Raw genomic sequence first — 54,189 nt, forward strand, 5'->3', positions numbered from 1 at the left:
ACCCAGGTGCGCGGCGGCCGGCACCAGCTGCACGACCTGCTTCGCGCGTACGCCTGGGGGCTGTCCGAGGCGGAGGACCCGCCGCCGAGCCGGGACGCGGCCGCCGCCCGGCTCTACGAGCACCTCGGCTGGGTCGATCAGCCCTCGAGGACCATCTCGGCGGCGCGCTCGGCGATCGCGTAGACGGTGGCGTTGGTGTTGCCCGACGGGATGGCGGGCATCACCGAGCCGTCCGCGGCGCGCAGCCCGGCGATGCCGCGCACCCGCAGCTCGGTGTCGACCACGGCGGTCTCGCCGTCGCCCATCGCCAGCGTGCCGACCGGGTGGCAGTAGGACGCCACCGCGCGGCGGGCGTAGTCGCGCAGCTCGGCATCGTCGTCGCTGCCCGGCCCGGGAACGACTTCGGCGTCGCGCCAGGCGTCGAGCGCGGCGGCACCGCCGATGCGGCGGGCCAGGCGCAGCCCGGCCACCACGGCGTCGAGGTCGCGGCCGTCGGCGTAGTAGTTGGGGTCGAGCAGCGGGTGGCTGCCGGGCGCGGCGCCGGCGAGCCGCACGGTGCCGCGGCTGTGCGGCAGCATCAGCGACACCCCGATCGTGTAGCCCTGGTCCGGCCCGGCGTGGCCGTTCACCGGCCGCGGCAGGTCGACGAAGACGAGCTGGAGGTCGGGCCCGGGCAGCCCGTCGCGGCTGCGGACCAGGCCGATCACCTCGCCGTGGTTGTTGCGCGGCACCGGGACCGGGCGCGACGAGCGGTAGACGACGTTGGCCACCGGGTGGTCCTGGAGGTTCGCGCCGACGCCGGGCAGGTCCGCGACCACCTCGATGCCGTGCTCGCGCAGGTGGGCCGCGGGACCGAGGCCGCTGAGCATCATCAGCTGGGCCGACCCGATCGCGCCCGCGGTGAGGATCACCTCGCCGGCCGAGGCGGTCACCGTCTCGGACCCGGCACTGTAGACGACCCCGGTGCAGCGCCCGCCCGCCAGCACCAGCCGGTGCGCCAGGGCTCCGGTCACGACCGTGAGGTTGGCCCGGCCGCGCACCGGGTTCAGGTAGGCGTCCGCGGCGCTCTGCCGGTGGCCGCCGACGATGTTCACGTCGACCGGCGCGAAGCCCTCCTCGAGCCCGCCGCTGATGTCGGTGGCGCGGCGCTGGCCCGCCTCGGCCGCGCCGTCGAGCGCGGCCGCCAGCACCGGGTTGAGCGGGTGCGAGGGCGCCACGGTGAGCGGGCCGCCGAGCCCGCGCAGCGCCGGGTCCCGGCCGGGCGCGTTCTCGCTGCGCTTGAAGTACGGCAGCAGGTCGCCGAAGCCCCAGTTCTTCGCGCCCGCGTCGGCCCAGCGCTGATAGCCGGTGTGGTGGCCGCGGGCGAACAGCATCGCGTTGATGGACGAGCCCCCGCCGAGCCCCTTGCCGCGCGGCAGCGGCGTGACCGCGCCGGCCGGGCCCTGCGGGACGGTCAGCTCGCCCCAGTTGGCGGTGCCGCGCACCAGCGTGGGCCAGGCCGGCGGCTCGGCCATGGCCGGCAGCGGCACGCCGTCGCCGGCCTCCAGCAGCAGCACGCGCAGGTCCGCACGCGCCGACAGCCGGGATGCGAGAACGCAGCCGGCGGTGCCGCCGCCGACCAGGATCACGTCGTAGGTGTTCATGTCGCCTCCCGAGCGATGTTTCCATCGATACCAGTGTTGCGGTAACGACGGTAACGCCGAGGGCGGCCGGAACCACGCTGCCGTCGACATGCTCACGACGGTGAACCCGCGGGGATCAGCGCGCGTCGGACAACCGGCCCAGCCACTCGGCGAGCAGGCTCCGCTCCGCCTCGGTCAGCGCCGCGCCCGGTGCCTCGGGGAGGGCCTGCCGCAGGGCGCTCGCCTTGGCGGCGACGGTCGTGCCCCGCCCGGCGGGCCGGCCGGTGACGATCGCCGCGCGCACGGTCTCCCACATGGCTCGCGCGACACCGGGATCGCGCTCGGCCGGGGCCACGCCGAGCTGGGAGACGACGACGCCGACGCCGCCGCTGTGCATCAGGGCGGTGGCCCGCTCGACGCTGGTGCGCAGACGGCCCGCCGCGGCGACCCGCTCGACCAGGTGGCGCAGGCGGGCGATCGCCTCACGCCGGGCGGTGGCGGCGCCGCCCGGCCGGGGCTCGCCGAAGACGAGCAGGTAGCAGGCCGGCTCCGCGAGGCCGAAGCCGACGTGCAGGTCCCACGCGCGGGCCAGGTCGCCGACCGGGTCGCCGGTCTCGCCCAGCGAGTCCTTGTCGTCGAGGTAGCCGCGCATGCCGTGCACGGCCACCGCGTCCAGCAGCCCGTCCTTGTCGCCGAAGAGCCGGTAGAGGGCCGGCGGCTGCACGCCCGCGGCCGCCGCCACCGAGCGGGTGGTCACCGCGTCCCGGCCCTGCTCGGCGAGGAGCCTCGCCGCCTCCCGGATGATGCGGTCCCGCGTGTCCCGTGCCACGGTCGGCACCTTAACAAGGTCTTGCCTGAACCGAGCCCGCCGAGCCGCCGTCGTATGGGTGACGTGACATCGAAAGGATCGGGACAATGGCCGATAATTGGCTTCCGGGACGCCAGGGACCGAGGGTCGCGGAGCGGGCTCTGTCGGCGGAGGAGGCGGCGTTCCTCGACGCGTTCCTCAGCGCCGCGGTGACCGTGCAGCGCAACCTCGACTCCGATCTCAAGTGCGAGCAGAACCGCACCCTGAGCGAGTACATCACGCTGCGCCGCCTCGGCGACGCGCCGGACCGGCGCATGCGCATCAACGAGCTCGCGGCGACCGCGTTCCTGTCGCTGAGCCGCATGAGCCGCATCGTGGAGAAGCTGGAACAGCAGGGCCTGGTCACCCGCGAGCAGGTGCCGGACGACCGCCGCGGCTGGAACGCGGTGCTCACCGAGGCCGGCATCGAGTGGCTGCGGCGCGGTGACCGGGCGTACGCGGCGAGCGTGCACCGCCACGTGCTCGACCAGCTCGACCGCCGCGACCTGCCGGCGCTCACCAGCGTGGCGCGGGTCCTGGCGAACCTGCCGGACCGCAAGCCCGCCTTCATGCGGGTGGCATGAGACGCCGCACCACATGAGCGGCGTCGCCGGGCATGCCGCCGAGAAAGCCGGAACCGAACGTGTTCTGCCAGGGCAGCCCGACGAAACCCAGCCCCGCGACGGTGGCCGAGACACCCCTGTGGTGTTCCGGCCACCCGTCGGCGCCGGCCGCCCGCGGGTCCAGCCAGCCGTAGTCGGGCCGGAAACCGGTGCACCACACCACCGCGGCGACGGGCAGGACCCGGCCGTCGGCGAGCAGCGGCAGGCCGTCGCGGACGCCGGCGACGCGCGGCACGCGGCGGACCCCGGCCCGGCGCAGGGCCGCCTCGGACTGCCAGATGAGCGGCCCGCCGCGCCGCACGGCGAGGGCACGGATCCATCGCCCGGGCGGCACCCTCCGGTCGTACAGCAGTCTCCGGACCACCGCGCTGCGCACCAGGCCCACCGGGACGTGTCCCGTGCGGCGGCCCGACAGCCAGACCTCACGCCCGCGCGCCAGATCGAGCGCGATGTCGGCGCCCGCCGTGCCCGCGCCGACGACCAGCACCGGGCCCGGCGGCAGATCGCCCGGCCGGTGGTAGTCGCTCGAATGCCGCTGCGCCAGGGCCGGGTCCAGCGCCGCGGCGAAACCCGGGACCGCGGGCCGGTGCAGCGCCCCGGTGGCCACGATGACCCGTCGCGCGACGAGCGGCCCGTCATCGGTGCGCAGGTGGTGCAAGCCGTTCCCGTACGCGTGCGAGCGCACCGTGACACCCGAGCGCACCGGAAAGGCGAAGTGCTTCGCATACGCGGTCAGGTAGTCCGCCATCTCGTCGCGGGTGGGATGCGCGCCCGGCGGCAGCGGCATCGGCAGGCCGGGCAGCGCGCAGAACCGGGCCGGCGTGAACAGCCGCAGGCAGTCGTAGCGCTGCCGCCAGGCGTCGCCCACGGTCCGCGCCGCGTCCAGCACGGCGAAGGGCCGGCCCCGCTCGCGGAGGTGCCACGCCGCGGCCAGGCCGGCCGCGCCACCACCCACGACAACGGTGCCGGCCCGTTCCGCGATCGGCACTACTTCGGGTTGGCGGCGATGAACCGCAGCACCGCGTCCCCGAACCGCTCGGGCTCCTCGACGTTGCCGAGGTGGCCGCTGTGCTCGAGGATGACCAGGCGCGAGCCGGGGATCAGCTCGTGGATCTCGCGGGCCCAGCGCTCGCCGCAGATGATGTCGTAGCGGCCCGCGATGACCAGCGCCGGCACGGTGATGCGGGGCAGCAGCTCCCGGTCGTCGATGATCTCCGGGTTGCCGTCGGCGTCGCGGCCCGAGATGTAGGCGACGCGGAGGCGCTCGCGCAACGGCGCGAACTCCGCCTCCCGGCCCCAGTAGTCGGCCAGGTACGACGGCAGCAGCCCGCGCAGGGCGGCGGTCAGCTTGTCGTCGTCGGTGATCGAGCCCACCGACTGGAGCGCCTCGAGCACCGCCGGCACCTCGGGGTTGCCCTCGTTGCGCTTGACGAAGAGCTCGACCTGGCGGCCCGCCTCGGCGCCCTGCTCCGCGCCGGTCACCGGGGCGCTGTCGTAGAGGATCACGCCGGCCAGGCGGGCCGGGCGGGTCGCCGCGTAGTACTGGGCCACGAAACCGCCGTACGAGTGGCCGAGCAGGAACACGCGGGCAACGCCCAGATCGTCGATGACGCGGTCGAGCGCCCGCGCGTAGAGCTCCCGGGTGTAGCCGTCGGGGTGGGTCGGCAGGCGGCCGGACTCGCCGGTGCCGAGCGCCTCGACGTACGCCACCCGCGCGTGCTGTTCGACGCCGGGCATGCGCAGGTAGTCCCAGAAGACCCCGGGCCCGCCCGGCATCGCGACGACGACCGCGTCCCCCTGCCCGTAGAGGTGGTAGCGCTGCTCGACGCCGTTGACGTCGACGGTGTGGATAGCCATGCCCGGTACGACGCGGCCACCGGCCCCCGATTCACCGATGTGATCGGGCACGCATCAGGCGAGCGCCTGGCGCAGCGACCGCAGCGCGTAGTGGGCCCGGGACTTCACCGTTCCGGCGGGCAGGCCGAGCGCGCGGGCGGTCTCGGCGACCGAGCGGCCCTTGACGTACAGCTCGTCGAGGATCACCCGGTGCGCCTCGCTGAGCGCGCGCAGCCCGCTGCGCAGCTGCTGGACAGCGACGGCCGTCTCCGCCGTGTCCTCGCGGGTCGGCACGGCGGTGAGGTCGTTGCCCTCGACCTCGGCCGGGCGCGCCTTGCGCATGCGCAGGGCGTCGATGGCGGTGTTGCGGGCGACCGTGTAGAGCCATCGCCGGGCCGGCTCGCCGCAGTCCGGCATCGCGTCCATCCGGCGCCAGGTGCGCAGCATCGTCTCCTGGAGAAGGTCCTCGGCGAATTCGCGGTCGCCGTGGGTGAAACCGCGTAGATAACTCAGCAAGGCGTCGCCGTATTCGGCGTGCAGCGCGCCGAGACGCGCGCTCGCGGCGTCCGCACAGGATTTGCTTCGAATGGCCATGATCGATCCCCGTCCGTGGCTCTGCCGACATGATCTGACAGGGCGAAAGGTAGGCCGGGGCCGTGGCGGCGAAGTGGGGATCGAGTGGCGTTCCGGTGGGCGCGAGGACGGCCGCGGCCCGCCTGCGGCGCCGGCCGATCGGGGGGAAGGCGAGCGGCACCGCGGCGACCACCGCGGCCGTCGCAGGGTTGAACGGATGCCGTGCCGGAAAGTTCAAACGCCCCGGCGGTAAACGTAGACAGCGGGCCTGTCCTGGGCGGGCTTGGTGTCCGGGCCGGGCGCGGTGGCGGCGGCCGCGTCGGCGGCCGTGCGCTCCTCGCCGCAGGCGGAGGCGAACGCGAGGCCGAAACTCGCGACGATGGCGAGCGGGGCGATACGGGCACGTCGCATGGGAGGGCTCCTTCGAATCGGGTCGTGCCCCCGGTACGACGGACGGCGCGCGCAAAAGTTCGAAACAGGGGCGGAGCCCGTTTTCCGCCGTTCACGACGGCCGCGAAGCCCGCCGGGTTCACCGCGCGCCGACAATCTCTCAGAAGCATTCGGAACGCCTATTCGGCGGGCTATCTTTGGCGCCGTTGTGAGCCAGAACCCAATCCGATTCACCGTGCTCGGGCCGGTGCGGGCGTTCAGCGGGGATCGCGAGCTCAATCTCGGCCCCCGGCAGCAGCGGCAGGTGCTCGGCCTCCTGCTGATCCGCGCCGGGCGCGACATTCCCGTGCACCAGTTCGTCGAGATGCTGTGGGGACACGCGGCGCCGGCGAGCGCGGTGAACAGCCTGCACCGGTTCATCGGCGCGCTGCGGCGGATCCTCGAGCCCGACCTGCCCGCCCGGTCGCAGGGGCGATGGCTGCTGCGCCGGGACGCCGCCTACCGGCTGGTGGCGCCGCAGGGCGCGATCGACCTGATGGAGTTCCGGCGGCTGGCCGACGAGGCCCGCGAGGCCGAGAGCATGGGCTTTCGCGACGTGGCGATCGCCCGGTACGCCGAGGCGCTGCGCCAGTCGAGCGGCCGCTGCGCCGACGACGGTTCCGACGACACCCACCGCTACTCCGTCTTCCTCTCCATCGATGCCGAGTACGCGACGGTCGCCCGGGACGCGGCCCGCGCGGCGGTGGCGTTCGGCCGCCTCGGCGAGCTGCTGCCGGAGGTGCGGCGGGCGGCCGAGATGAACCCGCTCGACGAGTCGCTGCAGGCCCGGCTGATGCTGATGCTCGCCGCGGACGGGCGGCAGGCGGACGCGTTCGCGCTGTTCCAGTCGGTGCGCGACACCCTCGCCCGGGAGCTGGGCGTCGATCCCGGGCCGGAGCTGCGCGCCGCCTACGACGAGGTCCTGCAACCTCGGCAGCTCAAGGCCGCCGACCCCGCGCAGGTGGTCCGGGTCTCCCCCGCCCAGCTGCCGCGCGACCTGCCGCTGTTCACCGGCCGCCGCGCGGAGCTGGACCGGATCGGCGAGCTCCGGCGCGCCGGCGAGCGGGACGGCGGCATGCCGGTCATCGCGATCGACGGCATGCCCGGGGTGGGCAAGTCGACCGTCGCGCTGCACTGGGCGTACGAGGTGATGAGCCGCTTCCCGGACGGGCAGCTCTATCTGGACCTGCGCGGCGAGGACCCGGGAAGCGCCCTGAGCTCGCTGCTGAGCACGCTCGGCGTCCCCGAGACGGCCCTGCCCTCCGGGGTGGCCGCCAAGGCCGCGCTCTACCGCAGCCACCTCGCCGGGCGCCGGATGCTGGTGCTGCTCGACAACGCGGAGAGCGCCGAGCAGGTGCGCCCGCTGCTGCCCGGCGCCGCCGAGTGCCTGACGCTCGTCACCAGCCGGCGGCGGCTCACCGCGCTGGCCGCCTCCGACGGCGCCCACCTGCTCACCCTCGGCCTGCCCGGCGCCGACGAGGCGCGGCAGCTGCTCACCCGGCGGCTCGCGGCGGCGCTGGGCGAGCGCAACTGGGCCGCCGAGCGCGCGGCGCTGGACGCGATCGCCCGCGCGTGCGGCCGGCTGCCGGCGGCGCTGACCACGGTCGCCGCCGAGGCCGGCAGCCATCCGGCGGTGAGCCTCGACGGTGTCGCGGCGACCCTGCGGCGCGACCCGGGCCTCGACGCGTTCGGCGGCCTGCGGACCGCCTTCGCCGGCTCGTACGAGGCGCTGCCCGAGCCCGCCGCGCGCCTGTTCCGGCTGCTGTCGCTGCACCCGGGCCCCGACCTGGCACCCGCCGCGGCGGCGAGCCTCGCGGGCCTGCCCGAGCGCGAGACCGGCGCGCTGATCGCCCGGCTCGCCGCCGAGCACCTGGTGACCGTCTCGGCGTCGCAACGGATCGCCCAGCACGTGCTGCTGCGGGCGTACGCGGCCGAGCTGTCCGGCAAGCACGACGCGCCGGCCTCGGCCGAGCAAGCCCGGGCGCGGCTGTTCGCGCATTACCGGCACACCGCGTACGAGGCGAACCGGAACCTGCGCCCCCTGCTGGAGCCGATCCCGCCCGGGGCGGCGCCTGCGGGCGTCACCGTCGAGACGTTCGGCGAGTACTGCCGGGCCTTCGCGTGGTTCCGCGCCGAGCATCGCGTGCTGCGCGCCCTCGTCGAGCAGTGCGCCGGCTCCGCCGACGGCCCCGGGGTCTGGCAGCTGGCCACGACCATGGTGCCGTTCTATCAGTGGAGCGGACTGCTGCACGACTGGCTCGCCACCATGCGGGCCGGGCTCGCGTCCGCGGAGCGCACCGGCGACCCGCTCGGCCAGGCGCACATGCAGCGCTGCCTGGCCGGCGCCGTCTACTCGCTCGGCGACCAGGACGAGGCCCGCGACCGGCTCCAGCGGGCGCTGCGGCTGTTCACCGGCCTCGGCGTGCTGACCGGGCAGGCGCACGTCCATCTCAACCTGGGCCTGGTGCGGCCGGCCGACGAGGCGTCGTTCGGCACCGCCCTCAAGCTGTACGAGCGGGCCGGCTACGAGAGGGGCGTCGTGACTGCCACGGAGGGTGTCGCGCTCTCCCACGCCACGCTGGGCCGCGACGCGTCGGCGATCGCCCTCTACGAGCGGGCGATGGCCGGATACCAGCGGCTCGGCGACCAGCGCGGGGTGGCCAGCTGCCTGCTCGGGCTGGGCCGGCTGCGGCGGCGCGCGGGCGACAGCGAGGTGGCCGCCGAGCTGCTGCGCCGGGCGGTCGAGCTGTTCCGGGAGGCGTGCCACCGCGGCGAGGAGGCGGAGGCGCTGATCGTGCTCGGCGACACGCTCGCCGGCGCCGAGGCCTCCGCGGCCTGGCGGGCCGCCCTGGACATCCTCGCCGAGCTGCGCCTGCCGGCCGCGCAGGACGTGCGCGACAGATTGCACAGTGGAAGGTGAATCCCATCGAAACCGTCGCCGTCGTCGCGGCCGACCCGATCGTCCGCGCCGGCCTGGCCCGCATGCTGTCCGCGGCCCCCGGCCTCGCCGTGCGCCACGAGCTCGCCGACCTCGCCGCCCTGCGCGGCCACCGGCCGTCGCTCGTCGTGCTCGACCTCTACGACCGGCCGCCCGCCGCCTCGTGGGACGAGCTGCGGGTGGTCGCGCTGGTGCGCCCGCAGGACCCGCCCGACCTGACGGCCGCGCTGCGCGGCGGCGCCGTCGCCCTGATCACCCGGCGCAGCGCGGCCGTCGACCTGGTCCTGGCCGTCGAGGCGGTGCGCCGGGGCGGCGTCTACGTCACCGCCGAGCTGCTCGCCGTGCTGCCCGGCCCGGCCACCACCGCCCGGGAGCCCCGGCTGACCGACCGCGAGGCCGAGACGCTGCGCTGGGTGGCGCAGGGCCTGACACACAGCCAGATCGGCCGCCGGATGGGGCTCACCGAGTCGACCGTCAACACCTATGTGAAGCGCATCCGGGCGAAGCTGCACGCCGGGAACAAGGCCGAGCTGACCCGGCGTGCCATCGAGCTCGGCTTCGTCACGCGGTCTCCGTGAGCGGCCGGTCCACCCAGCTCATCATGTCGCGCAGCTTGCGGCCGGTGACCTCGATCGGGTGCTCGGCCGCCTTCGCCCGGTAGGCGAGCAGCCGCGCGCGGCCGTTGTCGTCGTCCTCGATGAGCTCGCGGGTGAAGGCACCCGACTGGATCTCGCCGAGGATCCGGCGCATCTCGTCCTTGACCCGGGCGTCGACGACGCGCGGGCCGCGGGTGTAGTCGCCGAACTCGGCGGTGTCCGAGATGCTGTAGCGCATGCGGGCGATGCCGCCCTCGTACATGAGGTCGACGATGAGCTTCAGCTCGTGCAGGCACTCGAAGTAGGCGATCTCCGGGGCGTAGCCGGCCTCGGTGAGCACCTCGAAGCCCGTCTGCACCAGGGCGGAGACACCGCCGGCCAGCACGGCCTGCTCGCCGAAGAGGTCGGTCTCGGTCTCGTCGCGGAAGGTGGTCAGGATCGCGCCGGCGCGGGTGCCGCCGATCGCCTTCGCGTACGACAGGGCGACGGTCCTCGCCTGCCCGGTGGCGTTCTGCTCGACGGCGATCAGCATCGGCACGCCCTTGCCGTCCACGTACTGGCGGCGCACCAGGTGACCCGGCGCCTTCGGCGCGATCATGATGACGTCGACGTCGGCGGGCGGCTTGATCAGCCCGAAGTGGATGTTCAGGCCGTGCGCGAACGCGAGCGCCTTGCCCTCGGTGAGGTGCGGGGCGATGTCCTCGGCGTACACCTGGCGCTGCACCGTGTCCGGGATCAGCACCATGATCAGGTCGGCCCAGGCGGCCGCCTCGGCCGGGGTCCGCACGTCGAGACCCTGCTCCTCGGCCTTGGCCCGGCTCTTGGAGCCCTCGGGCAGGCCGATCACCACCTCGACGCCCGAATCGCGCAGCGACAGCGCGTGCGCGTGGCCCTGGCTGCCGTACCCGATCACGGCGACCTTCCGCTCCTGCACCACCGACAGGTCGGCGTCGGCGTCGTAGAACACCTCGATGCTCATCGCTTCTCCTTCTCGCGAGCTTGTGGGCTCTACGACGACGGCCCCGCCGGGCGGTTCACCAGGTGCCACGCGGGTCACACCGCTGAACGGGCGCGGCCCCGCACCGTTCAACCAGGTGTGGGGCACGTTCGCGAAGGAGACTGAGATGAGCCGCTGGACCCTCTACCTGTGGCGGGCGCTGGCCGCGCTGGGCGAGGCCGACTATCCGCTCGACCGGGCCACCGCCGCGTACGAGCGGGAACGGACCCGGCGCTTCCAGGTCGACCTGAACGACGACACGTCGGTGCGCGCGGCCTTCCGGTCCATCATGGAGTGGGAGTACGGCGCCCGCGCCTTCGGAGACGGCAAGTGACCCGAGTGCTCATCGCCGGCGCGGGCATCGCCGGCCTGGCCACCCGCATCGCGCTCGCCGCACACGGCATCCGGGCCGACCTGGCCGAGCGCGACCCCGCTCCGCGCGACGGCGGCACCGGGCTCTACCTGCCCGCGAACGCGGTGCGCGCGCTGGCCGGCCTGGGCCTCGCCGACGCCGTCGAGAAGCACTCGGTGCCGATCGAGCGACAGGAGATCCGCGATAGCACCGGGGCGGTGCTCACCTCGTACGGCCTGAAAGGGGTCTGGGGTGACGTGGGCGAGAGCCGGGCGCTGAGCCGCACCGCCCTGCACGGCCTGCTGCTCGACGCGGCGGGACCGCCCACCCACCCGGGCGTGCGCGAGGCGTCCCCGGACGGCACGGTCACCTTCACCGACGGCTCCGAGTCCCGCTACGACATCGTGATCGGCGCCGACGGCATCGACTCGGCCGTGCGGCGCAGCGCCTTCCCGGCGGCCCGGCCGCGCTTCCTGGGCCAGGTCTGCTGGCGTTTCCTGTACGAGGCAAAGCAGTCCACGACATGGTCGGTGCTGCTCGGCGACCGGGGCCGCAGCCTGCTGACCGTGCCCGTGGGCGACGGTCAGGTCTACTGCTTCGCCGCCATCGACAGCACCACGCAAGCCCCACCGCCGGGCGACTGGCGCGACCTGTTCGCCGACTTCGCCACGGACGTCCCCCACCACGACGCGCACTTCGCGCCCCTGCGCGAGATCACCGGCGACGACTGGGTGGCGGGCACCGTCGTCCTGGTGGGCGACGCGGCACACGCCTGCTCCCCCAGCATGGCCCAGGGCGGCGCGATGGCCCTCGAGGACGCCCTCGTGCTGGCCTCCACCCTCGGCGATGGGCAACCGTCGCCGCTTGCCCGCTACCGCGCGCGGCGCGCGGGCCGCATCCGCTTCGTCCTGGAGCAGAACCACCGCCGCGACAACGCCCGCAACCTGCCGGGCTTCGCGCGCCGGTTGCTGTTCCGGCATTTCGGGCTGCGGCTGGTGCGCGCCAACCATGCGGGGTTGCTGGATCGGCCCTGATCGGCGGCTCTTCGGTCCTCGCGGCGCCGCGGGCCACTGGCGGCTCGTGCACTCAGGTCGCGCCCTCGGCGGTTCCGCGGCTGCCGACGGCAGAGGTGACGGCTACGGCTGGAACGTGTAGATCTCCATCCAGCCCGCCGTCTCGAAGCCGAGCCGCCGATAGACCGGCTCCCCCATCGGTGTCGCCTGGAGTGTCGCCAACCGCAGCCCGAGCCGCCGCCCGTGCTCCGCTGCCGCCACCGTCATCGCCGCCCCGATGCCTTTGCGGCGGTGCGCCGCCGCCGTCGTGATCGTGTAGAGGCCGGCCACCCCCGCGTCCTCGAAGAGCGCCGCGGTGCCGACGATCCGGTCGTCGAGGCGGCCCTCGAAGCGGGTCACGCCGCGCAGGTCCGCCTCGGCCTCGACGATCACCGGGACCTGGTCGGGTGGGGCGCCGAAGCTCGGCGCGTACGCCTCCACCCAGCTCTTCAGGTCCTCCGCCACGCCGATCTCGAGCCCCGCCACCGTGGGCACCGTGAGGGGTGCTTCGAGCCGCAGCGCCATGACGGGTGACTCGGCGACACGCCGGCCACCGTGGTGGCTGAGCAGCCAGCCGGTGCCGGGTGGCTCGTCGGGGCCGACCCGCCAGCCCCAGGGCACGCCGTCGAGGCGGCGCCGGGCCGTGGCGATGGCCTCGTCGATGGGGAGGTCGCCGCGGCGGACCACGCCGTTGAGGGCGGACTGCGGGATGCCGCTGCGGAAGGTCGTCGCGTCCGCGTACTCGCGTCCCCAGCCGAGCAGGTAGGACCGCCAGTTCGCGAGCATCGCCTCGAGGTCGTGGCTCATACCCTCATTCCACGTCAGGGCAGACGTCGAGTTCGAACGGGCACGACGTGATCTTCACCGCCCCTGCTCGTGGGCGCGCTCCCAAACCGGGGGTACGCTGCGCAACGTGCCGGGGGAGTTCATGCTGCGCGGGCGCCGGCGCGAGCAGGAGACGCTCGACCGGCTCGTTCGTGATGTCCGCTCGGGGCACAGCCGGGCGCTCGTCCTGCGCGGGGAGGCCGGCGCCGGCAAGACGGCGCTGCTGGACCATCTGGCCGGTCACGCCTACCGGGCGGCCGGGTGCCGGGTGGCGCGCGCCGCCGGGGTCGAGCTGGAGAGCGAGATCGTGTACGCCTCGCTCCAGCAGCTCTGCGCCCCGCTGCTCGCCCACCTCGACGCCGTGCCGGAGCCGCAGCGTGCGGCGCTCGCCACCGCGTTCGGGCTCAGCGCGGGCAGACCGCCGGAGCCGCTGATCCTCGGGCTGGCGACGCTGCACCTGTTCGCCGAGGCCGCCGCCGAGCGGCCGCTGATCTGCGTCGTCGACGACGCGCAGTGGCTCGACCGGATGTCGGCGACGATCCTGGCCTTCGTCGCCCGCCGGCTGGAGGCGGAGTCGGTCGGCCTGGTCTTCGCGGTCCGCACACCCGGCGCGGACGAAGTCGTCCGCCCAGACGAGACGATCCGCACAGGAGGCGCGGACGAAGCGAACCGCACACGAGGCGCGGACCAGGGCGCGGCGCAGACGCTGCGCGGGCTGCCCGAGCTGGTCGTCGAGGGCCTGGCCGACGCGGACGCCCGGGCGCTGCTCGACACCGTCCTGCCCGGCCCGGTGGACGACCGCGTGCGCGACCGGATCGTGGCCGAGACCCGCGGCAACCCGCTGGCGCTGCTGGAGCTGCCGCGCGGCCTCACCGCCACCGAGCTGGCGTTCGGGTTCACCGGCCGGCGCGAGGAGGGGCTGCGCGACGAGGGCCGGCGCGACGAGGGCCTGGCCGCCCGGCTCGAGGAGGGCTTCCAGCGGCGCATCGCCGCCCTGCCCGCGGACAGCCGCCGCCTGCTGCTCACCGCCGCCGTCGAGCCGATCGGCAACGTGCCGCTGCTGTGGCAGGCCCTGGAGCGGCTCGGCATCGGCCCGGAGGCCGCCGCGGCCGCCGAGTCGGCCGAGCTGATCGAGGTGGGCGCGCGCATGCGGTTCCGGCATCCGCTGGTCCGCTCGGCCGTGTGGCGCTCGGGACACGCCGCCGAGCTGCGCGAGGTGCACCGCGTGCTCGCCGAGGTCACCGACCCGGAGCAGGACCCGGACCGCCGCGCCTGGCATCGGGCGCACGCCACCGTCGGCTTCGACGACGAGGTGGCCGCCGAGCTGGAGCGCTCGGCGGAGCGCGCGCTGTCGCGGGGCGGCCGGTCGGCGGGTGCCGCGTTCCTGGAGCGCGCGGCGGAGCTCACCCTCGATCCGGGGCGCCGCGCCGACCTGCTGCTGCGGGCCGCCCGCTCCCGGGCCGACGCGGGGTCGCCCGACCTGGTGCCGGCCCTGCTCGCCACGGTGGAGCTGGCCCCACTCACCCCGCTCCAGCAGGCCCAGGTCGAGCGGCTGCGCGCCCGGGTGGCCTTCCTGACCAACCCGAGCCCGCGCAGCGTGCAGCCGTTGCTCGCCGCCGCGCGCCGGCTGGAGGGGCTCGATCCGGCCGCCGCCCGCGAGACCTATCTGATGGCGATCGGCGCGGCCATGTACGCCGGGCGGCTCGGCGGTGCGGACGACCTGCGGCGCGCCGCCGAGTCGGCGCGGAACCTGCCGCCCAGCCCGAGTTTCCCGGGCCGGTTCCTCGCCGCGCTCACCACCTGGGCCACCGACGGGCACGCCGCGGCCGCTCCCCTGCTGGTCGAGGCGCTGAAGTCGATGAACAACCGCGAGGACCTGGGCCTGCTGTGGCTGGTGGCGCCGGCCGCGCACGAGGTGTTCCGGGTCGACATCGCGCGCGACCGGGCCGAGCAGGCGATCCGGTTCGCCCGCGAGATCGGCGCGCTGTCGATGCTGCCGACGGCCATGTCGTTCCGGGCGGGCAACCTGCTGATGCAGGGCCGGTTCTCGGACGCCTCGGGCATGCTCGACGAGTGCGCGGCGGTCGCGTCGGCCACCACCATCCCGACGCCGCCGTCGGGTGCGCTGGCGCTGGCCGCCTACCGGGGCCGGGAGCGTGAGGCCGTCGAGCTCTTCGAGCAGACGCGGGCGGAGGCGCGGGCCCGCGGTCAGGGCCGGTTGCTGGGGCTCACCGCGTACGCGGAGGCCGTGCTGCGCAACGGTCTGGGTGACTATCCAGCCGCGCTGGCGGCGGCGCGGGAGGGCGTCTCCTATCCGGACCCGGCCGTCTTTCAGTGGACGCTCGCCGAGCTGGTCGAGGCGGCCGTGCGTGCCGGCGAGCCGGGCATCGCCGCCGAGGCCCGTGACCGGCTGGCCGTGCGGACCGCGGCGATCGGCAACGACTGGGCGCGGGCCACGCAGGCGCTGGCCGGCGCGCTCGTCGAGCCGTCCGACGAGCTCTTCCGCGAGGCCGTCGCGGGTTACGGCAGTGCGGCGATGCCGGTTCTGCGGATGCGGGCGAGGCTGCTGTACGGCGAATGGCTGCGCCGCGACAACCGGCGCACCGAGGCCCGGGCCGAGCTGCGCGCCGCCCACGAAGCGTTCAGCGTCATGGGCGCCGAGGCGTTCGCCGAGCGGGCCGGCCGGGAGCTGGTCGCCACCGGCGAGGCGGTCCGCACCAGGCGGGCCGGCGCGCCCGTGGACCTGACCGCGCAGGAGGGCCAGATCGCCCGCCTCGCGGTGGCGGGCCGGACCAACGCGGAGATCGCCGCCACGCTGTTCCTCAGCCCGCGCACCGTCGAGTGGCACCTGCGCAAGGTCTTCACGAAGCTCGGCATCGGCTCCCGCCGCGAGCTGGCGGCGGCCCTGAAGGGGAGCTGATCAGGGGATCAGCGCCGCGATGGCGGCCGGGTCGGCGAGGTGCGGGAAGTGGCTGCCCGGCATCACGGTGACGGCCACGTCCGGCAGCGCCGCGGTCAGCCAGCCGAGGTACGGCAGCGGCGGCTCCCCCGCGGTCACCCAGCGGTAGCCGACCTCCTTGTCGCGCAGCGTGGCGAGGTCGGCCTGGCGCTCGGCCCGGATCTCGTCGTCGGTGTGGTGCAGCATCTCGTCCCAGTAGCCGAGCAGCAGCTCGGGCCGCGGGTCGGTGTCGTTCTCGACGATCTTGCGGGCCTCGGGCGGCAGCGTGTCGATCGCCATCCCGGCGAGCATGCGGTCCCAGAACCGGCGCCAGTCGGGGCCGCGCAGCAGCGGCTCGGCCTGGCGGACCGCGGCGCCGAACGGGCCGGGCAGCAGCGGCTGGTCCAGGTTGATCACCGCGCGGGCGGGGTAGAGGGCCGCGTACTTGGTGGCGATGACCCCGCCGATGGAGTGCCCGATGAAAACCGGATCGGTGAAACCGGCGGCGGTGACCTGCTCGTGGACGACCGCGGCGACGTCCGCCATCCGGTACGAGTCGCGGCGCGGCGCGTCGCCGTGACCCGGCAGATCCGGCGCGAGCACCGGCAGGTCCGGCGGCAGCACCCGGCGCAGCGGGTCCCAGTGGCGCTTGTCGAACGTCAGGCCGTGCAGCAGCACGAGTGACATGGTCGTCCCCCATCTCATGGTGTGGTGAGCAGTTCGCGGATCAGGTTCTCGGTCTCGTCGTAGCCGCCCTCGCCGACCGCGACGTGCCGCACCTGGCCCATGGCGTCGACGAGGAAGAGCGACGGCCACGCCTGCACCCCGTACGCCTGCCAGGTGCCGTAGTCGTTGTCGACGGCGACCGGATAGGTGATGCCCTCCCGGGCGACGGCCCGGCGCACGCCGGCGATCTCGTGCTCGAAGCTGTACTCCGGCGTGTGCACGCCGATCACCTCGAGGCCCTGGGCGTGGTACTTGGCGTACCAGTCCTCGACGTGCGGGATGACGTGCCGGCAGTTGATGCAGTCGAAGGTCCAGAAGTCGACCAGGACGACCTTGCCGCGCAGGCCGGCGAGGGTGACCGGCGTGCCGACCCAGTCGGTGATGCCGGTCAGCGCGGGCGCCGGCCCGCAGTCCTGGGACTCGTCCGGCGGCTCGGTGTAGAGGGCCTGGCCGACGCACTCGGCCAGGGCGGGCGGCACGTCCGAGCCGGTGGGCACGTGCGCCGGCAGCAGTCGCTGGAACTCGTGGTCGAGCGCGGTCGCGTAGTTGGGGACGTTCACGCCGAAGGTGAGGCCCAGCGCCAGCAGGACCACCGCCACCCCGGACGCCACCCGGATGGCCCGCTGCCGGCGGCGGAACGCGGCGACCCGCTGCGACACGGCGCGCCCGGCCAGCGCGAAGACCATCAGCGTGAGGCCGGTGCCCACGGCGAAGCCGGCGGTCAGCGCGATCGTGCCGGCGCCGATGTCGCCGGTGGCGCCGGCGATGGTGATGGCCGCGAGCACCGGGCCGGCGCACGGCACGTACACCGTGCCCAGCACCAGGCCGAGCACGAAGCCACCGCGGTCGCGCCCGGCCCGCGCCTGCGGCAGCCGGGCGAACGGGGCCTCCAGGATCGCCTCGAACCGCGGCACGATGAGCCCGATGCCGAGCAGCACCAGCGCGACCAGCCCGGCCCAGCGGATCGTGCCGGGTGGCAGGGGCAGGGCGGCCAGCAGTGCCGCGCCGAGCAGCGTCAGCAGGCTGAAGCTGAGCACCAGGCCGGCCACCACGGGGTAGGGCCGGCGCTCGCGGTCCGCGCCGGACAGGAAGATCACGGGGAGCACCGGCAGGATGCACGGTGACAGCGCGGTGATCACCCCGCCGACGAGACCGATCAGTACGAGTGCGACGTCCACATCCGGTACGACGCGCCGGCCACCCGCGGATTCACGCTTGTGACCGGGGCCTCAGGGCATCGGGGTGATGTGCTCGACGTCCAGGCGCAGGTCGATCAGGAGCGGCCGCTCCCGCCCCGCGATCACCTTGGCGACCTGGTCGAGGTCGTGCTCGTCGCGCACGGTGAAGCCCTCGCCGCCCGCGGCGGTGGCCAGGGCGGCCAGGTCGGGCCAGGCGAACAGCGACAGCGCCGGGTCGAGGCCGCGCCGGGTGAACTGGATGTGCTCGGCGCCGTAGCCGCCGTCGTCGCAGACCACGACGATCAGGTCCTGGCCCTCGCGGACCGCGGTGGCGAACTCGGCGACCCCGCCGTGCATGAAGCCGCCGTCGCCGGTGACCAGCACGGCCGTGCGGGTGGGGTCGGCCGCCGCGGCGCCGATCGCGGTGCCCATGCCGAGGCCGATCGAGCCGAAGTTGGCCGGCAGCACGAAGTGGCCCGGCTCGGTGCGGATGAAGCGCAGCGACTCCATCATGAAGCGGCCGCCGTCGCTGACCACGAGCCGGCGCTCGGGCAGCACCTCGTCGAGGCGGCGCAGCGCGGTCTCGACGTCGACCGTGCCGGGTGCCGTGCGCGGGCGCTCGCCCATCGCCTCCTGCGCGGCGAGCGACGCGGCCATCTCCGGCGTCCGGAAAGGGCGGGCCGGCATGCCCCGCAGGTCCGCCTCCTCGACGAGGGCGCCGGCCACCGCGCCGGCGTCGCCGAGGACGACGGCGCCGGCCGTGGGCGGGACGGCCTCGAGGCGGGTGTCCACGGCGATCACCCGGCCGCCGGCCAGCAGGGCGCCCTTCTTGGTGGTGTACCCGTTGAGGCCCGCGCCCAGGCTCAGCACCAGGTCGGCGCCGTCGATGATCTCCTGAGTGGCCGCGCCGCCGAGGCTGCCCGCGATGCCCAGCGCGAAGGGCTCGCCGCGGAACAGGTCGCGTGCCTTCAGCGTGGTGGCCACGGGCGCGCCGATCCGCTCGGCCAGGCGCAGCACCGCGGCGCGCGCGTGCAGGGCGCCGCGGCCGGCCAGCACGACCGGCCGTTTCGCCGCCGCGATCCGGGCGGCCGCCTCGGCCACCGCGACCGGGTCGGGCAGCGCCCGTTGCTCGTGCGGCAGCCGCAGTGGCACCTCGCGGTAGTCGACGTCGGCCGTCATGAAGTCCGAGGGCACGTTCAGCACGATCGGGCGGCGCTCGACGACGGCGCGGCGCAGCGCGATCGCCAGGTCGTCGAGGGTGCTCGCCGGGGTGCGGGCCTGCTCGAAGCCGGCGCCGGTGGGCAGCACGACGTCGCGCTGGGCGATGTCCTGGATGTTCCCGCGGCTCTCGGTGGCGGTGTCCCCGGCGATCAGCAGCATCGGCGCGCGGCCGCGGACGCCCTCGACCAGCCCGGTCAGGGTGTTGGTCAGCGCGGGACCGTGGGTGACGGTGACGACGCCGGGGCGGCCGGTCAGGTCGGCGTAGCCGAAGCCCATGAGCATGGCGCCGGCCTCGTGGGCGGCGCCGATGTACTTCCCGTCGTGCTCGTGCACGAAGCTGTGCACCATGAACAGGTTGGCGTCGCCGATCAGGCCGAACATGGTGCCGACCTGGTGAGCGGCGAGGGCGCGCGCGAGCGCGGCGTGCAACTTCATCTCGGTACTTCCCTTCTCACCGCCCTCCCCGACGGATGCGCGCCCCGCGCGTTCACGATCAGTCCTGTGTCGAGTCTCATGCTCTGCAACCTCGGCCACCGGTCCCCCACGTCCCATGAGGCAGGCTCTTGGCCGGAAAGGGGACGAAAATGTACCGATGGGTGATCGCGGGCATGCTCTGCGCATCCGTGGCGGGGTGCGGCACGACGCCGGATCCCGTCGAGGCGCAAGTGCACACGCTGCCGCCCGCGGCGCCGGCGGCGGCGCCGTCCCCTTCGCCGTCCGCCGCGCCGCGACCCGTCACCTATCCCGCGCACGGCGCCGCGAAATGGCTGATCGCGCCGGGGCAGCAGGGCCCGGCGGCGGGCACCGGCGGGCGCCTGATGCGCTACCGGGTCGCGGTCGAGCGGGACATCCGCAACCTGTCCACCCCGGCCTTCGCCGACGCGGTCACGGCCACCCTGGCCGACCCGCGCAGCTGGATCGGCGGCGGCTCCCTGCGGCTGCGCCGGGTCGGGCCCGGCCAGCCGTACGACTTCACGATCTTCCTCGCCACGCCGGACACCCGCGACCGGCTCTGCGGCGACGTCGCGGACGGCTACACGTCCTGCCGCAACGGCAACGCCGTCGTGCTCAACGTCGCGCGCTGGGTCAAGGGCGTGCCCGGCTACGCGGCGGGCCTGGCCGTCTACCGGCAGTACATGGTGAACCACGAGGTCGGCCACCGGCTGGGCCACGGCCACGAGCTGTGCCCCGGCGCCGGCCGGCCCGCCCCGGTGATGCAACAGCAGACCCTCGGCATGCACGGCTGCGTGCCGAACGCGTGGCCCTACCCGAAGGGCACGATCTATCACGGACCGTCCGGGCAGTACGACGACCAGCCGCCGGGGCGGGACGCGGGCCGGCTCTCCTAGCGACCGGGGTAACGCTCGGTGACCTCCTGGAGCAGGAAGCCGTTGCCGTCCGGGTCGGTGAACGACGCGAACGAGCCGTACGAGGCCCGGCCCGGGTAGAGCCCCGGAACCCGCTTGGCGGTGCCGGCGTGGTGGAAGACGCCGTCCTCGTCGTGGAAGATCTCGCTCACCTCGACGCCGCGGCCCACCAGGTCGGCCCGCGCCTCCTCGATGTCCTTCACGGTGAGGTGGATGTTCTCCACCGAGCCGGGAGCGGCCGTGCCGATGCCCGTGCCGACGACGATCGAGCAGGGCGACCCGGGCGGGGTGAAGTGCACGACCCGGAAGTCCTCCCCGTCGATGTAGTCGAGGTCCTCGCGGAACCCGATGCGCTTGAAGAACTCCTTGGACCGGTCGACGTCGGCGACCGGAAGGACGATCAGCTCGAGCTGGTAGTCCACCATCGTGCACTCCCCTTGGTGTGGAATCGGGTCCCACGATGCCCCGCCCGTGCCGCCGGTCGCCCCAGGGTGACACCCTGGGCGTCCCCCGTAGGTCACCGGTCGCCGAGGACCTTGGCGAGCTCGCGCCGCGACGTGATCCCCAGCTTCGTGAAGATCTTGCGCAGGTGCCATTCGACGGTGCGCGGGCTCAGGAAGAGCACGGCGCCGATCTCGGGGTTGGTGCGGCCCGCCACGGCGAGCCGCGCGATCTGCGACTCCTGGCTGGTCAGCGAGTCCGGCGCACTCGCCGTGGACCGGGCGCGGACCGTCTCGCCGGTGGCGGTCAGCTCCCGGCCGGCCCGCTCGGCGAAGGCCGCCGCGCCCATCGTGCCGAAGGCCTCGTACGCGGCGCGCAGCTGGGCGCGGGCGTCGACGCGGCGGTTCTCGCGGCGCAGCCACTCGCCGTAGAGCAGGCGGGTGCGGGCCACCTCGAGGCCGAGCCGCGACGCCGGCAGCAGCGCGAGCGCCTCCTCGAAATGCTTCTCCTCCGGCGTGACCAGTGCCGAGGCCAGCGCCAGCTCGCCGCGCGCCCACGGGGTGGGGTTGGCCGCGGTCAGCTCGGCGATGCGGTCGCGGGTGCGCGCCGCGGTCTCCAGGTCGCCGGAGCGGGCGGCCGCCTCGACCAGCTCGTTGAGCACCCAGCGGTGGATGCCCAGGTCGGGATGCTCCAGCGCGCCCCGGGCGGCCGTGGCGGCGGCCTGGTAGCGGCCGTACTGGTTGTGCAGCAGGGCGCGGTGGTAGGCGACGTGGTTGAGCACGCGGCCCTCGCCGCGCTCGGCGGCGGCCTCGGCGGCGGCGTCGAGCATCGCCCGCGCCTCCTCCTCGGGCTCGCGCAGGACCACCAGGGACAGCTCGGCGCCGGGCGGCGGGAACATCCCGGTCGCCTGCTGGAACGCCTTGGCCTCGTCGACCAGGACGGACGCGTCGGCGAACCGGCCGGCGTGCAGCAGCGCGCCCGCCCGGAAGCTCAGCGCCGCCGGGCGCCCCGCGATGCTCGCGCCCTCGCGGACGAGCCGGACCGCGCGCTCGGTGAGCCGGTGGAACGCCTCGTCGTCGCGGGCCTCGTTCAGCGCCGGCACGACCATCCAGAGCGAGTCCAGGTCGTCGTCGTGGACGAACGCGCCGACGCCCCGGGCGAGCAGCGGGATGCCCTGCACGGGCCCGTCCAGCGCCCAGGTGGTCAGGCCGGTGAGGAGCAGCCCGACGGCGCTCTCGTCGGCGGGCACCTCGCGCGCCCGGGCGGCGACCCGGCGCAGGTCGTCGCCGCCGAGGCGGCCCGCGTGCACCGCCGCGCCCGTGGCGGCGAAGAAAGTGCGGCGCGCGGCGTCCTGGTCGAGGTCGGCGAGCTTGTTCGCCGCGGCCAGCAGCGGCTCGACCGCGGACCGGCCCGGGTTGAGGGCGAACGCGATCTGGGAGCGCAGCACCTCCACGTCGGCCTGCTGGAGCGGGTCGAGCGGACCGAGCTCGGCGGCGGCCAGCAGCTCGGGCACCAGCGCGGGCCGGCCGGCCGTGAACTGGGCCCAGGCGGCGGCGAGGGCCCGCCGGGCGCGGGGCTTGGGATCGGGCGTCAGCTGGGCCGCACGTTCCAGGAACGCGGCGGCCGCCGACCGGCCACCGCGGGCGAGGGCCCGGCCGGCCGACTCCTCCAGCTCCACGGCGACCTGCTCCTCGGGGCCGACCGCGGCGTGCGCGCGGTGCCAGGCGCGGCGGTCGGGGTCCTGCGCGGGGTCGGTCACCTCGGCCAGCGCCCCGTGCACGCGGCGCAGCTCGGCCAGGGGCGCCGAGCGCCAGGCCGCCGAGCGCACCAGCGGGTGCCGGAAGCGCACCCGGGTGCCGATCTCGACGAGGCCCGCGGTCTCGGCCGGGCCGGCCGCGTCCACGCCGACGCCGAGCCGGTCGAGGGCGCGCCACAGCAGCGGCACGTCGCCCACCGGCTCGACGGCGGCGGCCAGCAGGACCGTGCGGGTGTCCTCGGGCAGCTCCCCGATGCGGCGCTCGAACCCGGCCTCGACGCGGCCGGCGAGCGGGGCCGAGCTGTGGCCGCCGAAGCCGAACGCGAGCTCGGCGGGGCTGAGCCCGCGCGGCAGCTCCAGCAGGGCCAGCGGATTGCCGCGGGTCTCGGCCACGATGCGGTCGCGGACGCGCGCGTCGACCCGGCCGGGCAGCACCGAGTCGAGCAGCGCCCGCGCGTCGGCGTCGGAGAGCCCCTCGACGCGCAGCTCCGGCAGGCCGCCGAGCAGCTGCTCGCCGCCGGGGCTGCGGGCGCCGAAGACCAGCGCGACCGACTCGGCGTCGAGCCGCCGCGCCACGAAGGTGAGGATCACCTCGGACATGCGGTCGAGCCACTGCACGTCGTCGACCACGCAGAGCAGCGGCTGGTCGGCGCCGGCCTCGGCGAAGAGCCCGAGCACGGCGAGCCCGACGATCAGCGCGTCGGGCGGCTCGCCGGCGGCCAGCCCGAAGCCGGTGGCGAGCGCCTGCCGCTGCGGGTCGGGCAGCCGGTCGAGATAGCCCATCAGGGGCGCGCAGACCTGTTGGAGCGCCGAATAGGCGATCTCGGTCTCCGGCTCCACCCCGGCGGTGCGGGCGACCCGCTCGCCGGTCGCCGCCTCGGTCAGGTAGTCGAGCAGGGCGGTCTTGCCGGCGCCGGCCTCGCCGCGCAGCACCAGCACCCGGCTGCGCCCGCCCCGCACGTCGCGCAGCAGCCGGTCGAGCTCCTCCTGTTCGCGGCGTCGCCCGCGCAGCAGCGTCTCCACGTCAGAGTCCCAGGGCGTTGAAGAGGTTGAGCCAGATCTCGCTGCGGGTCGGGAAGGCCGGGACGGCGTGCCGCAGCCGCCGGAGCGGCACCTCCCCGACGATCGCGATGGTGGCGGCCTGGAGGAAGTCCGCGACGGCAGTGCCGGTGACGGTGACGCCGACGAGCACGTCGCGGTCGGTGTCGATGACGAACCGGCTGGTGCCGCCGCCCCCGCCGGAGAAGCGGCCGCCCGCGTTGCCGTCGGTCTCCACGTCGACGACCCGGGTCCGCAGGCCCGCCGCGGCCGCGGCGGCCGAGGTGAGGCCGACCGCGGCGACCTGCGGCTCGGTGAAGATCACCCGCGGCGACCCGGCGCCGTCGGCGAGATGCTCGGTGACGATGCTGCGGCCGAGGATCTCGCCGGCCGCGATGCCCGCCTGGTACTTGGCCATGTGCGTGAACAGGGCACGGCCGTTGAGGTCGCCGATCGCGTAGAGCCAGTCGTGTCCCGGCACGCGCATCCGCTCGTCCACCCGGACGTAGCCGTCCGCGGGCGCGCCGACGGTCTCCAGGCCGAGATCCGCCGTCTGCGGCGTGCGCCCGGTGGCCACCAGGATCTCGTCGGCGGTGACGCTGCCGCCGTCGCTCAGCCGGACCGTCACGCCGCTGTCGTCGCGCCGCACGGAGGTGGCCGTCGCCCCGGTCAGCACGTCGACGCCCTGCTCCTTGAGGGACGCCGCGACCTGCTCGCCGGCGAAGTCCTCCTCGCGCGCAAGCAGGCCGTGGCCGCCGGCGATCAGCGTGACGCGCGCACCGAGCGACGCGTACGCCTGGGTCATCTCGGCGCCGACCACACCGCCCCCGATGACGATCAGCGAGGCCGGGATCGCCTCCGCCGTCGTCGCCTCCCGGTTGGTCCACGGCCGCGCCCCGGCCAGTCCGTCGATGTCCGGCAGCGCCGCTCGGGTGCCGCCCGCCAGGATGACGGCCCGCCGGGCCTCGATGACCTCGTCGCCGGCCACGACCCGCCGCTGTCCCGCGAGCCTCCCCCGGCCCCGGATCAGCGTGATGCCGCGCTCGGTGAGCCACGGCACCTGGTAGCCGTCGTCGAGGTGGCCGATCAGCTCGTCGCGGTAGTCCAGCACCGCGCGCACGTCGAGCGGCCCGGTGACCGCGGCCGAGACGCCGGCCGTCCGGCGCGCCTCGGCGAGCAGCTCACCGGGGCGCAGCAGCGCCTTGGACGGGATGCACGCGTAGAACGAGCACTCGCCGCCGACCTTGTCGGACTCCACGATCGCCACGCTCAGGCCCGCCTCGGCCAGCTTGCCGGCCGCCACCTCGCCGCCCGGGCCCGCGCCGATCACCACCACGTCGAAACTCCGCATGCTCCGATCTTCGTACACGGCGGCGCCCGGAAGGCCCCGTGGTGGACCCTGGTGTCCCCGGCCAGGGACCCCCCGGGGTGACCTCACGCGTCCAGGCCGGCCGCCTTCGCCATGTACGCGGCGTACCAGGACGGCCACTGCTCGTCGTAGTGGCCGAGCACCTTCTCGTGCTCGCCGTGCGCGGCCGCGGCGTCGCGCAGCGCCTGTTCCACGGCGGCCACCGAGTCGTAGACGACGCGGTCGGTGCGGCCCGGGTGCCGGCTGGTGACCTCCTGGACGAAGAAGAGATTGCCGTCCGGGTCGGTGAAGGAGAACCAGGAGCTGTACGACCTGCGCTCCGGGTGCGGCCCGGCGACCCGGTCCTTGCTGCCCGCGTGGTGGAAGACGCCGCCCGCGTCGTGGAAGATCTCGCTCGCCTCGGCGCCCTTGCCGATCAGCTCGTCCCGGGCCGCGGCGATGTCCCCGGTGACCAGGGTCACGCTCTGCGCGGTGCCCGGCCGCTCCTCGGTGATGTCGTTGCCCAGCATGATCGACGCCGCCGAGCCGGGCGGGGTGAAGGCCACCAGCCGCAGTCCGTCCGCGCCGGAGTAGTCGGTGTCCTTGCGCCAGCCGAGCCGCTCGTAGAACTCCTTGGCCGCGTCCACGTCCGAGACCGGCAGGACGACAACTTCGATCTTGAAATCAACCATGCCCTCAGCCTCTCCCGCCGGGCACCGGCGGCGCCCCAGGGACGGTCCCTGGCTTCCACCCGGGCGCGGAGGGCCGCGTCACCGTGGTGAACGCGCCCGGCCGTCGCACGTCGAACCCGGCGAGAGAAGGAGGCGATCCATGGCGGACGTCATCGTCGTCGGCGCCGGCCCCACGGGGCTGTGGTTGTCGGCGGAGCTGGCCCTGGCCGGGCTGTCGGTCACGGTGCTGGAACGGCGCGCGGAGCCGGTCACGTTCTCGAAGGCGATGGGCGTGCACGCCCGTACCCTCGAGGTCCTGGCCATGCGCGGCGCGCAGGGACCGCTGCTGGCGGCGGGCCGGCCGGTCCCGGACTGGCACTGGGGCGTGCTGCGCAGCCGGCTCGACCTCACGGCGCTCGACACCCCGTACCCGTTCATGCTCGCCGTGCCGCAGGAGCGCACGGAGGCGGTGCTCCAGGAGCACGCGCTGGCCCTCGGCGTCCGGATCGAGCGCGGCCGCGAGGTGACCGGCCTGCGCCAGGAGGACGGCGAGGTGCTCGTCGAGGCGGGTGAGACGCTGAGCGCCGCGTACGTGGTGGGCTGCGACGGCGGCGGCTCGGCCGTGCGCAAGGCGTCCGGGATCGGCTTCCCGGGCACACCGGCGCGAGTGGTGGGCTTCGTCGCCGACGCCGTGCTCGACGATCCGCCGCCGCCCGGGTTCTCGCTGGTCGCCCCGGCCGGGGCGCTGCTCGTGGCGCCCGCGCCCGGCGGCCTGTTCCGGCTCGGCGGCTACGATCCGCGCCACCAGGACGTGGCCGCCCCCTTCCCGGCCGACGAGCTGCGCGACTTCCTGGTCCGGGCGACGGGCAGGGACTTCGGCCTGCGCGAGGCGGTCTGGCTGTCCCGCTTCGGCAACGCGACCCGGCAGGCGGACGTCTACCGGTCGGGCCGGATCCTCGTGGCCGGCGACGCCGCGCACATCCACTTCCCGACCGGCGGCGTGGGCCTCAACACCGGCGTGCAGGACGCGATGAACCTGGGCTGGAAGCTGGCCGCCGTGCTCAAGGACGGCGCCCCGCGCAGCCTGCTGGACAGCTATCACGACGAGCGCCACCCGGTCTCGGCCGCGGTGGGCGCGGACACCATGGCGCAGACCGCGCTGCTGACGGCCATCACCCCGGAAGGGGCCGCGCTGCGCGCCGCGGTCGAGCAGCTGCTCGCGGATCCGGCCGCGAACCGGGCGATGGCCGAACGGGTCAGCGGGCTGTCGGTGGCCTATCCCCCGGCGGATCCGGCCGCTCACCCGCTCACCGGCCGCCGCGCGCCGGCCTCGTCCTTCCCGCTGCTGCACCAGGGCCGGCCCGTGGTGCTACGCGAGGGCGCGACGATGCTGGTGCGGCCGGACGGCTACGTCGGGTGGGCCTCGGACGACCCGGCCGCCGAGCCGCCGGCGCTCTTCTAGCGAAGCAGGGAGCCGCGTTGCCGGACGGCGCGGCTCCCGACCCGGACGGCGACGGCGACGGCGTCCGGCAGCGGGCGGTCGCGGCTGAGCTCCAGCGCGAGCGCGGCCAGGAACGCGTCACCGGCGCCGCTCGAGTCCACGGCGTCCACCCGGGGCGCGCTCACCGTGCCGGTTCCGCCGAGGTGGCCGTACGCGGCGCCGCGCCGCCCGGCGGTGACGACGGCGGCCGGCACGCCGAGCGCCAGCAGGCCGTCGACCGCCTCGGCGGCGCTCGCCCGGGAGGTGCCGAGGACCGCGGCCGCCTCGTGCTCGTTCACGGCGTACAGGTCGAGGCCGCTCAGGAACGCGGTGTCCAGGCCCGGATCGGGGACGAGGTTGCCGATCAGCAGGGGCGGGCGGGGCAGGGCGCGGACCGCCTCGGGCGGCACGTCGAGCTGGGCCACGACGACGTCGGCCACCACGCGGGCGGCGTCGGCCGGGCGGGGATCGGTCCCCGGGGAGCGGGCGAACGTGACGTACGACTCGCCGTCCGGGGTCACCTCGATGACGGCCGCGCCGGTCGGCACCCCGGGCAGCAGCCGGAAGCCCGCACCGTCCACACCGCACTCGGCGAGCGTGCGGGCGAGCATCCGGCCCCACTCGTCGTCGCCCGCGTTGGCGATCAGCGCCGCGCGGCCGCCGAGCCGGGCGACCGCGCAGGCCTGGTTGAACGCCTTGCCGCCGGGCGTCACGGCCAGCGGCGAGCCGAAGGCGGCGCGGCCCTCGGACGCCCGGTGCGGCACCCGGACGGTCAGGTCGGCGTTCGCGCGGCCGAACACCGCTATCGTCTTGTCCACGCTGTGATTGTCGGCTGTCTCAGGCCGCCGGCGGCGGGCTCAGCACGACCTTGCCGCGCAGCGCGCCCGCGGCGTAACGGCGGTGCACCAGCGGCGCCTCGGTGAGCGGCAGCCGCTCGGCGATGCCGGTGCTGACCCCCGCGGTGTCGACCAGCCGGGCGATCTCGGCGAGCTGCTTGGCGTCGCGGCGCACCGTCATCACCGAGGTGGTGACGCTGCGCGGGCGGTCGATCGGGGCCGGCCCGGTGATCGAGACCAGGCTGCCGCCGGGACGGATCCGCGCGACCAGGTCACTCAGCTCCGCGCCGCTCGCGGGAGCGGCGTTGAGCACGCCGTCGAACGGCGGCATGGTGAGGCCCGCGGCACCCCGGTCGACGACCAGGTCGGCCCCCGAGGTCAGCGCGGAGGCGATGCTCGCCGGCCCGGCCCGGCCGATGACCGTGGCGCCGGCGAGCTTGGCGAACTGCACCGCGAGGCGGCCCACCGCGCCGCCGGCGCCGTTGACCAGGATCCGCTGGCCGGGCTCGACCCGCAGCTGCTCGTGCACGGCCTGCCAGGCGGTGAGCCCGGCGACCGGCAGGGCCGCGGCGTCGGCGAGCGCGATGCTCTGCGGCGCCGGGGCGAGCCCGTCCGCGGGCACCACGGCGAGCTGGGCCATCGCCCCGTCCGTCTCGGCCGGCAGATAGGCGATCACCGGGTCGCCCACCCGGTAACCGGTGACGCCGGGACCGAGCGCGGCCACCCAGCCGGACAGGTCGACGCCGGGGATGTGCGGCAGCTTCAGCGCGCACGAGTAGCGCAGCGCCCCGGAGCGGATCGCGGCGTCGGCCGGGTTGAACGACGTGCCGGCGACCTCGACGAGCACCTGGCCGGTGCCGGGCGCCGGGCGCGGCACCACCTCGTAGCGCAGCACCTCCGGCCCGCCGTACTTGTAGTAGCGAATGGCTCTCATGGCCTTCCCTCGGAGAGCTCGATGTAGCGCTCACGCAGGCCGGCGGCGCCGGGCCCGATGAGCGCGAGGGTGTCGTGACCGACGCCGAGCGACGCCGGCAGGGTGTGCGTGCGCAGCCGGATGCCGCAGGCCGCGGCGATCCGCCGGGGCACCGCGAAGGCCGCCACCGGATCCACCACGCCGTCGGTCTCGCTGATGACGACGGCGAGCGAGCGCAGCCGGGTGCGGCGCGGCGGGCCGGGCAGCCGGTGCGCGATCGCGAGGTAGCGCGTCACCGCCGTCAGCGAGTAACCGCGCGACGTGACGCGGTCGGGCAGCAGCCCCCGCCCGTACAGGAACGTGAGCGGGCGCACCGCCCAGGCCGGCGCCTGCCGGGGGTCGGGGCCGAAGAACGGCGAGAGCAGCAACAGATGGCGTACGACATCAGCACTGTTCTGGGCGAGCCAGGTGGCCAGCACCGCGCGCTCGGTGCGCGAGCCGTGGCTGAGCAGGCGGCTGCGCGAGCCGGGCCGCACGGCGGGGTCGGCGGTCTCCCGCTCGACGACCGCCGACGCCTGCCTGGTCGCGTCGAGAAGGTCCATCACCGGCTACCAACGTCCCTGGTCGCGCGCTGTTCATGTCGGCTGCCTCACACGGGTGCGGGCCGCCCAGCGGCCGTCGGCGCGGGTCACGCCGACCGGGTGCCCGAAGGCCGCCGACACGTTCTCGGTGGTGACGGTCGCCACGGCGGCGCCGGCGGCGACCACGCTGCCGGCGCGCAGCAGCAGGGCGTGGCTGGTCGTGGTCGGCAGCTCCTCCAGGTGGTGGGTGACCACGACGGAGGCGAGCCCCGGCTGCGCCGCGAAGAGCGCGTCGAGGGTCTCCAGCAGCTGCTCGCGGGCGGCGACGTCGAGTCCGGTCGACGGCTCGTCGAGCAGCAGCAGCCGCGGCCGGGCGGTCAGCGCGCGGGCGATCAGGGCCCGGCCGCGCTCGCCCTGCGACAGGGTGGGCCAGCGCTCGCCGGCGACGGCGGCCAGGCCGAGGTCGCCGATCAGGCCGTCGGCCCGGGCCACGTCGTCGCCGGCGGGCCGCCACCGGGCGGGCAGCTCGATGGAGCCGGTGAGGCCGGTGAGCACCACCTCGCGCACGGTCAGCGGCGAGCGCAGCGGGTGGCGCGGGTCGACGTGCCCGATGCTGCGGCGCAGCTCCTGCATGTCGACGCGGCCCAGCCGGTGGCCGAGGACGTGCACCGTGCCGGAGGTGGGGTGGGCCCGCGCCCCGCAGAGGCCGAGGATCGTGCTCTTGCCCGCGCCGTTCGGCCCGAGCAGCGCCCAGTGCTCACCCTCGCGCACCGTCAGGTCGACACCGTGCAGGATTTCCTTGCCGGCCCGGCGGAACCGCACGTCCCGCAGCTCCACCACGTTCTCGATCATGTGGGGCAACGGTACTCACCGGCGCGGCCGGGCGGCCGGGCGGCCGCCGCGGGGGCGCTCGTTGTCCGGGCCGGCCATCGAGCGGCGCAGCGACTGGAGGGCGTAGAACGCCCGCGACTTGACCGTGCCGACGGGCACGCCGAGGCGCTGGGCGGTCTCGCGGGTGGAGCGGCCCTCGAAGTAGAGCTCGGTGAGGATGCGCTGGTGCATCGAGCTGAGCGAGCCGATCGCCGTGCGCAGGGACTCCAATGCCACCACCGTCTCGGTGATGTCGTCCTCCGACGAGGACGGGAAGGCGTCGATCAGCTCCACGCCGATCGGGCGGACCCGGGTGCGGCGGATCGCGTCGATGCCGACGTTGCGCGCCACGATGAACAGCCAGCGCCGGGTGTGCTCGGGCTCGGACGGCAGGTCGTCCATGTGCCGCCACACGCGGATCATCGTCTCCTGCAGGAGGTCCTCCGCGCTCTGCCGGCTGGCCGCCGTGAAGCCGTTCAGGTAGCCGAGCAGCACCTGGCTGTACTGCGTGTGGATGTCGTTGATCGTCGATGCCACGTCGACCCCCCAAAGCTCTTGATTGCCTTGGTATCCACCGTCGCCGTCCCGGGGTACCCGGCGAACCCGTGCGGCACCCTGGTCGGAGCACTGGCGGCCCCCGGGGGCCGCCCCCGGTGCCGTGGGCCACACGGCTGGACTTGCGGGTCCATTTTTCCGCCGTCACCGTTACGGCCATGAATCACTACTACCTGCTGGGCCGCTCGGGCCTGCGCGTCAGCCGGCTCGCGCTCGGCACGATGAACTTCGGCGTCGACGGCTTCCACGCCGCCTACGGCAAGAGCGAGGAGGAGGCCGAGCCGATCTTCCGGGAGTACGTGGAGAACGGCGGCAACCTCATCGACACGGCGGACTTCTACACCGCCGGCGAGAGCGAGCGCATCCTGGGCCGCCTGATCGCCAGGGCCGGCAACCGCGAGCGCCTGGTGCTGACCGGCAAGTTCACCAACACGATCGACCCGAGCGACCCGAACGCGAGCGGCAACGGGCGCAAGCACATCGTGCGGGCGCTGGACGCGACGCTGCGCCGGCTCGGCACCGACTACCTCGACCTCTACCTGCTGCACACCTGGGACCGGATCACCCCCGTGGAGGAGGTGGTGCGGACCTTCGACGACCTCGTGCGCGCCGGCAAGATCCGCTACGCCGGCCTGTCGGACACCCCGGCCTGGTACGCGGCACGCGCGCAGACCTTCGCGGAGGCCCACGCGCTGACGCCGATGGTCAACCTCCAGCTGCCGTACGCCCTCAACAACCGCGGCATCGAGCCGGAGTTCGCGCCGATGGCGCAGTCCCTGGGCATCGGCATCACCGCGTGGAGCCCGCTCGGCGGCGGCCTGCTCAGCGGCAAGTACCGCGGCGATGCCCAGGCGAACGGGCGGCTCGCCGGCCGGGAGATCGGCGCGCACGACCGCAAGGTGCTCGACGCGCTCGCGGAGGTGGCCACCGAGCTCGGCCGCCCGATGGCCCAGGTGGCGATCAACTGGACCGTCACGCAGCCCGGCGTCGCCTCGGCGATCGTCGGCGCGAGCAGCGCCGGGCAGCTGCGGAGCAACATGGCCGCCCTCGACTTCGACCTGCCGGCGGAGGCCCGCGAGCGGCTCGACGAGGCGAGTGCCCCGCAGACGCCGCAGCTCTACACGATGTTCACCCCCGAATACCAGTCGTGGATCGTCAGCCCCGGCCTGGCCATCGGCGACAAGCCCGCGGGATACGCTCGGCCCGTGCTGAACGCCGCGAGCCGATGACCCGCAGCCTCACCGCCAAGGGCGCACAGACCCGTCGCCGCATCGTCCTCGGTGCGGCGGCGGAGCTGCGCGAACGTGGCGTCGACGCGGTGCGCCTGGAGGACGTGATGGCCCGCACGGGCACCAGCAAGAGCCAGCTCTTCCACTACTTCCCGGACGGCAAGGAGGCCCTGCTGCTCGCGGTGGCCCGGCAGGAGGCCGACCAGGTGCTCGCCGACCAGGAGCCCTACCTGAGCGAGCTGACGTCGTGGGCGGCCTGGCAGGGGTGGCGCGACCTGCTGGTCGAGCGCTACGTGGCGCAGGGCGACCGGTGCCCGCTGGGCGGCCTGCTCGGCGAGGCGGGCCGGCGCGCACCGGCGGCCAAGGCCGTGCTGACCGATCTGATGGACCGCTGGCAGGCCGCCCTCGCGGCCGGCATCCGGCACATGCAGGCCGCCCACGAGATCCCGCCGGCCGTGGACGCCGCGTGCGCGGCCGCGGGGCTGCTCGCGGGCATCCAGGGCGGGGTGCTGCTGCTGACCAGCACCGGCCGCACGGAGTTCCTCGAATCGGCGCTCGACCTGGGGATCGAGGGGCTCAGGCGGGGCGCCTGAAGGTCCCGTACCACTGGAACCGGGCCAGCTCGGCCGCGACCGCGTCGTCCTCCTCGGCGGCGCCGGCCGACACCTGATGGGCGATCGTCTGCATGCCGCCCCAGATCATCAGCCGGCCGGCGGTGGCGGCTTCCAGGTCCTTGGTGGTGCGCCCGGCGGCCTGCTCGGCGGCGAGCAGCCGCTCGGCCAGGGCGACGAACTGGTCCAGTTGCGCCGACCACGCGTCGCGCACCGTCTCGTCGTACGAGGTCACCTCGAGCACTGCGGCCAGCGTGGGCGCCCGCTTGCGATAGAAGTGGATCACCTCGGCCATCGCGCGCTCGAACGCCTCGAGCGCGTCCGGTGCGGCCGGGTCCCACGCGGCCATCATCTCGTACGCGGCGCCGGCGAGCGTGCCCGCGAGGCTCAGCGCCAGCTCGCTCTTGTCGCGGAAATGCAGGTAGAACGTCGACCGGGCGACGCCGGCCTCGGCCGCGATGCGCTGCACGCCCAGCTCGGTATAGGTCGCTCCGCCCGCAAGCAACCGTTCGGTGGCGGCGACGATCTGCGCCTGCACGGCGGCGCGCCGGTCGGGCCCCGCGGCGGGGCGGCGTGTGGTGGACGGCATAGCCCGATCCTAGATCGGGCGATGTACCGTTCCTGCCGTCGGACACAGTGTCCGACACAATGTCCGGGAGACGACGATGACGACGATCCTGCTTGTGCACGGCGCCTGGCACCAGCCCGCCGGCTGGGAGAAGCTCGCGCGTGAGCTGCACGCGCTGGGATACGCGACGATGGCTCCGGCGCTGCCGAGTGCCGGCACCGCGCCCACCGGCGACGTGCACGACGACGCCGCGGTGATCCGTCAGGCGATCGACGCGATCGACGGCCCGGTGGTGGTCGTCGCGCACTCCTACGCGGGCATCCCGGTCACCGAGGCGGCGGCCGGCGTGCGGCACATCATCTACCTGGCGGCATACCTGCCGGACGCCGGCGAGTCGATGTACACCATCCACGGCATGCCCGAGCCCGCCGACAAGTCCGGGCTCTTCCCCCGCACCGCCGACCCGCGCACCGCGCTCTACGGCGACCTGAGCGACGAGGAGGCGGCGGCCGCGGCGGCCCAGCTCGTCGACCAGTCGCTCGCCTCGTTCGCCACCCCGGTGACCCGGGCGGTTTGGCACGACGTGCCGAGCACGTACATCGTCACCGACGAGGATCGCTCGCTGCCGGTCGAGTTGCAGAACGAGCTCGCCAGGCGGGCACGCGACGTGCGCCACCTGCCGAGCTCGCACTCGCCTCAGCTGTCGATGCCCGCCGAGCTGGCGAAGCTCATCGACGACATCATCCGTGGGGACTGACCTTCACCTGGGCGTCGAACCACGCCGCCTCGCGCAGCGTGGCCATCAGCCGCTCCCGGCCGGCCTCGTCCTGCCGGTCGATGAAGAGCACCCCGTCCAGGTGGTCGGTCTCGTGCTGGATGCAGCGCGCCAGCAGCCCGGCGCCGACCACCTGCACCGGGTCCCCGTGCTCGGTGTAGCCCTTGGCCGCCACGTTCAGGCGGCGCTTGGTGTCGAGATAGATGCCCGGGATCGACAGGCAGCCCTCGGGGCCGTCCTGCTCCTGTTCGTCGGGAAACTCCAGCACCGGGTTGATCAGATGGTCGAGCCGCGCGTCGTTGCCCGGCAGGTCCGGGTTGATCGCGAAGACCCGCAGCCCCACGCCGATCTGCGGCGCGGCCAGGCCGGCGCCGCGCGACTGGGCCAGCGTCTCGTTGAGGTCGCGCACCAGCGCACGCAGCTCGGCGTCGAAAGTGGTCACGGGATCGGCGACGCGGCGCAGCACCGGGTCGCCGACCTTCCGGATGGACACAACGGTCATGGAAGAGAACGTACCCCGCACCGCCACCGACAGTCGGCGCGGAAAGTACTTGCCAAGCAGGAAAGTACTGGCCCATACTTCAAGGCATGGATCCCATCGACGCCGAGCTCGCCCTGGCCGAGGTCCGCGCCCGTCGCGACCAGGTCGTCACCTCCACCCTCGTGCCCTCGTGGTTCTGGCCCGCGACCGGCGCGCTCATGCTGCTGTTCGTCGGCGCCGTCGAGAGCGCTGTCCCCTGGCTCGTCGCCACCGGCTCGGTGCTCTACGCGCTCGGCCTGTCCGCGCTGATCCTGGCCGTGGTCCGCCACTCCCGGGTCCAGGTGCGCAACTCGCTGCTGGGCCTGCGCGGCGCCCTCGCCATCGCCGCCTTCACCGTGGGCCTGGTCGCCGCCGGGCTGGCCGTCGCCTTCACCCTGGACGCGTTCGGCGCTCCCCTGCCGGCCACGCTCGGCTGCGTGCCCGTGGCCCTGGCCCTGGCCTTCGGCGGCCCGCGGCTCATGGCCCACCTGCGCCGCGTGATGCTGTCGCGTCCCCTCGCGGACGCCCGGTGACCGGCGTCGAGCCGCGCTTCGACGACCTGATCCACGCGCCGACGCGGCTGTCCCTGGTCAGCCTGCTCACCGCCGCCGAGTGGGCCGACTTCAAATTTCTGCGCGAGCAGACCGGGCTCTCCGACTCGGCCCTCTCCAAGCAGCTCACCACCCTCGAGGACGCCGGCTACATCGACATCCGCAAGTCCTTCGTCGGCAAGCGCCCGCGCACCTCGGCCCGCCTCACCCCGGCCGGCCGGCAGGCCTTCGCGGCCCATGTCGCCGCGCTCCAGCAGATCGTCGCCCGGTCCGGCCTGGAGGTGACCCCCTGATCGGATTAGGGCGGTCGTCCCGGCTGAAACGCCCCTTCGCCCGTTCCGGCCGGGCCCGGCCGATACATACGGTTCTCCCGTGTGCACCTCCGAACCCATCGCCATCACCGTCGGCTTCCCGCAGGCCACCTCGGACGCCCAGTCCCTGATCCTGGGCCTGCGCGAGGTGATCCTGCGAACGCGGGTCGACCACGTCCGGCCCGCTCCCGCCCCGTCCGCCGCGGGCACCCGCTCCGGCGAGGTCCTGACCGTGGGCGCCCTGGTCGTCACCCTGGCGCCGGCGGCCGTCGAGAGCCTGCTGTCCGCGGTCACCGCCTGGCTGACCCGCCAGCCCACCACCATCGAGATCGAGATCGACGGCCACCGCCTGCGCGGCCCGGTGACCCGCGCCCAGCGCGACGCCCTCATCGCGCACTACCTGCGCCACACGGCTTCCCGCGCCACGCCCGCCCAGCCTCTGCGCACACCGGCCACCCCGAGCGCCACGCCGTCATAGCCCGGCTCGAAGGTCAGGCGGTCACGGGCAGCGTCGCCGCGATCGGCCACGCCGAGTGTCACGCCGTCATAGCCCGGCTCGAGCCGACCGGCCGCGGCGGGTCAGGCGGTCACGGGCAACGTCGCCACGATCGGCCACGCCACCAGGAGCGAGCCGGCGAGCGCGGTCGCCCACGCCGGGGCGGCCAGGCGGTTGAGGACGGCGCTCCAGCCGGCCTGCACCAAGAACAGCACGGCCAGCAGCGGCACCACGAGCAGGAGGAACCCGTTGGTCAGGCCGAGCGTCGCGGCGGCGGTCAGGGCCACGACGGTCACCGCCGAGACGGCGAGGACGCCGAGGGTGCTGCCGCCGAAGAGCCGTTCGCTCGCGTACGACAGAAGGGCGAAACCGGCCCACACCACCGGCAGCAGCCACCACCGGGCGCCGACGGGCACCATGCTGGTGAAGCCGAGCTGCAGGGGCACGACGATGGTCACGGCGGCGTATCCCACCAGGACGACCGCCGCGGCCACCGCACGCGGGCGCGGCACCGGCGAGCGGACCGCGCGCTTGCGGAGGGTCAGCGCCAGCAGGACGGCGCCGAGGACGAAGGTGAACGCGACCGCGTAGTCGCCCGAGTCGAGCGGGAAGCGCGACGTCGGCAGGACGGCCGCGGTCAGCGCCGCCACGACGGCGGCGGCCACGACGGCCACCAGCTGGAGCGGGCGCAGCCGGGCCGGCGCGACCGGGTCACGGCGGCCGAGCAGCACGCGGGCGACCGGGACGACCCCCAGCAGCAGCGCCACGAAGAGCAGCCCGGCACCGGCCAGGCGGTGCAGCGGCGACGGGAGCGGCGCGGCGGTGAACGGGCCGCCGAAGCCGTCGTCCAGCCAGGCGGCCGTTTCGCGGTGCGCGCGCGGAGCGTACAGGATGGAGATGTGCTCGACCCCGGGGATCGTCACCGCCTTGCTGCCCGCGACGCGCCCGGCGGTCTCGGTGGCGGTGGCCCGGAAATCGGCGAACTCGCCCTGCCCCACCAGCAGGAGCAGCCGGGCCGGCCGGCCCGGGGGCGCCGACGGCAGCGAGATCGCCACGGTGGCACCGATCTCCCGATGCTCCGCCGCGTAGCGGGTCACCGCGCCGGCACCCATCGAATGCCCGACGAGGGCGACTCGTGAGGTGTCCACATCGCGCAGCCGGCGCAGGTGGTCGAGGGCGACGCCGAGCTCGCCCTGGAGGGCGTCGTTGCCGGTCCGCGCCCGCGGGTTGGCCCCGTGACCGGCGAAGTCCAGCAGCACCACCACGTAGCCCCGGGCCGCGAGGGTGTCACCGAACTGGGCCATCAGCCTCGCCGACCCCGCATAGCCGTGCGCGACGACGACGCCCGGGCGCCGCTCGCCGGGCTTGAGCCCCCGCGGATGCACCTCGTGCAGCGGCACACCGTCCACCACCACCCGCCGCGGCGCCGCGTCGCCACCGGACGTCGCCAGCAGCGCGAGGCCCGCGCCCGCCAGCAGCACGGCGACGAGCGCCACCACCAGACTTCCCCGACCCGAGAGCACAAGCGACGGTATCGGGATCGCCCCGGCACTCGCCTCCCGGAAACGTGCCGTACCGGCCTTCCGTTCCCTCGCGCGGCAAATTTCATCGATGTGTCTAAGTATTGCAATCCTGTGACGCGGAACGCCATGATGACCGTCAATCCGTTCCCCGTCCCCACGGAGTCCCCATGTCCCTCACCCGCCGCACCCTGCTGTCCGCGGCCGCCGCCGGCCCGGCCGCCGCGGTGCTCGCCGACCTCACGCCGGCCACGGCCGCCTCCCCGCCCGGCGACGTCGTCGGGAAGATCAGCGTCGGTTACCAGGGCTGGTTCTCGTGCCCCGGCGACGGCGCGCCGATCGGCGGCTGGTGGCACTGGAGCCGCGACCGGTTCCAGCCGCCCTCGCCGAGCAACACGACGATCGTGTCCTGGCCGGACAACCGCGACTACGCGCACACCTATCCGACCGCGTACCCGAACCTCGGCAACGGCGGCCCGGCAACGCTCTTCTCCTCGTACGACCAGCAGACGGTCGACACGCATTTCGCGTGGATGCGCACCTACGGCATCGACACCGCCGCCCTGCAGCGCTTCAACCCGATGGGCGACGAGGGGCCGACCCGCGACGCCATGGCCCGCAAGGTCCGCACGGCCGCCGAGGCGACCGGACGCAAGTTCTACATCATGTACGACGTCACGGGCTGGACGAACATGCAGTCCGAGCTGAAGTCCGACTGGACGGCCACGATGTCCGCGCACACCGCGTCGCCCTCCTATGCGCGCCAGAACGGCAAGCCCGTCGTCTGCGTCTGGGGCTTCGGGTTCAACGACGACGGGCGCCCGTTCACGCCGTCCGCGTGCCTCGACGTCGTCAATTGGCTCAAGGCTCAGGGCTGCTATGTCATCGGCGGCGTGCCGACCTATTGGCGCGAGGGCAAGAACGACAGCCGCGCGGGCTTCCTCGACGTCTATCACGCGTTCCACATGCTGTCGCCGTGGATGGTGGGCCGCACCGGCACGCTCGACGGCCTCGACTGGTTCTACGCCAACGTGAACACGGCCGACCAGGCCGACTGCAACGCGCACGGCATCGACTACCAGCCCTGCGTCCTGCCCGGCGACCTGTCCTCGGGGCACCGGCGGCACGGCGACTTCTACTGGCGCAGCATCTACAACATGGTCCGGCTGGGCGCCCAGGGCCTGTACGTCTCCATGTTCGACGAGTTCAACGAGGGCAACCAGATCGCGAAGACCGCGGAGACGGCCGCCTCGGTCCCGGCGGGCACGGGCATCCGCGCGCTCGACGAGGACGGCACGTTCTGCTCCGCCGACTACTACCTGCGCATCACCACGGACGGCGGGCGCATGCTCAAGGGACAGCTGGCGCTCACCGCCGTACGGCCGACTCCGCCGACGGTGGGTACGCCACCGCAACCCACCGGGGATCTCGCCGCCGGCAAGGCGGTGAGCGCGAGCAGCAACAACGCCGGATTCGCGGCCGCCAACGCCGTCGACACCAACCCGGCGAGCTACTGGGAGAGCAGCGGCGCCTTCCCGCAATGGCTCGAGGTCGACCTCGGCGCCTCCTACGCCGTCACGCGCGTGGTGCTGCGCGTGCCCGCCGGCTGGGAGCGCCGCACCCAGACCATCGCGGTGCAGGGCGGCGCCGCCACCTCGTACACCTTCGATCCGGCCTCGGGAAACGCCGTCACGCTCACGCTTGCCGGCACTGCGATCCGCACGCTGCGGCTGAGCTTCGCGGCCAACTCCGGCTGGCCGGCGGCACAGCTTTCCCAGATCCAGGTGTACGCGGACAGCACGCCCCCGCCCGCGACGGACCTCGCCCGCGGCCGCCCGGCGACGGCGAGCGGCCAGGCCCAGTCGTACGCCCCGGCCAACGCCGTCGACGGCGACGCGGGCACCTATTGGGAGAGCGCGAACAACGCCTTCCCCCAGTGGATCCAGGTCGACCTCGGCGCCGCGACGACGGTGAGCCGTTTCGTCCTCAGGCTGCCACCGTCGTGGGGCGCGCGCACCCAGACGCTGAGCATCTCGGACGGCGCCACGACGCTGGTCCCCGCCGCGGCCCGCACCTTCGATCCCGCCGCCGGCAACACCGTGTCGCTCACCTGCCCGCCGGCGCAGGCCCGCACCGTGCGCGTCACCGTCACCGGCAACACGGGCTGGCCGGCCGGGCAGCTCTCCGGCCTGGAGGTCTACTCCGCCTGACCGTCGCCCGCCGCGTCCCGCAGGCGGTCGAGCGCCCCGGCCCAGTAGGTCTCGTACCTCGCCAGCCACGGCGCCATGGCCCGCGACATCGCGTCCGCGTCGATGGCGTACAGCTGATGGCGGCCCTGCCGGGTGGCGGTGACCAGACCCGTCGCCCGCAGGGCCATCAGGTGCTTCGAGATGCCCGACGCCACCAGCCCCGGGAAGTGGGCGGCCAGCTCGCTCACGCTCAGCGTGCCGTGCTCGGCGAGCAGGTCGAGGATCCGCCGCCGCGTCGGGTCGGCCATCGCCCGGAAGAGGTCGCCCGTCTCCCCCTTCTCACCCAACGCCGGTCCCCGCCGCCTCGGCGAGCCGCTGGAGCACCTGGTGCTTGTCGGCCCCGCGCTCGTACGCCTCGACCGTGCCCTGCCAGTCGGGCTTGCCGATCCCCGCGAATCCGTCGTGCACGAGCACCACCCGAGTGCCACCCGCGACCGGCTCCAGCGTGACGACGAGCCGCCCCGGATGCACCCAGCCGGAGTCCTCCTCGATCCAGGACAGCACCAGCCGCCCCTCCGGCACGATCTCCAGCACCGTCCCGCTGATCCACGTCTCCCCGTCGGGGCCGGGCATCCGATAGCCCCCGCCCAGCCGCAGATCGATCTCGATCCCCGGCGACATCCACCGCCGCAGCCCGTCCTCGGTGGACAGCCACCGCCACACCGCACTGGGCGGCTGCGAAATCTCGATGGAACGCGCGACCTCGGGCATGCCCGTCTCCTTCCAACGTCTTACCACTCGGTAATGCATTACCGTACGGTAAGACGTCGTGACCGGTCAACACCCCGCTTCCGGGGGTTGATAGGCAAGTGACGACTTGCCTATTGTGGGTGTGTGAGCGAGACTGCTGCCGAGGCCGAGGTCTTCAAGGCGCTGGCCGATCCGAACCGCCGGAAGATCCTTGATGAGCTGGCGGAACGGGACGGCCAGACGCTGTTCGAGATCTGTTCGCGGCTGACCATGCGGCATCAGCTGGGGCTCTCGCGGCAGGCGGTCTCGCAGCACCTCGACGTGCTGCTGCGTGCCGGGCTGATCCGCAGCCGGCGCGAAGGTCGCTACAAGTTCCACCACATCGACACCACACCGCTGGAGCACCTCACCGACCGGTGGCGGGGCGGCGGGGCAAGGGAGAACCGATGCGCATCTACGTGACCAGTGTCTACGTCGACGACCAGGACAAGGCGCTGGCCTTCTACACCGACAAGCTCGGCTTCGTGAAGAAGACCGAGGTGCCCGTCGGCGAACACCGCTGGCTCACCGTGGTCTCACCGGACGATCCGGACGGCTGTGAGCTGCTGCTCGAACCGGACGCCCACCCGGCCGCCAAGCCGTTCAAGGCCGCCCTCGTCGACGACGGCGTCCCGCTGACCTCGTTCTATGTCAAGGACGTTCACGCGGAGTACGAGAGGCTGCGCGGCCTGGGGGTGCGTTTCACGCAGGAGCCGCTGCAGATGGGTGACATCACCACCGCGGTCCTCGACGACACCTGCGGCAACCTGATCCAGATCATTCACAAGCCCGGCCTCGTCAAGCCGTGAAGCCGCCGTCGACGTTCACGGCCGCGCCGGTGATGTAGCGGCCACCGGGCCCGGCGAGAAAGGCCACCGCGGCGGCGATGTCGTCGGGGCTGGCGTAATGGCCGAGCGCCGTCAACGCGTTGACGGTGGCGGCGTTCGGGCCGTCGGCCGGGTTGAGGTCGGTGTCCGTGGGGCCCGGGTTCACCAGGTTGACGGTGATCCCCCGGCCGCCCAGCTCGCGGCCGAGGGCCTTGGTCAGGCCGGTGAGCGCGGTCTTGCTCATGGCGTACAGGGAGAAGCCCGGAAACACGGTGCGCACGGCCATGTTGCTGCCGATCGTGACGATCCGGCCGCCGGCCGTCAGGTGACGCGACGCGGCCTGGCATGCGACGAACGGCGCCCGGATGTTGACGGCGAGGGTCTGCTCCACGTCGTCCGCGGTGAGCTGCTCCAGCGGGCCGAGCAGAAACGCGCCGGCGTTGTTGACGAGAATGTCGAGGCGCCCGAACTCCCCGGCCGCGCGGTCGACAGCGGCCACCACCGCGGCCGGGTCGGCGCTGTCCGCCCGCACGGCAACGGCTCGCCGGCCTGCCGCCTTGACGCGCTCCACCACCGAGGCGGCGCTCTCCTCGTCGCGCTGAAACGTGATCGCCACATCGGCGCCGTCCGCCGCCAGCCGCAGCGCCACGGCGGCGCCGATGCCACGTCCGCCACCCGTCACCAGGGCCACTTTTCCGTCGAGTGCTTTCTGCATGACGTCGAGCCTGGCGGACCGGGAGCCGTCGGTCTGGCGGGGATCGGACGCGGCGTTGCCGGGGCTGCATAACCTCATTCAGGTGGGGGCGACGTGGTGACCGTCCGAGTCATGGCAGGCGACGACAGGAAACGGGCGTCATCTCCGGCCGCGAGATCTCCGGGCGCCGGGCCGAGGAGCGGTCGGCATTCGCCGGACGCGAGCTGCAGGCCGAGAATCCACCGGCACTCGCCCGACGCGAGCTGCAGGCCGAGAAGCCGTCGGCACTCGCCGGACGCGAGCTGGGGGCCGAGGTGATGGGCACTCGGCGGGCCGGCGAGGTCGTGCCCGGCCGGGTCACCAAGGTTCTCTCCGTCGGGGTGGTCGTGTGGATAGGCGACGGCGCCGAGGGCGTCATCCGCGAACGTGCGACCGGCCGCTTCGAACCGGGTGAGGTCGTCATGGTGGAGATCGCGGAGGTCGAGGGCCGCCGGATCGCGTTGCGTGCCACCGGGGAACGGGTTCCGCGGGCGGTCGCGGTGGTGGTCGACGGATCGCGCGTGCTGCTCATCAAGCGGTTCCTGCGCCAGAAGCACAACTGCGTCATGTGCGAGGACGCCGGACGGCAGGGCGAGGCGTGCCTTGGGCACCACTACGCCGTGCTGCCCGGCGGCCACGTCGAGCCGGGTGAGACGGCGGCGGAGGCGGCGGTCCGGGAGCTCCACGAGGAGACCACGCTCCGGGCCACCGCAGGGCCGCTGCTGTGGAGTGGGCGGCACAACGGGCGTGCCGCCCACTACTTCCTGATGACCGATGTCGAGGGCGTGCCGGTGCTCTCCGGACAGGAGGCCGCCGACCACAACGCCGACAACAGTTTCGAGCTGTTGTGGGCGACGGCCGATGAGTTCGCCACGCTCGGCCTGCACCCGGCCGAGGTGCGGGTCCCCTTGACGGAGCTGCTAGGTCCCTGAGCGGCCCACGTCACAAGCACCGCGCGAACGGCTGCTTCGAGAAGGGACGCTACGCGAAGAGCTCCCCGCGCAACGCCTGAGCGGTCGAGGACGGCGCCCGCGTACTTGCCGGCGCGGACGGGCTCGGTGAGGAACAGGTCCGGCAGCGTTCCGGGGCGCACGCCGAGCCGCTGGTCGACCTCGTGTTGCAGGCACAGCCGGGTGGCGCCCAGCGCGAGCACGTCCGGGCGGCGGCCGGTCACCGCCTCGACCAGACCCTCGACGGTACGCAGCGACCACAGAACGGGGGTCCACCTCAAAATCGTGGGCCGTTCCAGGTTGGTGGGCGAGTCCAGGTCGGCGGGCGGGTCCAGGTTGATCGGCGGCGCCTGGTTCGAGGGCGGCCGGCACGTGTCTCGGCGCCGCGATCGGGCCGTCGTAGTCGTTGCCGGACGGCGGGGACGACCGGGGTCGTCCCCGCCGGACAGGGACAGGGAGATCAGGCCCATTCCGGCCCGTCGGGGAAGGAATAGCGGGCCAGCGACGACGCGTGCATGCGGGACGAGAAGCCGGGGGCCGTCGGCGCCTGGTAGGCGCCGTCGCGGAGGACGACCGGGTCGGTGAAGTGCTCGTGCAGGTGGTCGACGTACTCGATCACGCGGTTGTCCAGGCTGCCCGACACGGCCACGTAGTCGAACATCGACAGGTGCTGCACCACCTCGCACAGGCCGACCCCGCCGGCGTGCGGGCAGACCGGCTTGCCGAACTTCGCCGCCAGCAGCAGGATCGCGATGTTCTCGTTGACGCCCGCCACGCGGCACGCGTCGATCTGCACGAAGTCGACGGCGTCCGCCTGGAGCAGCTGCTTGAAGACGACCCTGTTCTGCACGTGCTCGCCCGTCGCCACCGGCACGCCGGCGCCGCGCCGGATCGCCGCGTGGCCGAGGACGTCGTCGGGGCTGGTGGGCTCCTCGATCCACCACGGGTGGTACGGCGCCAGCGCGCCCATCCAGTCGATCGCCTCGGCCACGTCCCAGCGCTGGTTCGCGTCCACCGCGATGCGAATGTCGTCGCCCACCACCGAGCGGGCGATCCGCATCCTCCGCACGTCGTCGGCGAGCGACGCCCCCACCTTCAGCTTGATCTGGCCGAACCCGTCGGCGACCGCCTCGCGGGCGAGCCGCGCCAGCTTCTCGTCGTCGTAGCCCAGCCAGCCGGGCGAGGTCGTGTACGCCGGATAGCCGTGCTCCTCCAGGTGCCGCACGCGCTCGGCCCGGCCCGGCGCCGCGGCCTCCAGGATGGACAGTGCCTCGGCGGGAGTGAGCGCGTCGCTGAGGTACCGCCAGTCGACCATCTCGACGATCTGGGCGGGTGTCAGGTCGGCCAGGAACCGCCACAGCGGCTTGCCCGCGGCCCGGGCCGCCAGGTCCCAGGCGGCGTTGACCAGCGCGGCCGCGGCGAGGCTGGTGACGCCCTTCTCGGGGCCGAGCCAGCGGATCTGCGAGTCGTGGGTGAGCCGGCGCGCGAAACCGCCGAGGTCGCTCGCGTCGTGCCCGACGACGAACGGGGCAAGCGCGTCGATGGCGGCGCGGACGACCTCGTTGCCGCGGCCGATGGTGAAGGTGAAACCGTAGCCCTCCCGGCCGTCCTCGGCGCGCAGCACGACGTACGCGGCGGAGTAGTCGGGGTCCGGGTTCATCGCGTCGGAGCCGTCCAGCTCGCGAGAGGTGGGGAAACGCACGTCGTACGTCTCGATCGCGGTGATTCTCAAGGCAGCTCCAAGCGGTAGGTGCTGACGGCGGTGCCGCCGAAGACGTCCTCCGGCGTCCCGCCGAGTGTCTCCACGAGGGCGTCCTTGACCTCGGTGTAGCCGGCCGCCAGCTCGCAGACGGGCCAGTCGGAGCCGAACATCAGCCGGTCCGTGCCGAACAGCTCGACCGCCGTCGCCACGTACGGCCGGAGGTCGGCGGCTGTCCACGTGCCCGGGTCGGCCTCGGTGACCAGGCCGGAGAGCTTGGCGACGACGTTGGGCCGGGCGGCGACCGGGGCGATCAGCGCGCGCCACTCGGCCAGGGCGCCCCCGGCGATGGCGGGCTTGCCCAGGTGGTCGAGCACGAAGGTGCTGTCCGGGAAGGCGGCCGCGGCCCGGGCGACCGACGGCAGCTGGTCCGAGCGCACCACGAGCTCGTTGACCAGGCCGGCGGCGGCGACGGCGGCGAGACCGGCGTGGAGGCCGTCGAGGTGGTCGGGGCCGTGCGCCTGGACCTGGTCGCGGATGCCGGCGAGCAGGTGACCGCCGGGCCCGGCGCGGTGCCGCTCGATGGTCTCGGCGAGCCGCGGCGAGGCGAGCGAGGCCCAGCCGACCACCCCGGCGATCTCCGGAGTCTCGAGCGCGGTCCGCAGGAACTCGGCCGTCTCCGCGTCGTCCCCGCGCCCCGCCTCGACGAGCACGGTGCGGTCCACGCCGGCGGCCCGCAGCGCGGCGCGCAGATCGTCCACTGTGTAGTCGCGGCGGATCCGCTCCAGCGACGGGTCCTGGAGCCAGGCGTAGTCGGCGGTCCAGAGGTGGTGATGCGCGTCGACGATCACGCGTCCAGCTCCTTCCACAGCTCCTCCGGGATCGGCAGGCTCGCCATCTTCACGGCGTCCTCGACCTCCTCGGGCGACCGCACCCCGACGAGCACGCCGGCGACGGCCGGATGCCGCGCCGGGAACTGGATCGCCGCCGCCCGCAACGGAACCCGGTAGCGCGCGCAGAGCTCGCGCATCGCGAGCGCCCGGTCGAGCGTGGCCCGGTCGACCGGCACGTAGTTGAACGTGGCGGCCGGTGTGGGGTCGGCGAGCAGCCCCGAGTTGAAGACCCCGCCGGCGATGACCGGCACGCCGCGTTCCCGGCACAGCGGCAGCAGCTCGTCGGCGCCCGAGCGGTCCAGCAGCGTGTAGCGGCCGGCCAGCAGCACGGCGTCCAGCGACCCGGTCCGCACGAACTCGGCGAGCATCTTCGCCTGGTTCATGCCCACCGACACCGCGCCGATCCGGCCCTCCCGCCGCATCCGCACCAGCTGCGGCAGGGCGTGCTCCGCCGCGTCGTCGAAGTGGTAGTCCGGGTCGTGCACGTGCAGGATGTCCACCCGGTCGAGGCCGAGACGGGCAAGGCTTTCCTCGTACGAGGTGAGCACGCCCCCGGCGCTGAAGTCGAACACGGGCGTGACCCCGGTGTCCTGCGCCCAGATGTCCTGCGGGTTCCCGCCGCCGGGCCGCAGCAGCCGCCCCACCTTCGTCGACAGCACGAACTCGTCCCGCGGCTTGCGGGAGAGCACGTGCCCGGCCCGCGCCTCGGCGAGCCCGTTGCCGTAGAGCGGCGCCACGTCGAAGTAGCGGATCCCCAGATCCCAGCCGCGTTCGACCGTCGCGTACGCCTGCTGTTCGCTCACCGGCGCGTAGAGCCCTCCGATGGGCGCCAGCCCGAGACCCAGCCGGGTCACCCACGTGCTGCCGACGCGGGCCCGTTCGATCGGGTTCATGCCGCGCTCACTCCTCCCTCGACGTGCGTCTCCGTGTGGATCAGCCGGATGATCCGGCGGCTCATCCGCGCGTAGTCGTGGTCGTTCTCCCATTCCGCTGGGCTCGTCGACGATGAGGATGTCGCGGCGGCTTGCGGGGCGGCGCGGCCGGGGTTGCCAGCACGGTCATCGCTTCCTCCGGTCGTCGATCGCGTCGCGGTCCCAGGCGATGCCGAGACCCGGCGCGCTCGGGGCGAGCGCGTGCCCCCGTTCCACCGCGATCTCGTCGCGGGTGACGGCGCGCAGCTGCGGGATGTGCTCCAGGTAGCGGCTGTTCGGCACCGCGCAGCAGAGGCTCACGTGCAGCTCCATGAGGAAGTGCGGGCAGACCGCGACGTTGGCGGCCTCGGCCAGGTGCGCCACCTTGAGCCACGGGGTGATGCCGCCGACGCGGGCCACGTCGACCTGGATCACGCCGGCCGCGCCGCGCCGCACGTACTCGGCGAACTGGCCCGGCGCGTACATCGACTCGCCGACGGCGACCGGGATGGAGGTGTTGCCCGCGACCGCCTCGTGACCGGCCACGTCCTCGGCCGGCAGCGGCTCCTCGAACCAGTACGGGTCGTACGGCTCGAGCAGCTTCGCGCGCCGGATCGCGTCGCTCGCGGTCAGCGACTGGTTGGCGTCGAGCATGACGTCGAAGTCGGCCCCGACCGCGTCGCGCACCGCCGCGAGACGGTCCGCGTCCTCGCGCGGCGACCGGCCCACCTTCATCTTGATGCCCGGCCAGCCCGCCTTCTTGCTCGCCAGCGCGCCGGCGACCAGCTCCTCGGTGGTGAGCTGCAGCCAGCCGCCCTCGGTGTCGTAGAGCGGGACGCGGTCCTTGGCGCCGCCGGCGAGCACCCAGAGCGGCTGCCCGGCCGCCTTGCAGCGCCAGTCCCAGAGGGCGGTGTCGACCGCGGCCAGCGCCAGCGAGGTGAGGGCGCCGACCGTGGTCGCCTTGGTGGACAGGAACAGGTCCCGCCACACCGCCTCCACCCGCCGCGGGTCCTGCCCGGGCAGCCGGGGCAGCAGGTAGTCGCGCAGCAGCGCGAGCACGGCGGTGCCGCCGGTGCCGATCGTGTACGTGTAGCCGGTGCCTTCGCCGCCGTCGTCCGTGCGGATCTCGACGAACACCGTCTCCTGCGCCAGGAACGTCTGGAGCGCGTCGGTGCGCAGCGTCTCGACGGGCACCTCGATCAGGTACGCCTCGGCGTGGGTGATGACGGGCACGGCGGCTCCCTACTCGCGGGCCAGGCACTGGTCGCTCTTGGGGTTCGTAGATCCTATAGGATCTTTCCTGGATGTGTACCGGGTAACATCCGGCCCCGTCAAGACATCGGTGTGAGATGAAGCGGAAACGCCTCAAGGGAGAGTGGACCCATGACGCTGCCACGGCTGAAGCGCTCCACCCTGGGTGACGACGTGTACGACACGCTCCGCTCGGCCGTGCTCGAGCACACGCTCCAGCCCGGCGACCGGGTCAACATCGACGGCCTCGCCCGCGAGCTGGAGGTCTCCCCCACGCCCGTGCGCGAGGCGCTCGCCCGGCTCGAGTCCGAGGGCCTGGTCCGCAAGCGCCCGCTGGCCGGCTACACAGTGAGCCCGCTGCTCACGCGCGCCGAGTTCAACGACATGTTCGAGATGCGCCTGCTGCTCGAATGTGCCGCGGCCCGCTGGGCGGCCACCCGCGCCACCGCGGCGCAGCGCTCCGAGCTGGTCACCGAGGCGACCCGCACCATCGCGGGCGGCGACGACCGCCAGTGGCACGCCGCCTTCACCGCGCTCGACGCCCACCTGCACGATCTCATCGCGACCGCCTCCGGCAGCCCGTTGCTGCGCGACAGCATCGCCCGGCTCCACGCCCACCTGCATCTGCACAGACGCTATTTCCCGTACGCCCAGACGGCCGTCACCAACGACGAGCACCAGGACATCGCCGCGGCCATCGAGCGAGCCGACCCGGAGGCCGCCGAGACGGCCATGCGCGTCCACCTGACCCGCGCCCGCGAACGGCACCTGGTGGCCTTCCAGGAGTGACGTGTCACGAAAATGCCGGCCGGCCCTCCCCGGGGGAGAAGGACCGGCCGGCTTTCCGCCGCACGGCTCAGCGGCCTTTTGCACCGGCGCGTCAGGGGGTCACGGGAGCAGCGGCGGCCCGACGATCTGCACGCCGTGGGCGGCCGCGATGCGGGTCAGCTCCGCCGGGCCGGACGGCGGGGTCGCGGCGCCCACCTCGGCGACGAAGCGGTCGAAGCCGGCGGGCGTGTGCAGGGTCAGGAAGCGGGCCTGCGGCGACGTGACGACGAAGCCGTGCGCCAGGCCGCGGGGCAGCAGGGCGAGGCCGCCCTCGCCGACGCTGTGCACGTCGGTGCCGACCTCGACGCGCAGCGTGCCCTCGAGCACCAGGAAGGTCTCCTCGTCGGCCTCGTGCAGGTGCAGCGGCGACATGTAGCCCCGCTCGCCGTTGTGCTCCAGGACGGCGAAGCCACCGTCGGTGTCGGCCCAGGTCGCCCGCATGCTGATCAGGCCGCCGAGGAAGCTCACGGCCTCGCGGGTCCGCGGGTCCGTGACGACGGGCTTGGCGAAAGAGCCGGTTACGTAGGTCATGCCACCACCCAACCCGTCCGCACGGGCAGACGTCCAAGACCGTTTCGTCATCGGCCGATGCCGGGCCGGCATCGGCGCAGGTAGCTTGATCATGTGACCACTGACCTCGAACCCCGGCTGCTGCGGGCCTTCCTCGCGGTGGCCGGCGAGGGGCATTTCGGCCGGGCGGCGCAGCGGCTGCGGCTCGCCCAGCCGGCGCTGAGCCGCCAGATCCAGCAGCTGGAGCGCCAGCTCGGGGTTCAGCTCTTCCGCCGTACGCCGGCCGGGGCCGAGCTGACCGAGGCCGGCCGCGCCGTCCTGCCCGAGGCCCGGCGGGCGCTGGCCCAGAACGAGCGCGTGGTCCGGGCCGCGCGCGGCAGCCGTACGATCACCGTCGCCGCTCCCCTGCCCAGCCCGCCCGGCGGCTTGCTCGCCGAGGCGATCCGGCGCCTGCGCGAGCGGCGCCCCGAGGTGCGGGTCGTGGTGATGGACGTCGACGACGACAAGCAGAGCGCCGCGCTCGCCGCCGGCACCATCGACGCGGCGCTGAGCTGGGGCGGGGCCGGCTCCCCCGCGGTGCGCGGCGAGGCGCTCGTGGATGAGCCGTCGGTGGTGGCGCTCGCCGCCGGCCACCCGGCCGCCCGGGGCGACCGGATCTCGCTCGGCGAGCTCGCCGCCGAGCCGCTGCTGTTTCCCGTCCGGGAGCGGCGGCACTGCTGGGCCAAGCTGGACGCCGCGGCCGAGGCGGCCCTGGTCGAGCTCAGCCCGGTGCCGACCGCCCCGGCCGCGGTCCCCGACCTGGTCGCCGACGGCCTGGGCGTCTCGGTGGTGCCGGCGTCGTTCCGGCTGGGCCGCTACCCCGATCTGCGCTTTGTGCCGGTGCCCGGCGTCTGCGGCCGGATGAGCGTGCTGTGGCGCCGCGACGAGGCCGAGCCGGCGATTCTCGACTTCGTCGCCGGCTGCCGGGCCGCCGCCGCCGTCCTCGTCGGCCGCCATCCCGAGGTGTGGCAGCCGCCGCGCCCGTCTTTCGCCGGCACGGCGGCCGCGTAGGCGGGTCAGGAGGGCCAGGCCGACTTCTCGATGACGTCGACGAAGTCGAGGTGCCGGAAGCCGGGCACGCGGTGCTCCAGGACGTCGCCGTTGACCGTGCCGAAGGTGGTGGCGGGCCGGTGCCGGAAGCCCTCGGCGAAGGCGTCCACGATGGCCTTCTTGAAGCCCGGGCGGGGATGCGCCGCCGTCACCTCCGCGATGGCGGCGGGGTCGAGCTCCGCGTAGCCGATGCCGAGCACGTCGGTCTCGACGCCGGCCGTCACCAGGGCCACCTCCGGCTCCAGGCGGTACGGGATCTCCGGCGTGGTGTGCAGCGCCACCCCCTCCCAGACGACGCGCGCCTCGGCCGGGCCGATCCCGTGCGCCAGCAGGAAGCGGCGGGCCTCGTCGGCGCCGTCGATCTCGAAGCGCTGGTCGTCGCGGCGGTACCGCGCGGTGAGGCCGAGATCGTGAAACATCGCGCCCACGTACAGCAGCTCGGGGTCGGGGGTGAGCCCGAGCCGGCGCCCCTGGAGCGAGCCGAACAGGAACACCCGGCGGGAGTGGTGGAACAGGAGGTCGTCCAGGGGTCGGCACCGCGCTGATCGTCGGCGGCGACGGCCTGCCGATCACCCCGATCCCCCCGGCGCTGGTCGAGGCGGCCGGCGTCCTGGCCGCGAGGGCTCAGAGAACGGCTTCCATCTGTACGGGGGCCTTCGTGCTCGCCGCGGCCGGGCTGCTCGACGGGCGGCGCGCCACGACGCACTGGCGGCACGCCCGGCTGCTCGCCGCGGCGTACCCCCGGATCGAGGTCGTGCCGGACGCCCTGTTCGTCGAGGACGGCACGGTGCACACGTCGGCGGGTGTCTCGGCCGGCATCGACCTCGCGCTGGCGCTGGTCGAGCGCGACCGGGGCGAGGCGGTGGCGCGCACGGTCGCCCAGGAGCTGGTCGTCTTCCTGCAGCGGCCCGGCGGCCAGTCGCAGTTCTCGCCGTCGCTGGCGCTGCCCCGGCCGTCCACCCCGAAGCTGCGCGAGCTGACCGACGCCATCGCCGCCGATCCGGGCGGCGACCACGCGATCCCCGCGCTCGCCGCCCGGATCAGCGTCAGCCCGCGCCACCTCTCCCGGCTGTTCCGCGACGAGGTCGGCGCCAGCCCGGCGAAGTACGTCGAGGCGGTGCGGGTCGACGCCGCCCTGCGGATGCTCGCCGAGGGACACTCCGTGACGACGGCCGCCGCGCGCACCGGCATCGGCAGCCCCGAGACGCTGCGCCGGGCCGTCACCGCGCGGACCGGCATCTCGCCCCGCGCCTACCAGCAGCGCTTCTCGGCCCGGGGCTGAGGGGCCGTAGGGTCTGTCCATGCTCGAGCTGCCCGGTCCCGTCGTGGTCGCGCCCATGGCCGGCGGCCCCACCACGTCGCAGCTGGTCGTCGCCGCCGCCGAGGCGGGAGCCCTCGGCTTCCTCGCCGCCGGATACAAGTCGCCGCCGGCCGTCGAGGAGGAGCTGCGGGCGGTACGGAGCGCCGGAGCCCCGTACGGCCTCAACATCTTTGTGCCGGCGCCGCGGCCGGCCTCGACGGAGCCGCTCGCCCGCTACCGGGAGGTGCTGCTCGCCGAGGCGGAGCGCTACGGGGTGGAGCTGCCGCCGCTGCGGCTCGACGACGACGACCACTTCGGCGCCAAGGTCGAGCTCGCGCGGGACTACCGGGTCCCGTACGTCAGCTTCACGTTCGGGGTGCCGTCGGCGCAGGTGGTCGCGGGTCTGCGTGGCGGCGGCTCGCGGGTGCTGATCACGGTGACCGGGCGGCTCGAGGCCGTGCGGGCGATGACCGCCGGGCCGGACGCGCTGGTGGCCCAGGCCGGCACGGCCGGCGGGCACGCGTCCACCACGGACCCGGCACGCTATCGGGGCACCAGCACGGCGCCGGAGGTCCTGGCGGAGGTGCGGGGCGTGACCGGCCTGCCGGTGATCGCGGCGGGCGGGACGGCCTCGGCCGGCGAGGTGGCGGCGCTTCTCTCCGCGGGCGCGGCGGCGGTGCAGGCCGGGACGTTCTTCCTGCTGGCCGACGAGGCGGGCACCCGCCCGGCGCAGCGGCGGGCGATGCTCTCCGGCGACTACCGCGAGACGGCCGTGACCAGGGCCTTCACCGGTCAGCCGGCACGCGGGCTGCGCAACCGCTTCCTCGACGAATACTCCGCGGTGGCGCCGCTCGGCTATCCGGCGATCCACCACCTGACGGCCCCGATCCGGGCCGCCGCGGCGGCCGCCGGCGACGCGTCGGCGCTCAACCTGTGGGCGGGCACGGGCTTCGCCGCGGCGCGCCCTGGACCGCTCGCGACACTGGTCGAAGCGCTGCGGCCGTGACCACGCTCACACGGTAACCCGGCCGGATTCGTCCTGGTGACGGACGAGGCACCGGCCGAACGGACCGAATGTCGGTTTTCGACCTTGTCGGACGGTGGCCCGCGTCCGTACGGTCGCTGGTCATGGACCTCAAGCACCACGTGACCGCCGCGGCGTCGCTCGCGCTCGCCCAGTGGTCGCAGCGGCTCGGCGCCGCCGGCATGGAGGCGATGCGCTCGCTTCCCGGCCTGGCCGCCGCGGTCGACCAGCACGTCATGCAGATCCGCGAGACGCTCGGCCGCCCGCGCCCGGAGGTGCTGGCCGCCTACGCCGACGGTGTCGCCGACACGGTGACCGCCCGGGGCTGGAACGCGGACGAGACCGCGGCAGGCTGGGACCGGGCCTCCTGGCCCTCCGTGCACCTGCTCGCGGTCTGCGTCCTGGCCGAACGGGCCTGATCAGTCGAGGTCGCGCCGGCCCCGCTCGCCCGGCATGTCGGCCTCGATGCGCTCCTTGCGCACCTCGCCGCTGACGGTCTCCTCGTCGGTGACCGTCTCCTTGCCGAGGCGCACCCGCTCGACCGGCACGGTCTCGGTCTCGACGACCGGGCGCTCGGCGTGCAGGGTCACCTCGTGCTCCGACTCGGTGATGTCGGGGCCCGAGAAGGCGGCACCGCGGTTGCCCTCGGTGATCGGCTCACGCTCGAGCCGCACCTCCTCGCGCTCGACCGGCACGGTCGCGTGCTCCTGCTCGGTCACCACGTACTTGCGCAGGCGGGCCCGGCCGGTCTCCTCGCGCTGCGTGCCGGCCGCGAGCCGCTCCTCGGAACGAGTCATGGCGTCGTCGTCGCGGCCCCAGTCGCGGTCACCATCACGATCACGATCGCGGTCGGTGAAGGAAGCGTCCCGGTCGCGGTCGGCGAAGGAAGCGTCGCGGTCGCGCTCGGTGAAAGAAGCGTCGCGGTCGCTGAACTCGGCCTCCCGGGTGGTGCCGGTGTAGTTGGCCGTTCCGGCGGCGGCGCCGGCCTGGTACGCCCGGGAGCTGTCCTGCCAGCTCATCCCGTAGTAGTCGTAGAGCCGCTCGACGTCGTCCTGGGTCAGCGGCTCGTCGTGCGAGACGTCGACGTTGGGCGCGTCCTTGACCTTGGCCTTGCCGAACGGCAGCACCAGCCGGTCGCCGTCCACGTCCGCGTCGCGCAGCGGCACGAACGACTCGTTGAGCCCGAACAGCCCGGTCTTGACGCTCGCCCACGTGGGCTGGCCGGCGCCGTCCTCCCACACCTGTCCGACACTGCCGATCTTCTCGTTGTCGGGTCCGTACACGTCTCGTCCGCTCAGGGCGCGGACCTGGTCCAGTGTGATCATCAGGGGGTCCTCCTTGGAGCTCGGTACGCCCCATTTCGTACCCGGGCCCCCGGCGGCCATGCACACGAATTCCCACGTGTTTTACGCCCTGCCCGGGGTAATTTCCGAAAATGGCGATCTCACGAGATGATCTTGACAACCTGAACGGCGCCGAGGTGTACGACAATGCGGGGAGCCGGGTCGGCACGGTCGGCCAGATCTATCTCGGGCCGGAGTCCGGCGAGCCACTGTGGGTGACCGTGCGGACCGGCTCGATGTCCTTCCAGGAGTCGTTCGTCCCGCTGCGCGGCGCCCGCCTCGACGCCGGCCGGCTCACCGTCGCGGCCGGCGCGTCCCGCATCCGCGAGGCACCCATGGTGGACACCGACGGGCCCCTCGACCACGGCGACGCCGACCGTCTGGCGGCGCACTACGACCTCGCGGACCCGGCCGGCGACGCCATGACCCGATCGGAGGAACGCCTGGTCACCGACGTACGGCGGGAGCCCGTCACCAAAGTCCGCCTGCGCAAGCACGTGGTCACCGAGGAGCGTCAGATCACCGTCCCGGTCGCCCGCGAAGAGGTGCGGCTCGAGGAGGTCCCGGCCGGCGCCCCGGACGTGACGGACGAGGATCCGACGACCCTGTACGAGGAGCGGCCCGTCGTCGCCACCGAGCGGGTGCCCGTCGAGCGGGTCCGGC

The 54,189-nt window shown here is 74.2% G+C and carries 58 protein-coding genes (2 of these 58 running past the window's edge); 25 read left to right on the plus strand and 33 right to left on the minus strand.

The genetic code is table 11. The annotated features are described in order from the left end of the window. On the plus strand, positions 1–183 hold the 3' portion of the coding sequence (locus tag Ade02nite_RS28345) for an AfsR/SARP family transcriptional regulator (RefSeq protein ID WP_203770485.1). It extends 1,716 nt beyond the left edge of the window; the window shows 183 of its 1,899 coding nt (coding positions 1,717–1,899); its start codon lies beyond the left edge, outside the window; the stop codon is at positions 181–183. Here Ade02nite_RS28345 and Ade02nite_RS28350 read toward each other — a convergent pair. Continuing rightward, positions 138–1,643 (minus strand): GMC family oxidoreductase, encoded by a 1,506-nt coding sequence (locus Ade02nite_RS28350; RefSeq protein WP_203770487.1) that lies wholly within the window; start codon positions 1,641–1,643, stop codon positions 138–140. The genes Ade02nite_RS28345 and Ade02nite_RS28350 overlap by 46 nt on opposite strands. Before the next feature lie 115 nt (positions 1,644–1,758). Further along, positions 1,759–2,451: a TetR/AcrR family transcriptional regulator gene (locus Ade02nite_RS28355; RefSeq protein ID WP_239169114.1), complete on the minus strand. Its 693-nt coding sequence runs from the start codon at positions 2,449–2,451 to the stop codon at positions 1,759–1,761. A gap of 86 nt (positions 2,452–2,537) precedes the next feature. Between Ade02nite_RS28355 and Ade02nite_RS28360 the strand changes: the two genes are divergently transcribed. Then, entirely contained in the window at positions 2,538–3,053 is a 516-nt protein-coding gene (locus Ade02nite_RS28360) for a MarR family winged helix-turn-helix transcriptional regulator (RefSeq protein ID WP_203770497.1), read from the plus strand. On the opposite strand, the gene Ade02nite_RS28365 is transcribed toward Ade02nite_RS28360, so the two are convergent. The 4 genes from Ade02nite_RS28365 to Ade02nite_RS28380 all read right to left on the minus strand — a co-directional run bounded on the left by Ade02nite_RS28365 (position 3,037) and on the right by Ade02nite_RS28380 (position 5,912). After that, the gene (locus Ade02nite_RS28365; RefSeq protein WP_239169115.1) at positions 3,037–4,080 is read right to left on the minus strand and encodes a flavin-containing monooxygenase; all 1,044 of its coding nucleotides are present in this window, start codon (positions 4,078–4,080) and stop codon (positions 3,037–3,039) included. The two genes, Ade02nite_RS28360 and Ade02nite_RS28365, sit on opposite strands and share 17 nt — an antisense overlap. Further along, positions 4,080–4,949, minus strand: coding sequence for an alpha/beta fold hydrolase (locus Ade02nite_RS28370; RefSeq protein WP_203770499.1), 870 nt, complete (start codon positions 4,947–4,949; stop codon positions 4,080–4,082). Before Ade02nite_RS28370 ends, Ade02nite_RS28365 begins: the two co-directional genes overlap by 1 nt. Positions 4,950–5,003: 54 nt before the next feature. Continuing rightward, positions 5,004–5,522 (minus strand): sigma-70 family RNA polymerase sigma factor, encoded by a 519-nt coding sequence (locus tag Ade02nite_RS28375; RefSeq protein WP_203770501.1) that lies wholly within the window; start codon positions 5,520–5,522, stop codon positions 5,004–5,006. Positions 5,523–5,735: 213 nt separating this feature from the next. Next, entirely contained in the window at positions 5,736–5,912 is a 177-nt protein-coding gene (locus Ade02nite_RS28380; RefSeq protein ID WP_203770503.1) for a hypothetical protein, read from the minus strand. A 187-nt stretch (positions 5,913–6,099) separates the two neighbouring features. Between Ade02nite_RS28380 and Ade02nite_RS28385 the strand changes: the two genes are divergently transcribed. Next, entirely contained in the window at positions 6,100–8,850 is a 2,751-nt protein-coding gene (locus Ade02nite_RS28385; RefSeq protein WP_203770505.1) for an AfsR/SARP family transcriptional regulator, read from the plus strand. After that, a complete protein-coding gene (locus Ade02nite_RS28390) occupies positions 8,847–9,446 on the plus strand; it encodes a response regulator transcription factor (RefSeq protein ID WP_203770507.1) in 600 nt (199 codons plus the stop codon). Before Ade02nite_RS28385 ends, Ade02nite_RS28390 begins: the two co-directional genes overlap by 4 nt. On the opposite strand, the gene ilvC is transcribed toward Ade02nite_RS28390, so the two are convergent. Next, on the minus strand, positions 9,430–10,443 hold the full coding sequence (gene ilvC / locus Ade02nite_RS28395; RefSeq protein ID WP_203770509.1) for a ketol-acid reductoisomerase: 1,014 nt from the start codon (positions 10,441–10,443) through the stop codon (positions 9,430–9,432). The genes Ade02nite_RS28390 and ilvC overlap by 17 nt on opposite strands. 145 nt (positions 10,444–10,588) lie before the next feature. Between ilvC and Ade02nite_RS28400 the strand changes: the two genes are divergently transcribed. Together Ade02nite_RS28400 and Ade02nite_RS28405 are read left to right on the plus strand one after the other, a co-directional pair. Then, a complete protein-coding gene (locus Ade02nite_RS28400) occupies positions 10,589–10,795 on the plus strand; it encodes a hypothetical protein (RefSeq protein ID WP_203770511.1) in 207 nt (68 codons plus the stop codon). Further along, a complete protein-coding gene (locus Ade02nite_RS28405) occupies positions 10,792–11,847 on the plus strand; it encodes an FAD-dependent monooxygenase (RefSeq protein ID WP_203770513.1) in 1,056 nt (351 codons plus the stop codon). Before Ade02nite_RS28400 ends, Ade02nite_RS28405 begins: the two co-directional genes overlap by 4 nt. Before the next feature lie 102 nt (positions 11,848–11,949). On the opposite strand, the gene Ade02nite_RS28410 is transcribed toward Ade02nite_RS28405, so the two are convergent. Next, a complete protein-coding gene (locus Ade02nite_RS28410) occupies positions 11,950–12,672 on the minus strand; it encodes a GNAT family N-acetyltransferase (RefSeq protein ID WP_203770515.1) in 723 nt (240 codons plus the stop codon). A 106-nt stretch (positions 12,673–12,778) separates the two neighbouring features. Between Ade02nite_RS28410 and Ade02nite_RS28415 the strand changes: the two genes are divergently transcribed. Further along, a complete protein-coding gene (locus Ade02nite_RS28415) occupies positions 12,779–15,610 on the plus strand; it encodes an ATP-binding protein (RefSeq protein WP_307871233.1) in 2,832 nt (943 codons plus the stop codon). On the opposite strand, the gene Ade02nite_RS28420 is transcribed toward Ade02nite_RS28415, so the two are convergent. From Ade02nite_RS28420 to Ade02nite_RS28430, 3 genes are read right to left on the minus strand one after another with little or no spacing between them, the layout of a single operon-like run. Beyond that, positions 15,611–16,315 (minus strand): alpha/beta fold hydrolase, encoded by a 705-nt coding sequence (locus Ade02nite_RS28420; protein WP_239169116.1) that lies wholly within the window; start codon positions 16,313–16,315, stop codon positions 15,611–15,613. Positions 16,316–16,329: 14 nt separating this feature from the next. Next, positions 16,330–17,532, minus strand: a complete 1,203-nt coding sequence (locus tag Ade02nite_RS28425) for a cytochrome c biogenesis protein DipZ (protein ID WP_203770519.1) — start codon at positions 17,530–17,532, stop codon at positions 16,330–16,332. Positions 17,533–17,583: 51 nt separating this feature from the next. Then, positions 17,584–19,188 carry a thiamine pyrophosphate-binding protein gene (locus Ade02nite_RS28430; protein ID WP_203770521.1) on the minus strand — a complete coding sequence of 535 codons (1,605 nt, stop codon included), beginning with the start codon at positions 19,186–19,188 and terminating at the stop codon, positions 17,584–17,586. Positions 19,189–19,337: 149 nt separating this feature from the next. Here Ade02nite_RS28430 and Ade02nite_RS28435 point away from each other — a divergent pair, with 149 nt between their 5' ends. Further along, positions 19,338–20,102 carry a DUF3152 domain-containing protein gene (locus Ade02nite_RS28435; RefSeq protein WP_203770523.1) on the plus strand — a complete coding sequence of 255 codons (765 nt, stop codon included), beginning with the start codon at positions 19,338–19,340 and terminating at the stop codon, positions 20,100–20,102. Here Ade02nite_RS28435 and Ade02nite_RS28440 read toward each other — a convergent pair. The 4 genes from Ade02nite_RS28440 to Ade02nite_RS28455 all read right to left on the minus strand — a co-directional run bounded on the left by Ade02nite_RS28440 (position 20,099) and on the right by Ade02nite_RS28455 (position 25,395). Continuing rightward, positions 20,099–20,545 (minus strand): VOC family protein, encoded by a 447-nt coding sequence (locus Ade02nite_RS28440; RefSeq protein WP_239169117.1) that lies wholly within the window; start codon positions 20,543–20,545, stop codon positions 20,099–20,101. The two genes, Ade02nite_RS28435 and Ade02nite_RS28440, sit on opposite strands and share 4 nt — an antisense overlap. Before the next feature lie 92 nt (positions 20,546–20,637). Further along, positions 20,638–23,340: an ATP-binding protein gene (locus Ade02nite_RS28445; protein WP_203770524.1), complete on the minus strand. Its 2,703-nt coding sequence runs from the start codon at positions 23,338–23,340 to the stop codon at positions 20,638–20,640. 1 nt (position 23,341) lies between these two features. Then, positions 23,342–24,706, minus strand: a complete 1,365-nt coding sequence (locus tag Ade02nite_RS28450) for a dihydrolipoyl dehydrogenase family protein (protein ID WP_203770526.1) — start codon at positions 24,704–24,706, stop codon at positions 23,342–23,344. Between the two features lie 83 nt (positions 24,707–24,789). Then, the gene (locus Ade02nite_RS28455) at positions 24,790–25,395 is read right to left on the minus strand and encodes a VOC family protein (RefSeq protein WP_203770536.1); all 606 of its coding nucleotides are present in this window, start codon (positions 25,393–25,395) and stop codon (positions 24,790–24,792) included. A gap of 139 nt (positions 25,396–25,534) precedes the next feature. Here Ade02nite_RS28455 and Ade02nite_RS28460 point away from each other — a divergent pair, with 139 nt between their 5' ends. Then, on the plus strand, positions 25,535–26,836 hold the full coding sequence (locus tag Ade02nite_RS28460) for an FAD-dependent oxidoreductase (protein WP_203770538.1): 1,302 nt from the start codon (positions 25,535–25,537) through the stop codon (positions 26,834–26,836). Here Ade02nite_RS28460 and Ade02nite_RS28465 read toward each other — a convergent pair. The 5 genes from Ade02nite_RS28465 to Ade02nite_RS28485 are packed head-to-tail and all read right to left on the minus strand — an operon-like array spanning position 26,833 to position 30,591. After that, a complete protein-coding gene (locus Ade02nite_RS28465) occupies positions 26,833–27,672 on the minus strand; it encodes a PfkB family carbohydrate kinase (protein ID WP_203770540.1) in 840 nt (279 codons plus the stop codon). The two genes, Ade02nite_RS28460 and Ade02nite_RS28465, sit on opposite strands and share 4 nt — an antisense overlap. A gap of 19 nt (positions 27,673–27,691) precedes the next feature. After that, on the minus strand, positions 27,692–28,624 hold the full coding sequence (locus Ade02nite_RS28470; protein ID WP_203770542.1) for an NADP-dependent oxidoreductase: 933 nt from the start codon (positions 28,622–28,624) through the stop codon (positions 27,692–27,694). Next, positions 28,621–29,208, minus strand: a complete 588-nt coding sequence (locus Ade02nite_RS28475) for a hypothetical protein (protein ID WP_203770544.1) — start codon at positions 29,206–29,208, stop codon at positions 28,621–28,623. The genes Ade02nite_RS28470 and Ade02nite_RS28475 overlap by 4 nt, the downstream gene beginning before the upstream one ends. 30 nt (positions 29,209–29,238) lie before the next feature. Continuing rightward, positions 29,239–30,036, minus strand: coding sequence for an ABC transporter ATP-binding protein (locus Ade02nite_RS28480; protein ID WP_203770551.1), 798 nt, complete (start codon positions 30,034–30,036; stop codon positions 29,239–29,241). Positions 30,037–30,051: 15 nt separating this feature from the next. Next, positions 30,052–30,591 carry a sigma-70 family RNA polymerase sigma factor gene (locus Ade02nite_RS28485; RefSeq protein ID WP_203770553.1) on the minus strand — a complete coding sequence of 180 codons (540 nt, stop codon included), beginning with the start codon at positions 30,589–30,591 and terminating at the stop codon, positions 30,052–30,054. Between the two features lie 176 nt (positions 30,592–30,767). Between Ade02nite_RS28485 and Ade02nite_RS28490 the strand changes: the two genes are divergently transcribed. Then, positions 30,768–31,838: an aldo/keto reductase gene (locus tag Ade02nite_RS28490; protein WP_203770555.1), complete on the plus strand. Its 1,071-nt coding sequence runs from the start codon at positions 30,768–30,770 to the stop codon at positions 31,836–31,838. Next, complete coding sequence (locus Ade02nite_RS28495; RefSeq protein WP_203770557.1) at positions 31,835–32,431, plus strand: TetR/AcrR family transcriptional regulator; 597 nt, start codon at positions 31,835–31,837, stop codon at positions 32,429–32,431. The genes Ade02nite_RS28490 and Ade02nite_RS28495 overlap by 4 nt, the downstream gene beginning before the upstream one ends. Here the strand turns inward: Ade02nite_RS28495 and Ade02nite_RS28500 are convergent. Further along, positions 32,415–33,038 (minus strand): TetR/AcrR family transcriptional regulator, encoded by a 624-nt coding sequence (locus Ade02nite_RS28500; protein ID WP_203770559.1) that lies wholly within the window; start codon positions 33,036–33,038, stop codon positions 32,415–32,417. The genes Ade02nite_RS28495 and Ade02nite_RS28500 overlap by 17 nt on opposite strands. Before the next feature lie 76 nt (positions 33,039–33,114). Between Ade02nite_RS28500 and Ade02nite_RS28505 the strand changes: the two genes are divergently transcribed. Then, positions 33,115–33,774 (plus strand): alpha/beta hydrolase, encoded by a 660-nt coding sequence (locus Ade02nite_RS28505; RefSeq protein ID WP_203770561.1) that lies wholly within the window; start codon positions 33,115–33,117, stop codon positions 33,772–33,774. Here Ade02nite_RS28505 and def read toward each other — a convergent pair. Beyond that, on the minus strand, positions 33,758–34,294 hold the full coding sequence (def, locus tag Ade02nite_RS28510; protein ID WP_203770563.1) for a peptide deformylase: 537 nt from the start codon (positions 34,292–34,294) through the stop codon (positions 33,758–33,760). The two genes, Ade02nite_RS28505 and def, sit on opposite strands and share 17 nt — an antisense overlap. A gap of 86 nt (positions 34,295–34,380) precedes the next feature. Here def and Ade02nite_RS28515 point away from each other — a divergent pair, with 86 nt between their 5' ends. From Ade02nite_RS28515 to Ade02nite_RS28525, 3 genes are all read left to right on the plus strand, one after another. Then, the gene (locus tag Ade02nite_RS28515) at positions 34,381–34,845 is read left to right on the plus strand and encodes a hypothetical protein (RefSeq protein ID WP_203770570.1); all 465 of its coding nucleotides are present in this window, start codon (positions 34,381–34,383) and stop codon (positions 34,843–34,845) included. Beyond that, positions 34,842–35,156, plus strand: a complete 315-nt coding sequence (locus tag Ade02nite_RS28520) for a winged helix-turn-helix domain-containing protein (protein WP_203770572.1) — start codon at positions 34,842–34,844, stop codon at positions 35,154–35,156. Before Ade02nite_RS28515 ends, Ade02nite_RS28520 begins: the two co-directional genes overlap by 4 nt. 79 nt (positions 35,157–35,235) lie before the next feature. Next, positions 35,236–35,652, plus strand: a complete 417-nt coding sequence (locus tag Ade02nite_RS28525; RefSeq protein ID WP_203770574.1) for an effector-associated constant component EACC1 — start codon at positions 35,236–35,238, stop codon at positions 35,650–35,652. A gap of 101 nt (positions 35,653–35,753) precedes the next feature. Here the strand turns inward: Ade02nite_RS28525 and Ade02nite_RS28530 are convergent, their stop codons facing one another. Further along, the gene (locus Ade02nite_RS28530; RefSeq protein WP_239169118.1) at positions 35,754–37,169 is read right to left on the minus strand and encodes an alpha/beta hydrolase; all 1,416 of its coding nucleotides are present in this window, start codon (positions 37,167–37,169) and stop codon (positions 35,754–35,756) included. Between the two features lie 191 nt (positions 37,170–37,360). Between Ade02nite_RS28530 and Ade02nite_RS28535 the strand changes: the two genes are divergently transcribed. Next, a complete protein-coding gene (locus Ade02nite_RS28535) occupies positions 37,361–39,400 on the plus strand; it encodes a glycoside hydrolase family 99 protein (RefSeq protein WP_203770576.1) in 2,040 nt (679 codons plus the stop codon). Here the strand turns inward: Ade02nite_RS28535 and Ade02nite_RS28540 are convergent. Together Ade02nite_RS28540 and Ade02nite_RS28545 are read right to left on the minus strand one after the other, a co-directional pair. Further along, the gene (locus tag Ade02nite_RS28540) at positions 39,388–39,726 is read right to left on the minus strand and encodes an ArsR/SmtB family transcription factor (protein WP_203770579.1); all 339 of its coding nucleotides are present in this window, start codon (positions 39,724–39,726) and stop codon (positions 39,388–39,390) included. The two genes, Ade02nite_RS28535 and Ade02nite_RS28540, sit on opposite strands and share 13 nt — an antisense overlap. After that, the gene (locus tag Ade02nite_RS28545) at positions 39,719–40,150 is read right to left on the minus strand and encodes an SRPBCC family protein (RefSeq protein ID WP_203770581.1); all 432 of its coding nucleotides are present in this window, start codon (positions 40,148–40,150) and stop codon (positions 39,719–39,721) included. Before Ade02nite_RS28545 ends, Ade02nite_RS28540 begins: the two co-directional genes overlap by 8 nt. Before the next feature lie 123 nt (positions 40,151–40,273). On the opposite strand from Ade02nite_RS28545, the gene Ade02nite_RS28550 reads away from it, so the two are divergent. Together Ade02nite_RS28550 and Ade02nite_RS28555 are read left to right on the plus strand one after the other, a co-directional pair. Beyond that, positions 40,274–40,591: an ArsR/SmtB family transcription factor gene (locus tag Ade02nite_RS28550; RefSeq protein ID WP_203770583.1), complete on the plus strand. Its 318-nt coding sequence runs from the start codon at positions 40,274–40,276 to the stop codon at positions 40,589–40,591. Continuing rightward, complete coding sequence (locus Ade02nite_RS28555; RefSeq protein ID WP_203770585.1) at positions 40,576–40,977, plus strand: VOC family protein; 402 nt, start codon at positions 40,576–40,578, stop codon at positions 40,975–40,977. The genes Ade02nite_RS28550 and Ade02nite_RS28555 overlap by 16 nt, the downstream gene beginning before the upstream one ends. Here the strand turns inward: Ade02nite_RS28555 and Ade02nite_RS28560 are convergent. Beyond that, on the minus strand, positions 40,967–41,710 hold the full coding sequence (locus Ade02nite_RS28560; RefSeq protein ID WP_203770587.1) for an SDR family NAD(P)-dependent oxidoreductase: 744 nt from the start codon (positions 41,708–41,710) through the stop codon (positions 40,967–40,969). The two genes, Ade02nite_RS28555 and Ade02nite_RS28560, sit on opposite strands and share 11 nt — an antisense overlap. 296 nt (positions 41,711–42,006) lie before the next feature. Here Ade02nite_RS28560 and Ade02nite_RS49645 point away from each other — a divergent pair, with 296 nt between their 5' ends. Beyond that, complete coding sequence (locus Ade02nite_RS49645; RefSeq protein WP_239169134.1) at positions 42,007–42,660, plus strand: NUDIX domain-containing protein; 654 nt, start codon at positions 42,007–42,009, stop codon at positions 42,658–42,660. 478 nt (positions 42,661–43,138) lie between these two features. Here Ade02nite_RS49645 and Ade02nite_RS28570 read toward each other — a convergent pair whose 3' ends face one another. The 4 genes from Ade02nite_RS28570 to Ade02nite_RS28585 all read right to left on the minus strand — a co-directional run bounded on the left by Ade02nite_RS28570 (position 43,139) and on the right by Ade02nite_RS28585 (position 47,414). Continuing rightward, positions 43,139–44,410 (minus strand): enolase C-terminal domain-like protein, encoded by a 1,272-nt coding sequence (locus Ade02nite_RS28570; RefSeq protein WP_239169119.1) that lies wholly within the window; start codon positions 44,408–44,410, stop codon positions 43,139–43,141. Further along, positions 44,407–45,228: an amidohydrolase family protein gene (locus Ade02nite_RS28575; RefSeq protein WP_239169120.1), complete on the minus strand. Its 822-nt coding sequence runs from the start codon at positions 45,226–45,228 to the stop codon at positions 44,407–44,409. The genes Ade02nite_RS28570 and Ade02nite_RS28575 overlap by 4 nt, the downstream gene beginning before the upstream one ends. Continuing rightward, entirely contained in the window at positions 45,225–46,163 is a 939-nt protein-coding gene (locus Ade02nite_RS28580) for an aldo/keto reductase (protein WP_203770591.1), read from the minus strand. Before Ade02nite_RS28580 ends, Ade02nite_RS28575 begins: the two co-directional genes overlap by 4 nt. Positions 46,164–46,328: 165 nt before the next feature. Beyond that, positions 46,329–47,414, minus strand: coding sequence for a mandelate racemase/muconate lactonizing enzyme family protein (locus tag Ade02nite_RS28585; RefSeq protein ID WP_203770593.1), 1,086 nt, complete (start codon positions 47,412–47,414; stop codon positions 46,329–46,331). 150 nt (positions 47,415–47,564) lie between these two features. On the opposite strand from Ade02nite_RS28585, the gene Ade02nite_RS28590 reads away from it, so the two are divergent. Next, positions 47,565–48,221, plus strand: a complete 657-nt coding sequence (locus tag Ade02nite_RS28590; RefSeq protein ID WP_203770595.1) for a GntR family transcriptional regulator — start codon at positions 47,565–47,567, stop codon at positions 48,219–48,221. 99 nt (positions 48,222–48,320) lie between these two features. Here Ade02nite_RS28590 and Ade02nite_RS28595 read toward each other — a convergent pair whose 3' ends face one another. Continuing rightward, a complete protein-coding gene (locus Ade02nite_RS28595; protein WP_203770597.1) occupies positions 48,321–48,791 on the minus strand; it encodes a cupin domain-containing protein in 471 nt (156 codons plus the stop codon). Between the two features lie 93 nt (positions 48,792–48,884). Here Ade02nite_RS28595 and Ade02nite_RS28600 point away from each other — a divergent pair, with 93 nt between their 5' ends. Next, positions 48,885–49,820, plus strand: a complete 936-nt coding sequence (locus Ade02nite_RS28600) for a LysR family transcriptional regulator (protein ID WP_203770599.1) — start codon at positions 48,885–48,887, stop codon at positions 49,818–49,820. Positions 49,821–49,825: 5 nt separating this feature from the next. Here the strand turns inward: Ade02nite_RS28600 and Ade02nite_RS28605 are convergent, their stop codons facing one another. Next, positions 49,826–50,386, minus strand: coding sequence for an HD domain-containing protein (locus tag Ade02nite_RS28605; protein ID WP_307871234.1), 561 nt, complete (start codon positions 50,384–50,386; stop codon positions 49,826–49,828). A 17-nt stretch (positions 50,387–50,403) separates the two neighbouring features. On the opposite strand from Ade02nite_RS28605, the gene Ade02nite_RS28610 reads away from it, so the two are divergent. The 3 genes from Ade02nite_RS28610 (at position 50,404) to Ade02nite_RS28620 (ending at position 52,602) form a co-directional block, all read left to right on the plus strand. Then, positions 50,404–51,141: a GlxA family transcriptional regulator gene (locus Ade02nite_RS28610; RefSeq protein ID WP_275409951.1), complete on the plus strand. Its 738-nt coding sequence runs from the start codon at positions 50,404–50,406 to the stop codon at positions 51,139–51,141. Positions 51,142–51,160: 19 nt separating this feature from the next. Next, positions 51,161–52,165: a nitronate monooxygenase gene (locus tag Ade02nite_RS28615; RefSeq protein WP_203770609.1), complete on the plus strand. Its 1,005-nt coding sequence runs from the start codon at positions 51,161–51,163 to the stop codon at positions 52,163–52,165. Between the two features lie 122 nt (positions 52,166–52,287). Further along, positions 52,288–52,602 (plus strand): DUF6401 family natural product biosynthesis protein, encoded by a 315-nt coding sequence (locus tag Ade02nite_RS28620; RefSeq protein ID WP_203770611.1) that lies wholly within the window; start codon positions 52,288–52,290, stop codon positions 52,600–52,602. Here the strand turns inward: Ade02nite_RS28620 and Ade02nite_RS28625 are convergent, their stop codons facing one another. Beyond that, positions 52,603–53,508 (minus strand): PRC and DUF2382 domain-containing protein, encoded by a 906-nt coding sequence (locus tag Ade02nite_RS28625; protein ID WP_203770613.1) that lies wholly within the window; start codon positions 53,506–53,508, stop codon positions 52,603–52,605. A gap of 110 nt (positions 53,509–53,618) precedes the next feature. Here Ade02nite_RS28625 and Ade02nite_RS28630 point away from each other — a divergent pair, with 110 nt between their 5' ends. Beyond that, positions 53,619–54,189, plus strand: partial view of a PRC and DUF2382 domain-containing protein gene (locus Ade02nite_RS28630; protein ID WP_203770615.1) — the 5' portion only. It continues 86 nt past the right edge of the window; only the first 571 of its 657 coding nucleotides appear in the window; it begins with the start codon at positions 53,619–53,621; the stop codon falls past the right edge of the window.

This window comes from Paractinoplanes deccanensis (assembly GCF_016862115.1).
In the GTDB taxonomy this organism is placed as follows: domain Bacteria; phylum Actinomycetota; class Actinomycetes; order Mycobacteriales; family Micromonosporaceae; genus Actinoplanes; species Actinoplanes deccanensis.

Bases quoted from the DNA above. Each gene is read 5' to 3' on its own strand.
- Ade02nite_RS28350 (WP_203770487.1), bottom strand. From the start codon at position 1,643: ATGAACACCTACGACGTGATCCTGGTCGGCGGCGGCACCGCCGGCTGC.
- Ade02nite_RS28360 (WP_203770497.1), top strand. From the start codon at position 2,538: ATGGCCGATAATTGGCTTCCGGGACGCCAGGGACCGAGGGTCGCGGAG.
- Ade02nite_RS28370 (WP_203770499.1), bottom strand. From the start codon at position 4,949: ATGGCTATCCACACCGTCGACGTCAACGGCGTCGAGCAGCGCTACCAC.
- Ade02nite_RS28375 (WP_203770501.1), bottom strand. From the start codon at position 5,522: ATGGCCATTCGAAGCAAATCCTGTGCGGACGCCGCGAGCGCGCGTCTC.
- Ade02nite_RS28380 (WP_203770503.1), bottom strand. From the start codon at position 5,912: ATGCGACGTGCCCGTATCGCCCCGCTCGCCATCGTCGCGAGTTTCGGC.
- ilvC (WP_203770509.1), bottom strand. From the start codon at position 10,443: ATGAGCATCGAGGTGTTCTACGACGCCGACGCCGACCTGTCGGTGGTG.
- Ade02nite_RS28400 (WP_203770511.1), top strand. From the start codon at position 10,589: ATGAGCCGCTGGACCCTCTACCTGTGGCGGGCGCTGGCCGCGCTGGGC.
- Ade02nite_RS28410 (WP_203770515.1), bottom strand. From the start codon at position 12,672: ATGAGCCACGACCTCGAGGCGATGCTCGCGAACTGGCGGTCCTACCTG.
- Ade02nite_RS28420 (WP_239169116.1), bottom strand. From the start codon at position 16,315: ATGTCACTCGTGCTGCTGCACGGCCTGACGTTCGACAAGCGCCACTGG.
- Ade02nite_RS28430 (WP_203770521.1), bottom strand. From the start codon at position 19,188: ATGAAGTTGCACGCCGCGCTCGCGCGCGCCCTCGCCGCTCACCAGGTC.
- Ade02nite_RS28435 (WP_203770523.1), top strand. From the start codon at position 19,338: ATGTACCGATGGGTGATCGCGGGCATGCTCTGCGCATCCGTGGCGGGG.
- Ade02nite_RS28440 (WP_239169117.1), bottom strand. From the start codon at position 20,545: ATGGTGGACTACCAGCTCGAGCTGATCGTCCTTCCGGTCGCCGACGTC.
- Ade02nite_RS28450 (WP_203770526.1), bottom strand. From the start codon at position 24,706: ATGCGGAGTTTCGACGTGGTGGTGATCGGCGCGGGCCCGGGCGGCGAG.
- Ade02nite_RS28455 (WP_203770536.1), bottom strand. From the start codon at position 25,395: ATGGTTGATTTCAAGATCGAAGTTGTCGTCCTGCCGGTCTCGGACGTG.
- Ade02nite_RS28460 (WP_203770538.1), top strand. From the start codon at position 25,535: ATGGCGGACGTCATCGTCGTCGGCGCCGGCCCCACGGGGCTGTGGTTG.
- Ade02nite_RS28470 (WP_203770542.1), bottom strand. From the start codon at position 28,624: ATGAGAGCCATTCGCTACTACAAGTACGGCGGGCCGGAGGTGCTGCGC.
- Ade02nite_RS28480 (WP_203770551.1), bottom strand. From the start codon at position 30,036: ATGATCGAGAACGTGGTGGAGCTGCGGGACGTGCGGTTCCGCCGGGCC.
- Ade02nite_RS28490 (WP_203770555.1), top strand. From the start codon at position 30,768: ATGAATCACTACTACCTGCTGGGCCGCTCGGGCCTGCGCGTCAGCCGG.
- Ade02nite_RS28495 (WP_203770557.1), top strand. From the start codon at position 31,835: ATGACCCGCAGCCTCACCGCCAAGGGCGCACAGACCCGTCGCCGCATC.
- Ade02nite_RS28500 (WP_203770559.1), bottom strand. From the start codon at position 33,038: ATGCCGTCCACCACACGCCGCCCCGCCGCGGGGCCCGACCGGCGCGCC.
- Ade02nite_RS28505 (WP_203770561.1), top strand. From the start codon at position 33,115: ATGACGACGATCCTGCTTGTGCACGGCGCCTGGCACCAGCCCGCCGGC.
- def (WP_203770563.1), bottom strand. From the start codon at position 34,294: ATGACCGTTGTGTCCATCCGGAAGGTCGGCGACCCGGTGCTGCGCCGC.
- Ade02nite_RS28515 (WP_203770570.1), top strand. From the start codon at position 34,381: ATGGATCCCATCGACGCCGAGCTCGCCCTGGCCGAGGTCCGCGCCCGT.
- Ade02nite_RS28535 (WP_203770576.1), top strand. From the start codon at position 37,361: ATGTCCCTCACCCGCCGCACCCTGCTGTCCGCGGCCGCCGCCGGCCCG.
- Ade02nite_RS28545 (WP_203770581.1), bottom strand. From the start codon at position 40,150: ATGCCCGAGGTCGCGCGTTCCATCGAGATTTCGCAGCCGCCCAGTGCG.
- Ade02nite_RS28555 (WP_203770585.1), top strand. From the start codon at position 40,576: ATGCGCATCTACGTGACCAGTGTCTACGTCGACGACCAGGACAAGGCG.
- Ade02nite_RS28560 (WP_203770587.1), bottom strand. From the start codon at position 41,710: ATGCAGAAAGCACTCGACGGAAAAGTGGCCCTGGTGACGGGTGGCGGA.
- Ade02nite_RS49645 (WP_239169134.1), top strand. From the start codon at position 42,007: ATGGGCACTCGGCGGGCCGGCGAGGTCGTGCCCGGCCGGGTCACCAAG.
- Ade02nite_RS28580 (WP_203770591.1), bottom strand. From the start codon at position 46,163: ATGAACCCGATCGAACGGGCCCGCGTCGGCAGCACGTGGGTGACCCGG.
- Ade02nite_RS28590 (WP_203770595.1), top strand. From the start codon at position 47,565: ATGACGCTGCCACGGCTGAAGCGCTCCACCCTGGGTGACGACGTGTAC.
- Ade02nite_RS28595 (WP_203770597.1), bottom strand. From the start codon at position 48,791: ATGACCTACGTAACCGGCTCTTTCGCCAAGCCCGTCGTCACGGACCCG.
- Ade02nite_RS28615 (WP_203770609.1), top strand. From the start codon at position 51,161: ATGCTCGAGCTGCCCGGTCCCGTCGTGGTCGCGCCCATGGCCGGCGGC.
- Ade02nite_RS28620 (WP_203770611.1), top strand. From the start codon at position 52,288: ATGGACCTCAAGCACCACGTGACCGCCGCGGCGTCGCTCGCGCTCGCC.
- Ade02nite_RS28625 (WP_203770613.1), bottom strand. From the start codon at position 53,508: ATGATCACACTGGACCAGGTCCGCGCCCTGAGCGGACGAGACGTGTAC.